General features: G+C 32.9%; 51 protein-coding genes, 1 pseudogene and 1 riboswitch (1 of these 53 running past the window's edge). Of the genes and pseudogenes, 24 read left to right on the top strand and 28 right to left on the bottom strand.

Features of this window, described 5'->3' with window-relative positions:
- Positions 1–211: 211 nt before the first annotated feature.
- The 5 genes from cas2 to BM120_RS05670 all read right to left on the bottom strand — a co-directional run bounded on the left by cas2 (position 212) and on the right by BM120_RS05670 (position 5450).
- Complete coding sequence (gene cas2, locus BM120_RS05650) at positions 212–493, bottom strand: CRISPR-associated endonuclease Cas2 (RefSeq protein WP_330389377.1); 282 nt, start codon at positions 491–493, stop codon at positions 212–214.
- Positions 494–513: 20 nt separating this feature from the next.
- Complete coding sequence (gene cas1b, locus BM120_RS05655; protein WP_091993989.1) at positions 514–1506, bottom strand: type I-B CRISPR-associated endonuclease Cas1b; 993 nt, start codon at positions 1504–1506, stop codon at positions 514–516.
- 33 nt (positions 1507–1539) lie between these two features.
- Complete coding sequence (locus BM120_RS05660) at positions 1540–2031, bottom strand: CRISPR-associated protein Cas4 (RefSeq protein WP_091993990.1); 492 nt, start codon at positions 2029–2031, stop codon at positions 1540–1542.
- Positions 2032–2056: 25 nt separating this feature from the next.
- Positions 2057–4357: a CRISPR-associated helicase/endonuclease Cas3 gene (locus tag BM120_RS05665; RefSeq protein WP_091993992.1), complete on the bottom strand. Its 2301-nt coding sequence runs from the start codon at positions 4355–4357 to the stop codon at positions 2057–2059.
- Between the two features lie 466 nt (positions 4358–4823).
- Entirely contained in the window at positions 4824–5450 is a 627-nt protein-coding gene (locus BM120_RS05670; protein ID WP_330389379.1) for a nitroreductase family protein, read from the bottom strand.
- A gap of 259 nt (positions 5451–5709) precedes the next feature.
- Here BM120_RS05670 and BM120_RS05675 point away from each other — a divergent pair, with 259 nt between their 5' ends.
- Entirely contained in the window at positions 5710–6513 is an 804-nt protein-coding gene (locus tag BM120_RS05675; RefSeq protein ID WP_091993993.1) for a thermonuclease family protein, read from the top strand.
- A gap of 74 nt (positions 6514–6587) precedes the next feature.
- On the opposite strand, the gene BM120_RS05680 is transcribed toward BM120_RS05675, so the two are convergent.
- From BM120_RS05680 to BM120_RS05710, 6 genes are all read right to left on the bottom strand, one after another.
- Positions 6588–7538 (bottom strand): Gfo/Idh/MocA family protein, encoded by a 951-nt coding sequence (locus BM120_RS05680; protein ID WP_091993995.1) that lies wholly within the window; start codon positions 7536–7538, stop codon positions 6588–6590.
- 71 nt (positions 7539–7609) lie between these two features.
- Positions 7610–9601 carry a transketolase gene (gene tkt, locus BM120_RS05685; RefSeq protein ID WP_091993996.1) on the bottom strand — a complete coding sequence of 664 codons (1992 nt, stop codon included), beginning with the start codon at positions 9599–9601 and terminating at the stop codon, positions 7610–7612.
- Between the two features lie 681 nt (positions 9602–10282).
- Positions 10283–10804 carry a gamma carbonic anhydrase family protein gene (locus BM120_RS05695; RefSeq protein ID WP_091994000.1) on the bottom strand — a complete coding sequence of 174 codons (522 nt, stop codon included), beginning with the start codon at positions 10802–10804 and terminating at the stop codon, positions 10283–10285.
- Positions 10805–10832: 28 nt separating this feature from the next.
- Positions 10833–11522 carry a DNA alkylation repair protein gene (locus BM120_RS05700; protein ID WP_091994001.1) on the bottom strand — a complete coding sequence of 230 codons (690 nt, stop codon included), beginning with the start codon at positions 11520–11522 and terminating at the stop codon, positions 10833–10835.
- A 76-nt stretch (positions 11523–11598) separates the two neighbouring features.
- On the bottom strand, positions 11599–12363 hold the full coding sequence (gene dapB / locus BM120_RS05705; RefSeq protein ID WP_091994003.1) for a 4-hydroxy-tetrahydrodipicolinate reductase: 765 nt from the start codon (positions 12361–12363) through the stop codon (positions 11599–11601).
- Between the two features lie 61 nt (positions 12364–12424).
- Positions 12425–12997 (bottom strand): ASKHA domain-containing protein, encoded by a 573-nt coding sequence (locus BM120_RS05710; protein ID WP_091994004.1) that lies wholly within the window; start codon positions 12995–12997, stop codon positions 12425–12427.
- 170 nt (positions 12998–13167) lie between these two features.
- Positions 13168–13343: riboswitch (Lysine riboswitch) on the top strand.
- Positions 13344–13543: 200 nt separating this feature from the next.
- Here BM120_RS05710 and BM120_RS05715 point away from each other — a divergent pair.
- The 7 genes from BM120_RS05715 to BM120_RS05745 all read left to right on the top strand — a co-directional run bounded on the left by BM120_RS05715 (position 13544) and on the right by BM120_RS05745 (position 20611).
- The gene (locus BM120_RS05715) at positions 13544–14749 is read left to right on the top strand and encodes an aspartate kinase (protein ID WP_091994006.1); all 1206 of its coding nucleotides are present in this window, start codon (positions 13544–13546) and stop codon (positions 14747–14749) included.
- A 30-nt stretch (positions 14750–14779) separates the two neighbouring features.
- The gene (locus BM120_RS05720) at positions 14780–15763 is read left to right on the top strand and encodes an aspartate-semialdehyde dehydrogenase (RefSeq protein WP_091994007.1); all 984 of its coding nucleotides are present in this window, start codon (positions 14780–14782) and stop codon (positions 15761–15763) included.
- A gap of 33 nt (positions 15764–15796) precedes the next feature.
- Positions 15797–16705 (top strand): 4-hydroxy-tetrahydrodipicolinate synthase, encoded by a 909-nt coding sequence (gene dapA, locus BM120_RS05725; RefSeq protein ID WP_091994009.1) that lies wholly within the window; start codon positions 15797–15799, stop codon positions 16703–16705.
- 14 nt (positions 16706–16719) lie between these two features.
- Entirely contained in the window at positions 16720–17487 is a 768-nt protein-coding gene (dapB, locus tag BM120_RS05730; protein WP_091994010.1) for a 4-hydroxy-tetrahydrodipicolinate reductase, read from the top strand.
- Between the two features lie 24 nt (positions 17488–17511).
- Positions 17512–18228, top strand: coding sequence for a 2,3,4,5-tetrahydropyridine-2,6-dicarboxylate N-acetyltransferase (gene dapD, locus BM120_RS05735; protein ID WP_091994012.1), 717 nt, complete (start codon positions 17512–17514; stop codon positions 18226–18228).
- Positions 18229–18295: 67 nt separating this feature from the next.
- Positions 18296–19450, top strand: coding sequence for a M20 metallopeptidase family protein (locus tag BM120_RS05740; RefSeq protein WP_091994013.1), 1155 nt, complete (start codon positions 18296–18298; stop codon positions 19448–19450).
- A 3-nt stretch (positions 19451–19453) separates the two neighbouring features.
- Positions 19454–20611, top strand: coding sequence for an alanine racemase (locus tag BM120_RS05745; protein ID WP_091994015.1), 1158 nt, complete (start codon positions 19454–19456; stop codon positions 20609–20611).
- 115 nt (positions 20612–20726) lie between these two features.
- Here the strand turns inward: BM120_RS05745 and BM120_RS05750 are convergent, their stop codons facing one another.
- Positions 20727–21254, bottom strand: a complete 528-nt coding sequence (locus tag BM120_RS05750) for a hypothetical protein (protein ID WP_091994017.1) — start codon at positions 21252–21254, stop codon at positions 20727–20729.
- Between the two features lie 109 nt (positions 21255–21363).
- Between BM120_RS05750 and lysA the strand changes: the two genes are divergently transcribed.
- From lysA to thrB, 4 genes are all read left to right on the top strand, one after another.
- Entirely contained in the window at positions 21364–22662 is a 1299-nt protein-coding gene (gene lysA, locus BM120_RS05755; RefSeq protein ID WP_091994019.1) for a diaminopimelate decarboxylase, read from the top strand.
- A gap of 196 nt (positions 22663–22858) precedes the next feature.
- Positions 22859–24163: a homoserine dehydrogenase gene (locus BM120_RS05760; RefSeq protein ID WP_091994021.1), complete on the top strand. Its 1305-nt coding sequence runs from the start codon at positions 22859–22861 to the stop codon at positions 24161–24163.
- 1 nt (position 24164) lies between these two features.
- Positions 24165–25214, top strand: a complete 1050-nt coding sequence (thrC, locus tag BM120_RS05765; RefSeq protein ID WP_091994023.1) for a threonine synthase — start codon at positions 24165–24167, stop codon at positions 25212–25214.
- Between the two features lie 9 nt (positions 25215–25223).
- Complete coding sequence (gene thrB / locus BM120_RS05770; protein ID WP_091994025.1) at positions 25224–26126, top strand: homoserine kinase; 903 nt, start codon at positions 25224–25226, stop codon at positions 26124–26126.
- 172 nt (positions 26127–26298) lie between these two features.
- Here the strand turns inward: thrB and BM120_RS05775 are convergent, their stop codons facing one another.
- From BM120_RS05775 to BM120_RS05795, 5 genes and pseudogenes are all read right to left on the bottom strand, one after another.
- On the bottom strand, positions 26299–28134 hold the full coding sequence (locus tag BM120_RS05775; protein ID WP_091994026.1) for a glycerophosphodiester phosphodiesterase family protein: 1836 nt from the start codon (positions 28132–28134) through the stop codon (positions 26299–26301).
- Positions 28135–28157: 23 nt separating this feature from the next.
- Positions 28158–28423 (bottom strand): annotated as a pseudogene (locus tag BM120_RS11110) (DUF554 family protein).
- 159 nt (positions 28424–28582) lie between these two features.
- Complete coding sequence (locus BM120_RS05785; protein ID WP_091994028.1) at positions 28583–30112, bottom strand: acyl CoA:acetate/3-ketoacid CoA transferase; 1530 nt, start codon at positions 30110–30112, stop codon at positions 28583–28585.
- A gap of 136 nt (positions 30113–30248) precedes the next feature.
- Positions 30249–31487 (bottom strand): serine hydroxymethyltransferase, encoded by a 1239-nt coding sequence (glyA, locus tag BM120_RS05790; protein WP_091994030.1) that lies wholly within the window; start codon positions 31485–31487, stop codon positions 30249–30251.
- Positions 31488–31599: 112 nt separating this feature from the next.
- Complete coding sequence (locus tag BM120_RS05795) at positions 31600–32391, bottom strand: DeoR/GlpR family DNA-binding transcription regulator (RefSeq protein ID WP_091994032.1); 792 nt, start codon at positions 32389–32391, stop codon at positions 31600–31602.
- A 303-nt stretch (positions 32392–32694) separates the two neighbouring features.
- Here BM120_RS05795 and deoC point away from each other — a divergent pair, with 303 nt between their 5' ends.
- The 4 genes from deoC (at position 32695) to BM120_RS05815 (ending at position 37221) form a co-directional block, all read left to right on the top strand.
- Positions 32695–33363 (top strand): deoxyribose-phosphate aldolase, encoded by a 669-nt coding sequence (deoC, locus tag BM120_RS05800; protein ID WP_091994034.1) that lies wholly within the window; start codon positions 32695–32697, stop codon positions 33361–33363.
- Between the two features lie 27 nt (positions 33364–33390).
- Entirely contained in the window at positions 33391–34581 is a 1191-nt protein-coding gene (locus BM120_RS05805; RefSeq protein WP_091994036.1) for a phosphopentomutase, read from the top strand.
- A gap of 8 nt (positions 34582–34589) precedes the next feature.
- The gene (locus tag BM120_RS05810; protein ID WP_091994038.1) at positions 34590–35792 is read left to right on the top strand and encodes a NupC/NupG family nucleoside CNT transporter; all 1203 of its coding nucleotides are present in this window, start codon (positions 34590–34592) and stop codon (positions 35790–35792) included.
- 127 nt (positions 35793–35919) lie between these two features.
- Entirely contained in the window at positions 35920–37221 is a 1302-nt protein-coding gene (locus tag BM120_RS05815; protein WP_091994039.1) for a pyrimidine-nucleoside phosphorylase, read from the top strand.
- Between the two features lie 215 nt (positions 37222–37436).
- On the opposite strand, the gene BM120_RS10875 is transcribed toward BM120_RS05815, so the two are convergent.
- Positions 37437–37574, bottom strand: coding sequence for a hypothetical protein (locus BM120_RS10875; RefSeq protein WP_177187385.1), 138 nt, complete (start codon positions 37572–37574; stop codon positions 37437–37439).
- 360 nt (positions 37575–37934) lie between these two features.
- Here BM120_RS10875 and BM120_RS05820 point away from each other — a divergent pair, with 360 nt between their 5' ends.
- The 3 genes from BM120_RS05820 to BM120_RS05830 are packed head-to-tail and all read left to right on the top strand — an operon-like array spanning position 37935 to position 39926.
- Positions 37935–38471, top strand: a complete 537-nt coding sequence (locus BM120_RS05820; protein WP_091994041.1) for a hypothetical protein — start codon at positions 37935–37937, stop codon at positions 38469–38471.
- A complete protein-coding gene (locus BM120_RS05825; protein ID WP_091994042.1) occupies positions 38458–39510 on the top strand; it encodes a tyrosine-type recombinase/integrase in 1053 nt (350 codons plus the stop codon). The genes BM120_RS05820 and BM120_RS05825 overlap by 14 nt, the downstream gene beginning before the upstream one ends.
- An 8-nt stretch (positions 39511–39518) precedes the next feature.
- Complete coding sequence (locus tag BM120_RS05830) at positions 39519–39926, top strand: hypothetical protein (protein WP_091994044.1); 408 nt, start codon at positions 39519–39521, stop codon at positions 39924–39926.
- Positions 39927–40142: 216 nt separating this feature from the next.
- On the opposite strand, the gene rpsI is transcribed toward BM120_RS05830, so the two are convergent.
- From rpsI to truA, 7 genes are all read right to left on the bottom strand, one after another.
- The gene (gene rpsI, locus BM120_RS05835) at positions 40143–40535 is read right to left on the bottom strand and encodes a 30S ribosomal protein S9 (protein WP_091994045.1); all 393 of its coding nucleotides are present in this window, start codon (positions 40533–40535) and stop codon (positions 40143–40145) included.
- Positions 40536–40559: 24 nt separating this feature from the next.
- The gene (rplM, locus tag BM120_RS05840) at positions 40560–40991 is read right to left on the bottom strand and encodes a 50S ribosomal protein L13 (RefSeq protein ID WP_091994047.1); all 432 of its coding nucleotides are present in this window, start codon (positions 40989–40991) and stop codon (positions 40560–40562) included.
- Between the two features lie 177 nt (positions 40992–41168).
- Entirely contained in the window at positions 41169–42851 is a 1683-nt protein-coding gene (ade, locus tag BM120_RS05845; protein WP_091994048.1) for an adenine deaminase, read from the bottom strand.
- Positions 42852–43490: 639 nt separating this feature from the next.
- On the bottom strand, positions 43491–44720 hold the full coding sequence (locus BM120_RS05850) for a DUF1015 domain-containing protein (RefSeq protein WP_091994050.1): 1230 nt from the start codon (positions 44718–44720) through the stop codon (positions 43491–43493).
- Positions 44720–45658: a D-2-hydroxyacid dehydrogenase gene (locus BM120_RS05855; protein WP_091994051.1), complete on the bottom strand. Its 939-nt coding sequence runs from the start codon at positions 45656–45658 to the stop codon at positions 44720–44722. The genes BM120_RS05850 and BM120_RS05855 overlap by 1 nt, the downstream gene beginning before the upstream one ends.
- Before the next feature lie 61 nt (positions 45659–45719).
- The gene (locus BM120_RS05860) at positions 45720–46790 is read right to left on the bottom strand and encodes a pyridoxal-phosphate-dependent aminotransferase family protein (RefSeq protein ID WP_091994053.1); all 1071 of its coding nucleotides are present in this window, start codon (positions 46788–46790) and stop codon (positions 45720–45722) included.
- 315 nt (positions 46791–47105) lie between these two features.
- Positions 47106–47846, bottom strand: a complete 741-nt coding sequence (gene truA, locus BM120_RS05865; RefSeq protein WP_091994054.1) for a tRNA pseudouridine(38-40) synthase TruA — start codon at positions 47844–47846, stop codon at positions 47106–47108.
- A 341-nt stretch (positions 47847–48187) separates the two neighbouring features.
- On the opposite strand from truA, the gene BM120_RS05870 reads away from it, so the two are divergent.
- The 5 genes from BM120_RS05870 (at position 48188) to BM120_RS05890 (ending at position 56046) form a co-directional block, all read left to right on the top strand.
- On the top strand, positions 48188–49654 hold the full coding sequence (locus tag BM120_RS05870; RefSeq protein WP_091994056.1) for a shikimate kinase: 1467 nt from the start codon (positions 48188–48190) through the stop codon (positions 49652–49654).
- 14 nt (positions 49655–49668) lie between these two features.
- The gene (locus tag BM120_RS05875) at positions 49669–50610 is read left to right on the top strand and encodes a DMT family transporter (RefSeq protein ID WP_091994058.1); all 942 of its coding nucleotides are present in this window, start codon (positions 49669–49671) and stop codon (positions 50608–50610) included.
- 281 nt (positions 50611–50891) lie between these two features.
- Complete coding sequence (glmS, locus tag BM120_RS05880) at positions 50892–52718, top strand: glutamine--fructose-6-phosphate transaminase (isomerizing) (RefSeq protein ID WP_091994059.1); 1827 nt, start codon at positions 50892–50894, stop codon at positions 52716–52718.
- 284 nt (positions 52719–53002) lie between these two features.
- Positions 53003–54877 (top strand): glycine betaine ABC transporter substrate-binding protein, encoded by a 1875-nt coding sequence (locus BM120_RS05885; RefSeq protein WP_091994061.1) that lies wholly within the window; start codon positions 53003–53005, stop codon positions 54875–54877.
- Positions 54877–56046, top strand: coding sequence for a quaternary amine ABC transporter ATP-binding protein (locus BM120_RS05890; RefSeq protein WP_091994062.1), 1170 nt, complete (start codon positions 54877–54879; stop codon positions 56044–56046). Before BM120_RS05885 ends, BM120_RS05890 begins: the two co-directional genes overlap by 1 nt.
- Positions 56047–56175: 129 nt before the next feature.
- Here the strand turns inward: BM120_RS05890 and manA are convergent, their stop codons facing one another.
- The 3 genes from manA to BM120_RS05900 form a co-directional block, all read right to left on the bottom strand.
- A complete protein-coding gene (gene manA, locus BM120_RS05895; protein ID WP_143076515.1) occupies positions 56176–57150 on the bottom strand; it encodes a mannose-6-phosphate isomerase, class I in 975 nt (324 codons plus the stop codon).
- A 15-nt stretch (positions 57151–57165) separates the two neighbouring features.
- Complete coding sequence (locus BM120_RS10710) at positions 57166–57534, bottom strand: DUF956 family protein (RefSeq protein ID WP_143076516.1); 369 nt, start codon at positions 57532–57534, stop codon at positions 57166–57168.
- Positions 57535–57602: 68 nt separating this feature from the next.
- Positions 57603–57671: the end of a PTS system mannose/fructose/sorbose family transporter subunit IID gene (locus tag BM120_RS05900; RefSeq protein ID WP_091994064.1), read on the bottom strand. 849 nt of this gene lie beyond the right edge of the window; only the last 69 of its 918 coding nucleotides appear in the window; its start codon lies beyond the right edge, outside the window; it ends in the stop codon at positions 57603–57605.

Genomic DNA, 57671 nt, shown 5'->3' on the forward strand with positions numbered 1-57671 from the left:
CAAAATTTACATTTCACTATGATTCAATTATAACAGGTAAAAATACAACAGTTGCACTACAATGAATTCATCTATACATATTGTCGACCCACAACTACATAATACATCAATTTTGCTATTATTTCAAGATACAATGTTATTCCTTGAAATAATAACGAAAACTAATTCAGTCGATCAACGCATTTTTATGCATTATCACACATCGACAATTTTAAATAAACCTACTGGTAGCATCATCTACCTTTCCTAAAAAATTTTTCTTTAACCACTTCTCATCTCTACTTTGAAAAATAATAACCGAATCCATATCTTTTCTGATACATTTTTTTAACTCCAATTCAAGTTCCATAAGCTTTAGTTTCGTTAAATTTCCTTCAAAAACGGATTTTTGAATGTGAGTAAGATATTTTTTGCAAATCGAAAATACTTTTCTATGTACGTTAGCACTGTTTTCATCAGTACAAATATCATAAATCAGTATAATATACATCATTTCACCTCTTAATTATAAAGCTACCACCAAATTTTAAATCCCTCATACTCTTTTTCACCAGTAATATGCTTAATCAACTTATAACACTCTACTCTGATCAAATACCTATAGGACACATTCCTTTTTAAATCCTTGTGTTTTACGGTTTTATTAATTCTATCATCAAATTCTTTAACAATCTTTTTTCTTCCCTTATCATTCAAATACACGAAATTAGACTCTTTTTCAAAATCCTTATTAGTAATCTGATTCTTATTCAATATTGAAAATATCATCCTATCAACAATCAAAGGTTTAAATATTTCTGTTATATCAAGAGAAAGTGAAAATCTTCTAGTTCCTGGTTCGTGCAAATAACTAATATATGGAGATAAATTAGTCTTATATATTTCTGAAAGAGCTACACTGTATATCATCGAATTTAGGAATGATATCAAAGAATTTATCATATTGTCTGGAGGATTTTTTACTCTTTTATCAAAATCTATATTTTGTTTAATTATTTTATTCCAAGTAGAGTAATATATTTTTCTAATGTTTCCTTCTACTCCCATCAATTCATGTACATCAGCCACATTATTTATTCCTCTTCTTAAAAATTCTATCTGGTTCATCTCGTCAGATAAATCGACATCTCTAGAATTATAATATCTTAAATTCCTATAAATATTGTGAGATGCCGCGTCAATAATTTTTTTCGCAATAATGAGCCTCCTATCGCCATGATTATAGTGTTCAACTTGATTTACCAATATAAACCCAGAACCAATTTTATCTCTTGGAAAAAAACTTCCACTATAGAATCCATAATAGTTAAACACGTGCATAGAAACATTATTTTGTGACATAAAATTTAATGCTTTTGTATTTAAATTTGCTTCACCAAATAAAAATATTTCGTCCAGTGTCTCAATCTTCAGATTCTTATTTATGCCTGAATCAGTACAATATTCCAAATTATTATCTCTTCTTTTGATATCCCCATTACTAAATAAATAGAAAGTCTCTCCCATACTTAAATCTCCTTATTTAATATAATTCTAAATCTAACAAAAACAATACTCGTAAAAAGCACATTTACTACAAACTTTATTATTAAGATTACTCGGCGCTATTTCAAGTTTTTTTATCCTTTTTATGTCCAGTATTATTTTATCCATTTCTATTTTATCATCATTAGATAATGTAACTTCTTTTCTTTCTTTTAGTAACGGATAATCAATTATCCCCTTTTCAATATTTAAACCCTTTTTACGAAGATAATATAAATAATACTTCATTTGCCATATACTAGCTTCCTCTATCGATTTTGATTTTTTTATATCGTGAAGTACTCTCCAGTTTTTCATAAAATCAATATTAATCGTATCGTCAATAGATATATGCTTATCTGCTCTTAAATAACAGGATTCATCAATAAGTTTACCAATCCCTACATTTTCACTTTCCGACTCTAAATTTATATTTTTTAAGTGGTACCATAATTTTTTATGGCAAACAAAATAATAATATACCATTAGTCCTGTTATTCTATCCATTAACTAACCTCCACACGCATTATACTTATACCATCCTATCAGAAATATCCTCAACTGTTTCTTTCTTTACCTTATTGATTCTGCTAATCCCCAAAATTTCATCATATTCTATATCTGCCACTATTATTTCAAAATATCTAGAAATTGATATTTTTTGTAAATTCAAATTAGCAAAAATATATACTGGAATACTAACCGTCAAACTTTGAATATACTCTTTTGACTTTAACTTCTCTGCTCTCAATATTTTTATTTCCTCACCATTTTCAACTTTTGATTTTAAATTATTTATGTGCTTCTCCAATTCTAAATAATTATCTTCATACACCGATTTTGGAATAACTTCAATGGTATTGATATTCCTAAATAACCTTAATACATCTTTTTTATTCATTTCATTTACATATAGAAAATTTATGTATTTGATAGATTGCGCGTATTCCTTATAATAATCTGTTTTCTTAATATTCTCTGCTGAGTACACTTTTTTTATTAATTTTTGCTTTTCATTTTCATTAATTATTCCATCGACTTCCTTAATACACTCACGGCTAAGTTCAAAAATATCCCTGTCTATAACACTTCCTATTCCACTTGGAATATTATTGCAGTCGCCAATAAAAATAAAACAATTATATCCATTTTCAGTAAATTCCCTTTTTCTATAACATCTTCCAAGCCTTTGGAATAATCCATTTAAATCGGATAATTCTGTTATAAGTACATCAAAATCAATATCTAAAGATGCTTCGACAACTTGAGTGCAAATCCAAATCCCTGCTTCACTATTACCTTTTTCAGTGAAAGAAAGAATTTCTTTTTCTATTTTTTCCCTATCCCTTTTTATAAAGCCCCCATGAAATAAGTGTATTTTTCCAAAAAGATTACCATCTCCATATAAATCATTGAATAACTGCTGTGCTTTTTTTACAGTATTGCAGATAACCAAAACCTTATTGTTGTCATATTTTTGCTTAATAAAATCGGAATTTATATTGCCATCAATAACTTTTATACTATGTCGTTTTAAGTCCGTTAAAAAGGGTTTTGGCGTTTCAAATTCGATGCCTTTTTTCTTCATTTCATCTATTATGAATGGAGGCATAGTAGCCGTTAATATTGCAAATTTTCCTCCCAAACTCACAATATACTCAAGCGCTATAATGATAATTGCAATAAGGCTCGGACTATACATCTGTATTTCATCAATAATCACTTTTGAATATGATAATGTAGCCATTTTGACCTCACAACCCAAATATTTAAATACAAAATCAAAAATTTGGTCAATCGTGCATATTGTTATTGGCACACGTAACTGTCTAGTTCTATATATGTAATCGTCTAAATCGAATTTTAATTCGTCTTCTTCTAACAACTTGATATATTGAGATGCAATATCTGAGTGCAATAAACCAACTTTTTCCGAAATATTTCCCGATAATTGAGAGATAACTCTACTGTATATAGAGTTAATTGCAGTTTTTAATGGTAAGGTAAAAAAACCCTTATTATTTCCTATCCATAGTAAACCAGCTTCGGTTTTTCCCATACCAGTTTGTGCAATTGCCACAATATTTTTATCTTTATTCTCAATCATATATTTTTGCAACTCATTCCAACAAGCATTTTTATTTGTCTTTTTAAACTCACTAAGAATATTCTCCATGTGTAATTCTAAAAAATCATTTTTATATTCTATTTTTTCATGAGAGCTAGCTGCATAATCTATCTTGTTCAACATACCTTTTATTTTGCAAAATTCGAGATATATGTTTCTATTATTATTGTTAATATCATCGCATACACCTGGAATTTCAAATCTAAAATACTTTTGACTAGGTATTTTTTTCACAGATATTCCCTCTAGTTCTTTGGATAAAAAATTAATCTTCTTGCTTCTAAGTTTCTCCAACTCATCCTGTAATAATTTTTTCACATCTTGATAATCACCTTCCATACTTTTTCTATTATGGTGAAAATATATTGATGCAGCAAGTATATTTCTTCTAACCAAATCATAGTTATCTATTTTTTTGATATTGTAATCATCATCAAAAACTGTTTTATAATCAATGAATCCAATACTTAAATAACCATGAGGTATTTCATCTTCTCCATTTTTATTTAATTCGCCTCTTATTTTCTTTTGAAATTTTTCATTAATTTTTCCCATATCATGATAAATTATGGCCTTTTTTAGTAGCATCCAATCAATGCTTATTTCCGGATATATCGATTTAAACTCATTGTAACTTTCTAAAAGAGCCAACGTATGTTCTTCCAGTGTTTCTCTCGGATTCGATTTTGCTAAATACTCTTCCATTTTTTCTCCTTACTATTTGTAAAGTATGAGGATTACATTTTATTAACTCAGCGTCTTTAATGATATATTTTTCCTTTAGTTGTCTAATTAACAAAATATATTTACAATCTTCAAGTGATAAACTAACAATACCACACAAATATAATTCCTCTATATCTTGTTTTATGTCTTCAAAAACAAGCCATTATTGCAAATAGCCAATAACGCTTAATATTTCTAACCTATTAAAATAATATAACAAAAAAAAGTTGATTTCAATATCAAATCTAATATATACAAAATATTAATAATTGAGTGTACATATCATTAATTCGATAGATATTGTTTACCAATTTCAAGCATTAAAATACCCCACTTCTATACTCACACAGTATCACTGCAAAAGAAAAAAATGGGGTATTAATCCGAATACTAGGACTAATATATATTAACTTTATATTCCTTGGTTATATACATCCTCAAATAGTTATTTAACGAATTTCACTCTCTTCGATATATCTTCCTTTTCTTTTTCATCAGGTTCAGAAATAATTCCACCGAACGGCATCTGAGCATCTAGCACATAGCTATCAGGCAAATCAAATAAATCCCTAACTGTCTGATCTATTGCTGGATTGTAGTGCTGTAAACTCGCTCCAATTCCCAGCTCTCTCAATCCACTCCACAATGAAATCTGTAGCATTGCAGATGATTGACTCGCCCATTTAGGAAAATTCTCAGCATATAGTGGAAATTGATCCTGAAGTCCCTTTACCACATTCTTATCATAGAAATAAAGAATTGTTCCGTAACCACTCTTAAAACTATCGATTTTTTCTCTTGCAACCTTTCCACCGAATGAGTCATATATTTTGTCCCAAAGCTCATCTTGTTTTGAGCCTGTTGCAACAACAATCCTTGTACTCTTCATATTAAATGCATCTGGTATCAATTCGGTAGCTTCATTAATCAACTCAACAACCTTGTCCTCTGAAACTGGCATATCCTTATTAATTCCGTAATATGTCCTTCTCTCCCTTAAACTTTCTAATATCTTCATTTTCCATTTTTGTATATGATCTACATTTAAATCATATACTCTCCTTTCCTTCATTATTTTATTATTAATTTTTATCTTCCATCTTTTGATAATATTAATATACCCCTAATTAGATGCAAATATTCATACAAACTTTATTTTTCTTTAGAAATAGTATATAATTTTATTTATAGATATTATGATTCACTAGAATTCAATATATTCACTAAAGTAATATTTCGTAATACAAAAAATAATACTTGAATATATCAAACAGATATACTAATGTATGCTTGTAAATATAAAATAAATTAATTTTGGAGAAAGGGTAAAAATGAGGTTAATTAACAACAAATTAGAAGAAATAAGAATTACAAGAAAGAAAAACATCAAAATATTGTGCACATTAATATTTTTATTTTTTAATATCCTATTCCTTACTGGCTGTAGTAATTTATCATCTAACAATAGCAATTTTTATGAAACAGCAAAAGTTACAAAGGTAGTAGACGGAGATACCATCAATATACAAGTAAATGAAAAAAATTACAAGGTTAGGATGATAGGTGTAGATACTCCTGAAACTGTCCATCCAAGCAAACCAATCCAATTCTATGGTCGAGAAGCTAGTGACTATACCAAAAAAAATTTAACTGACAAAACTGTGTACCTGCAAAAGGACGTTTCAGATACAGATAAATATGGACGGCTTTTAAGATATGTTTGGACAACGCCACCAAGTAGTGACAATCCTTCCGAGGAGGAGATTATAGAATATATGTACAACGCTAATTTGGTAAAAAATGGGTATGCACATGCGTATACCTATCAACCTAATAGTAGATACAGTGATTTGTTTTCCAAGCTACAATCATCTGCTCGTGAAAAAAACATCGGACTTTGGAATACAGATTTAGAGAAAAAATTCAATAACAGTAATTCTGGTGAAAAAAATATTTCAATAAACTCAAAAAAATCAAGTGATGCTACATCAAATAAGATTAAAGGTAATAAAAAAAGCAAAATATATCATTTGCCAGGTTCAAAGACTTATAGCCAAGTAAGCGAAAAAAATACAGTGTATTTTAACACTGAACAGGATGCTATAGACGCCGGTTACAAAAAATCTGGAAATTAAATATTTTATCAAATAAAATGGCTAAACTAAGCACACAATATAAAAATATTTTGTGCCAAAATTTAGCCATTTATCTATTTTCTTGCTTTATCCACAATTTCCATTACTAAAACACTATGATTCATTCTATCGTTGGCAGATTTAAGGTCTTTTTCATCAATAATTCTCTTGAATTCCTTAAATTCACTGTACATTCTATGCTCGTGCTCATTGATGTTAAATTCCTTTATATTACCTTGAATATTTTCTATTATTTTAGGAACAGAATTAGTCGCTCCGTTCACAACAAAGCTACCTTTTTCGCCCTGCACAGTTGTCCTAATCTCGGATGTTGAATCCTTAGCACCTATACAAATCACCTTTGTTGCTTCGTATTCCATAATCAGTATTCCTGATGTATCAATTTCATTATCAATATTTGCCACATATTCAACCCTCCTTGGTCTGCCAAGTAACCCAACAACAAAATGAATGTTGTAAATATTTATATCCATCAAGGCACCTCCACCCTTTTGTGGATCAAATGCTGGTAAAATTATACCTTTCTTGAATGCATCATATCTAGATGAATATTGCGAATAATTGCATTCTATTATTTTTACATCGCCAATACGTTTTAAATTACTTTTTATGTACTCATAATTGCTTAGATATTGATTGGTTATTGCCTCTATCAATATTATATTTTTTTCCTCAGCAAGCTCCTTTATTTCAATCAATTGGTCCATATTCAGAGTAAATGGTTTTTCACAGATTACATTTTTACCGAACAACAATGCTTTTTTTGAATACTCATAATGAAGATGATTAGGAATTCCAATGTATATGGTGTCTATTTCCTTACTTTCCAGCATCTTTTCATAATCAGTAAATATTTTTTCGATACTAAATATTTCTTTCAACTCAATTAACTTTTGTCTACTTCTTTCAGTTCCTGATATTCCGACTATTTCAATATCTAACTCTTTTAATATTGGCAACACATCGTTTACTATCATTCCGGATCCAACAATTCCTAGCTTCATAATAATCTCCTTTTATTTAACCCAAAAAGAGGAGGTGTATTCAGCACTCCCCCTCAATTTATTTCAATTTATTAAAACATCAATTTTTTTGCTTTTTCTACCACGTTTTCAGTTGTAAATCCAAAATGCTTAAACAACACACTAGCTGGTGCAGATGCTCCAAAAGATGTCATACCAACAACATCTCCATCTATTCCAACATATTTAAACCATGGCATTGTTCCACCAGCTTCAACTGCAAGTCTAGCTCTAACATTTGAAGGAAGAATTTCTTCTTTGTATTCCTTTGATTGCTTATCAAATATATCCATACATGGTACAGATACCACTCTAACAGATTTTCCTTCCTCTTCTAAAATAGTCTTTGCATTTATAGCCAATTCTACCTCTGACCCAGAAGCAAGTAAAATTAGGTCAATACTATCCATATTAGATGCTTCGGAAATTACATACGCCCCCTTAAATGCATCCTTTGATGAGCCTTTTATCTGTGGTAAATTTTGTCTTGTCAACACTATAGCAGTAGGAGTAGATTTTGATCCCATGGCACTTGCCCATGCAACTGCAGTTTCAGTATAATCTGCCGGTCTGAATACATTCAAATTTGGAATTGTTCTAAGCATCGCCAGCTGCTCAACTGGTTCATGCGTTGGTCCGTCTTCTCCAACACCAATACTGTCATGTGTTAGCACATAGGCAACCGGCAATCCCATCAATGCTGCCAATCTGATCATCGGCTTCATAAAATCACTAAATACAAAGAATGTTGCACAGAATGGCTTCAAGCCACCATGTAAGTATATACCGTTTGTAATAGCTGTCATAGCCATCTCTCTTACTCCAAAATGAATATTTCTTCCCAATCTATTTTCTGGAGAGAAGAATCCTTCATTTTTCATCTCTGATTTATTTGATGGAGCCAAGTCAGCTGATCCACCAATCATATTCGGATAGATTTCTTTTAATTTATTTATTAAATCTCCAGAAACTGCTCTAGTAGCCATTGCCTTTGATTCATGCTTCCAGTATTCCTCTGAATTAATTATATTTTCAACATCTATATCTGAATGATACAGATCCCACTGTTCTTTTAATTCTGGATATTCTGTACAATATTTTTCAAACATTGAATTCCATTTATCTTCCTGTGTTGCATTCTCTTTGGCGATTGAATCATAGTGAGAGTAAATTTCTTCTGGTACATCAAATGCTTCATTGCTTTCCCAGCCCAAGAATTTTCTCAATTCTACTATATTTTCCTCTCCAAGTGGTTCTCCATGAGCAGATGCCTTACCAGCCTTAGCTGGACAACCATATCCAATCTGTGTTCTACAAATAATTATAGAAGGTCTTTCGAGATCTGCCTTTGCAGCAGATATTGCCTCGCCTATAGCTTTTAGATCATTTCCGTCTTCCACTATTTGAACTTGGAAACCAAAAGCCTCAAACCTTTTTGCTACATCTTCCTTGAATGCTGTCTCAGTATTACCCTCTATAGTTATATCATTTGAATCATATAATACTATCAGTTTTCCTAGTTTTAATGTACCTGCTAATGAAAGTGCTTCATAAGAAATACCTTCCATCAAACATCCATCACCAGTCATAGCAAACGTATAATGATCTACTACTGGATAACCAGCTCTATTGAACTTAGCTGCCAAATGTGATTCTGCAATAGCCATACCGACTGCTGTAGATACACCAGCTCCCAATGGACCTGTCGTAGCCTCTACACCAACAGTATGTCCATATTCCGGATGTCCTGGTGTAAGATGATCAAGCTGTCTAAAATTCTTTAGCTCATCAATAGTTAGACCTTCATATCCAAACATATGCAATAATGAGTACAAAAGAGCCGAACCATGACCAGCAGATAATATAAATCTATCTCTGTTTGACCAATTTGGATTTTGTGGATTGTGATTCATATGATTTGCCCATAATTCATATGCGGCTGGTGCTGCTCCCAAAGGCAATCCTGGATGTCCCGAATTAGCTTTTTGAATCTGATCAGCAGACAGTATTCTCAATGCGTCCACTGCTTTTTGATTGATATTCATTAATTTTCCTCCTATAATTTAAGCTTTCATCATTTGAAAGCATTACTATCAAAAATATACTTATCTCATTCAATTTTATCATATATAAATAAAATGTTCAAATTAATAATTACAGCAGATAGTGTCATTTTTTTATTGATATGTTGAAAACAACAATTGGCATTTATGCTGGTTTTGTGGTGTATTTTTCAAGCTATTGTCCATTACTCATTTGAATACAACCCGTTTTTTTAGAATATTGTTAATATTTTTCAAAGACAGTTGATAGTATTTATCTAAAATGCTATAATTAAATGTATACTAATTATACTGAGAGGAGGATTGACAAATGCTATCATATTTGCGTATCATTTATAAATATTTGTGTTATCAAGCATTTGAATTTGTTTCTTTTTCGTATTCTGTATTAATTAATTTTTTGAATTTTACGCTATCTTTTGGAGCTTTTTTATATATTCAAAATTTAAATATGAGTAATATATCAAAGTCCGTTTTATTTGCATATGTAATTCTGACTATTTTTTCCATGCATATAGTAAGAAATCATTTTACTTATTCACAAAAAAATAGTATTTTTTTGTTAGGCTATATATTTACAATACTTATTATACCAGTATCTTTTTTTATATTTATTTACATTGTTTGGAGAGATAATTATATCTAAAAAATTCAGAATTATATTTATTTATAAGCTTTTTTCATACTATTAATTTTATAGTTGTCAAGAAATACCATGTATTCTTCAGCATTTTCGATAATTCCCCTGATCTCATCTTCTGTCAGCTTTCTAACAGCTTTTGCTGGTGAACCAACTATCAATAATCCATCTCCAAAAACCTTGTTGCTTGTCACCAAAGATCCAGCACCGACTATACAATTTTTTCCTATTTTGGCACCATCCAAAACTATTGCACCCATACCAATAATCACATTATCATCAATATTTGCTCCATGTATTATGCATCCATGACCTAGTGATACATAGTCACCGAAAACGACTTCATCATATCCATGCACTACAACACTATCCTGAATATTACAGTTGTCGCCAAAAGTGATATTACAGCTATCTCCTCTTAGTGATGCATTCGGCCATACACTACACCTTTCTCCGAACTTAACTCCACCCACAATCGTTGCTAGTTCATGTATAAAACAAGATTCAGGTACCATCGGTTCCTTATCTAAATATTTTTCTATCATATCCATCACCCTTTTCTAAAATAATACACTATTTTTTCAATGTCTTTAAATATTCCTTCGTATCGTCGTCGATCCTTCTACTTTCTATGGCTTTTTGAATAGATTTATTGTGTACAAACTTATCCATAGTTTTGCCCTCTATCAGACTAATAGTATTGTCATACTGTTTAATCAAGGCGAAACTAAAGTACCAAGCAATTGCCATATTGATATAATATTCATCTGACTTTATTGAAGAAACCAGCTCCAACATTTCTGGTAAAAACTCATCATCAAGATAATTATTCATCAATCTAACTATCCCATATCTCTTGGTATATGTTTCATCACTTTTAAGCCACTCTTTTATTTTTTTATAAACTTCTCTTGGATATTTTTTAAATATAGGTGGCGAAAAACTATCACAAGTCGCCCAATTATCAATATATGGAAGAATTTCTTCAGTCATTTTTATTAGATAGTCAAAATCCTTCACTGTACTGAGAATAAAGCAATGTAAATTATTTTCCTCATAGTATTGATGTGGTAAGTCCTGTAAAAATTCATCTATGTCTTCTCTCTTCGAAAATTCTTTTGCGAGCTTCTTTAACTCCGGACTACGCACCCCGATTATTTTCTCTTTATCAATATTCGGTATAAGCTTTGCATTAAAATCTCTATAGCCTAAATCCTGTAACTCAAACAGCCTCGTTTGTATTTCTCTTGAAATTAAATTCATTTGTCCTCCCACCTACATTTTTCTATATTTTTTAATAAATATACTTTATAATCTCCTTGAGTATTCTTCGATTATTCTAATTGGTGTCTAGCAATACATCTTTCATATCAAAAAGTCCGTTTTCTTTATCCTTTAGATAGAATATTGCTCTAACAGCACCATTTGCAAAGGATCTATCTGATTCTGCATGATGGCTAATAGTAATCACTTCGTCGTTGCCTGCAAAAATAACATCATGATCACTGATTATTGTTCCACCTCTGACAGAATGAAAGCCGACCTCATTTTGTTGTCTCTTTGAGTTTGGACCGCTTCTTCCAAATGTTGTAAATAAATCTGGATTAGCAGATTTCATACTATTAAAAATCATCTTTGAAGTTCCGCTTGGAGCGTCCTCCTTCCTGTTGTGATGCTTTTCAACTATCTCTATATCAAAGCCCTTCAACAATTCACAAGCATTTTTCACTATATCCAAAAGCACATTTACTCCGAATCCAGTATTATGAGATAGCAATATAGGTATCTTTTTCGAAGCATCGTTAATATATCTCTCATCTGATTCAGTAAGCCCAGTAGTTCCTACAACCAATGGAATACTTCTATCCGAACAAAATTTAACGACATCACGTATATTTTCCCTATTTGAAAAATCAATTACTCCATCACATTCTTCTGACACGCTCAATATATTTTTGTATACTTTAAACCCTTGGTGCTCATCTCCATCTGCAGATGCTGATCTAGAAACACCAAAAGCCAAGCTAGTATCTGGATTTGACATTATTGAATCATAATTAGCCTTTCCCAATTTTCCATAAAAACCAACTACTCCAAGTTTCATAATAGTTCCTCCTTCGAAATATAATATTTAACATATAATATCTTATACTATCTAACGTATATTATATAATATTTGTCCTGCTTAATAAATGAAAAACCTTTCTTTTATATAAAAACAATGCTTTGAATACATAAACAGGAACAATTAATACATTCATTATTGTAAATGGACCCGCAACCTCAAGTACAACATCTTCGCCTTGTTCCCCAAGTATTTTACAAGCCTCAAGTACCTCAAAAATTCTACCGGAATTAAAGTCTATTTCCTTTAATTCCAAAATTTCCTCTGGCTTCGTACAAATATACTCCTTGGCTCTAGGACCTGACTTTTCATCGCCATAATTTACAATTCCACCCATTGCCTCTGCTTCTACAGTATGACAAAATGGCAATTCGCAAAATGTCGCATCATCATATTCTTTTATTGCTCCGTCAACAGCTCTCATTCCAGAGCTTATATTCATTCCGTCTAGTGCTGTACCAGCAGCACAAAAACAACACAGCAGTTGTCCAGATTTTGATAGTACGATTTCTCCGTTTGTTCCAATATCTATAAATAAAATATTACCTTTCCTATTTTCCAAATTGCACGCATATGCACCTGAAACTATAGCTGCACCAATATAGGCAGACACTGAGGGTAGACAATGAGTATTTTTTTCATATAAATACCTCTCAGGTCAGCCTCTATTTTAGAAAAATTATTTTTTTATTTACATTTTATATTTACAAAACTCAAAATATACTTTATAATGAATAACTAACCGATAGGTAGATAATATCTACCTATTAATATAACTAAATACGATTGGATAGAGGTGCAAATGACATCAGTAGTTTCAAACAATGGGAGCAATCAGTTTGATTCGAAAGGGGATTTTGCCGAAATGATATTAGTATTGCTCGACTGATATCGTTGGAATACTTGTTAACAACAAGTGTTTTGTCATTATCATAGGATAATGGAGTGCTAACCACATTTTGACTATAATTGTATCAGCTCTATAGATTTATTTGACGAATGTTTGGTTAACCACATTTGTCTTTTTTAACATAATGGAGTGCTAGCCAGATACATTGTCATAATTGTCGATAAAAAATACACATGCTAAATCAAAGGACAAATGTAGTGAGCTACTACACTTGTCCTTTTTCAGTATAAATTTTGTTTGGAGGTAATCATGAATAAAACAACGGTACTAAAATTCGGTGGATCATCAGTGAGCACTATCGAAAAAATCAAGTCAATTTCGACCAATCTGAAAAATAGGGTTGAAAAAGGAGAAAAGCTTGTAGTTGTTGTTTCAGCAATGGGAAAAACCACTGATTCACTACTAAATCAAGTAAATCAAATAACCTCAAATCCGGATGTCAGAGAGCTTGATACTCTTCTGGCTATAGGTGAACAAACCACCATCTCACTAATGGCAATCACCTTAAACGACATTGGTGTTAAATCCAGATCTTTAACAGGTTTACAGGCCGGAATAAAGACCTTTGGTCAGCATACGAAAAGTAAAATTGCCGATATAGATTCAATATTTTTGAAAAATGAATTAAACGAATTTGATGTTCTTGTAGTAGCGGGATTTCAGGGGTACAATGAAAATTTAGAAATAACAACTCTTGGTCGTGGTGGCTCTGATACGAGTGCTGTAGCATTGGCAGCATCATTAAACGCACCATGTGAGATATACACCGATGTTATCGGAGTGTTCAGCACAGATCCTAGAATTTTTCCAAATGCAAAAAAACTTGAGCAGGTAAGCTATGAAGAAATGTTAGAGCTATCTGCTCTAGGTGCAGGAGTCTTAGAAACTAGATGCGTTGAAATTGCTAAAAATTACAACGTACCACTATATTTGGGAAAAACACTATCAGAAGAAAAGGGGACATGGATAATGGAAGGTTCAAATTTATTAGAAAAGAAAATAGTTACAGGAGCAGCCTTGGATAAGGATATTTTACACGTTACCCTGTCCTGTAAAGATTGTTCAACAATGTTTGTAAAGGATCTCTTCGACAAGCTTGATGAGTTTGGAGTAAATATAGATATGATTAGTCAAGTGATTTCAAACAATATTATCAACATTTCGTTTACTTGCAAAAATACAGATAGAAATTTCTTAAATAGATCGTTGGAAAATTTATCTACTAGCTATCCAAATATAGACTGTTCTATCGACTCAAGCTGTTGCAAGGTATCTATAGTTGGATCAGGTATGAGAGATGTAAGTGGTGTAGCTGCAAGAGCATTTAGAACTCTTTGTAAAAACGGTATCGAATTTTTACAGGTAACAACCTCAGAAATATCAATATCATTTGCACTAAAAAAAGACGATGGAAAAGAAGCAATCAGACTTTTGTGTTTGGAATTTAATATATAAAAATCAATCAGCTTTGAAAGGAGAAAAAATATGGCAATATTTGCAATAGTAGGGGCTACAGGAGTAGTTGGAACAAAAATGATAGAAAGATTAGCAGAAAGCGAGCTAAGGGTTGACAAACTATACCTAATGGCTTCTGCTAGATCAGCCGGAAAGAAAATAAAATTTAGAGATATTGAAATAGAAGTAGAAGAATTAAATGAAAATTCTTTTGATAAAGATATTGACTATGCACTATTTTCGGCAGGAGGAAGCACATCCCTAGAGTTTGCTCCCATAGCAGAGAGAAACGGTGTAATCGTAATAGACAACTCTAGTGCGTGGAGGATGAATCCGGAAATTGATTTGATAGTACCGGAGTGTAATAAACCGACTCTTCAGAGAAGGATTATTGCAAACCCTAACTGCTCAACAATTCAATCAGTTGTTCCTCTTAGAGCACTTCACGATGCTTTTGGTCTATCACATATTAAATACACAACTTATCAGGCAGTTTCTGGCTCTGGTAAAGGTGGTATAGATGATCTTTTAAATGGACAAGAAGGAATTGAGCCAAAGAAATATCCACATCCAATTTACAACAATGTGTTGCCACATATTGATGTATTTCTTGATAATGGATATACAAAAGAAGAGATGAAAATGGTAAATGAAACTAAGAAAATTCTCTCTCTGGACGATTCTGTCGGAATTTCGGCTACTTGCGTTAGAGTTCCTGTATTAAATTCGCATTCAGTTGAAATTGATGTGGAATTCAAAAAGGAAACCACTGTTGAAGAAATAAGAGAAATATTAAAAAATGCTCCTGGTGTAATTTTGGTGGATAACGTTCAAGAAAATGAGTATCCAATGCCTATAAACGCAACAGGAATTGACGAGGTCTTAGTAGGAAGAATAAGAAAGGATATCTCCAGACCTAATGGATTCCACATCTGGTGTGTGGCAGACAATATTAGAAAGGGAGCCGCTAGCAATGCAGTTCAAATTGCAGAAATGATAGAAGCAAGCAAATAACAAGAAAATGTACTTGTAAAAAAGGAGAATGTTATGACAAAGCTATTTTCGGGAGTTGCAACCGCACTTGTAACGCCAATGTTGGCAAATGGAGATATAGATTTTAAAGCATATGAAAATCTGGTAAAATTTCAGCTTGAAAGTGGAATAAATGGATTGGTTGTTTCAGGAACAACGGGAGAAGGATCTACCCTTACAATAGATGAAAAATTAGAGCTTCTTAGGATGACTCTATCTTTAAGAGGATCTAAGTATGATTGTCCGATTATTTTGGGAACTGGTGCGAATAACACTAAATCTGCAATTCAACAGACTATTTCGGCAAAAGAAAATGGTGCAGATTTTGCATTGGTTGTTACTCCATACTATAATAAGACAAGTCAACAAGGCTTAATCGCTCACTACTATGCAATTGCGGATGTAGCTGATATTCCTATTATCCTATACAACGTCCCTGGTCGTACTGGAATGACAATACAACCAGAAACTGTTGTAAAACTAGCAAAACATAAAAATATAGTCGCATTAAAGGATGCAACTGGCGATATGAAGTACCTTGCGAAATTAAAAACCTTGTTAGGTGAAGATTCTGATTTTGTTCTTTATAGTGGTGATGATGGTACTTTTTTCGATTTTCTTACTCATGGTGGAAATGGAGTAATAAGTGTTGTTTCAAATTGTACACCAAAAGCATTTATAAATATCTTCAAGCAATATGATAATGGAAATATCGTAAGTAGCAGAAATCTACAAAATGCATTAAATCCTCTCATCTCTGCCCTATTCTCAGATGTAAGTCCTACTCCATTGAAGGCTGTCTTGAAATATATGGGCTATGGCGATGAAAACTTTAGATTACCGCTTATTCCAACTAATGAAAAGGTTAGAAATAATGTAATTGCCGAATATAATTCATGCTTGAAGCATGAAAATAACCTTTAATCGGAGGGAAAATAATGAAAATAATTTTGAGCGGATATGGTACAATGTCAAAAATTGTTGAAGCTCTTGCAATAGAGAAAGGGCACGAAATAACTGGCATATTTTCACTTCAAGAAATAGAAAACCCACCATATCCTGTTTATAACAAGGTTGAAAATATTCATTCTACAGATGTAATAATAGATTTTTCTCACCCAGACAATGTTACTCCACTTCTTGAAGGAGCTTCTATTCACAAGGTTCCTATTGTTGTAGCAACGACTGGTGCCAGAGAAAGGCTACAGGATTTGATGGACGAAGCATCAAAGAGTTGCCCAGTGTTTTTCAGTGCCAATATGAGCTATGGAGTTCACGTATTGACAAAAGCACTTGAGTTTTTAACTCCTCTATTGTCTGATGGATTCGATATAGAGATAATAGAAAAGCATCACAACAAGAAGATTGATGCTCCAAGTGGTACAGCCGTTAAGCTACTTGAAGCAATACAAAATTCATATACAGCAAGTAAAAAAGATAGTTCAGATATCACAGGAAAAACATACTTACCTATCTATGACAGATCTAAGGATGAACATAAGAGAGATAAAATGGAAATAGGAATGAGTGCTGTTAGAGGTGGAACAATTGTCGGTGAACATGAAGTTCTTTTTGCTGGAACTGACGAGGTTATTGAAATAACACACAAAGCACAGTCAAAAAAGCTGTTTGCTGATGGCGCAATTAAAGCGGCAGAAAATATATCCAGTAAAAAACCTGGATTCTATACTTTCGACACAATATAATAATCAATAAATAAGGAGAATAATATGTCAAGAAGCTTTACTTCAGAAGAAATAATTAATTATATAGCAACATCAACAAAAACTACACCCGTAAAAGTATATATTAAGGGTAATTTGGAAAATATATCTTTGCCAGTAGGTGTAAAGGATTTTGGAGACGAGAACTCAAAAGCCCTTTTTACAGATTTAAAAACATGGGAAGAAATACTTGAAAATAATAGAGAAAGCATTGTAGATTTCGTAGTTGAAAATGATAGACGTAATAGTGCTATTCCACTAATGGATTTAACTGCTGTCAATGCAAGAATCGAACCAGGCGCATTTATCAGAGAGCACGCTGTTATCAAAGACAATGCTGTGGTAATGATGGGTGCAATAATAAACATTGGTGCGGTAGTTGGAGAAGGAACAATGATCGACATGGGTGCTGTCCTTGGTGGACGTGCAACAACTGGAAAAAATGTTCATGTTGGAGCTGGAGCTGTATTGGCCGGCGTAATAGAGCCAGCAAACGCAAACCCTGTTATTATAGAAGATAACGTACTTATCGGAGCAAATGCAGTTGTTCTTGAAGGTGTTAGAGTTGGAAAAAATTCAGTAGTCGCATCTGGTGCGATTGTAACAGAGGACGTTCCAGAGAACTGCGTAGTTGCTGGAGTTCCGGCAAAAATAATAAAAAGAACTGACGAGGTTAATAGTGAAAAAATAAGTATTGTCGAAGCGTTAAGAAGCTTGGACTAAATAAATAAAAATAAAGTTATAAATACTTAGAATAAAGGTTATATATTTAAGAAGAAAAGTGATATAAATGAAATTTACAAAATTAGAACAGATAAAAAATTGGAGAAGATTTCTGCACGAAAATCCTGAGCTGTCTCTTAAAGAGTACAAGACTACAGAATTTATACGCAACGAGCTGGATAAAATGGGGTTAGAATACGAAGCTCCGATGGATACGGCAACAGTGGTAAAGTTGAGTGGAAAAGGCAAAAAATACATTATTTTAAGAGCAGATATAGATGCTCTACCTATCAAAGAAATGAATGCTATAGAATTTCGCTCAAAAAATGATGGGGTCATGCACGCTTGTGGTCATGACGCTCATGCAACTATATTATTGGGTGCAATAAACGAATTATCCGAAATATCTAAATCAAAAAAATTAAATATTAATATTCTAGCAATTTTCCAACCATCTGAGGAATCCTTTGGTGGCGCTAACCTTTTGATAAAAAACTATGATTTTGACAAATATGAGATACTAGGTTCCTTTGCTCTTCATATTAATCCATATTATGATGAGGGTACAATAATCTCTAGGATAGGACCTATAATGGCTAGCTGTAATGAATTTACAGTAAATATAAAGGGAAAGGCTGCTCATGTAGGAAAAAGAGAAGAAGGCATAAATGCGCTGAATGCTGCGATTCAAATTTATAGCCAAATACAAGCAATCCCTACTTACGATTTGGATAGCAACCATACGAATATTATACATACTGGAATTATGAAAGCTGGAGAGGTCATGAACTCAGTTCCTGAAAATGCATTTTTAGAGGGTACAATAAGAACATACGATAAAGACGATTTTGCAATTATCGAAAAAAGGATTCGTGAGATATGTCAAGGTGTGTCACTATCCACAAAATGTGAAGTAGTACCTGAAATACGAGCTGGGTATCCTGCAGTAATCAACTCAGAAATTTTGTATGATAAATCTGTCAATGCAGCGAAAATAGCAAACGCAAGCCACATCACGAGAAAAGACCCTTATCTTCTAGGTGAAGACTTTTCGTTCTTTGGTAAAATTTCTCCAATTAATTACTCTTTTATCGGTGTTAAAAATGACGAGCTGGGATATACAAGTGGATTACATACACCAACACTTCAGCTACGTGAAGAAGCTCTAATATTTGGTATCGATTACTTTGTAGAAATAGCTAAAAGCTTTGGAAAGGAATAAAATATGAAGGGAGCAAAATTGACCATAAATCTATCAGCTCTTCAGAGTAATGCAAAATATATTTTAGAAGATGTCAAGCGTACTTCTACAAAAAAAGATAGTGGCGTTATAGCAATGGTAAAAAACAACGCATATAATCTTGGACTAGCTAAGGTAGCTGATAGCTTTTATAAAGGTGGAATTAGATTTTTCGCTACAACCTCAATCAGAGAATGTGAGGCTATTAGGGATAGATATTCAGATGTCCATATACTATGCGTGAATCCAAATACTGAATTCGATTTTATGAGAGAGTATGGTATTACAGCTACACTCCCTTCATTCGAATACATTCAAGAAAACTACGAGAAAATGAGAGATATATCTTGGCATATTGAATGGGCTGGGTATATGAGAAGATCCGGCTGTAGAAGCGAAGCAGAGCTTAGAAATATTCTTGAGTTTGCAAAATCCAAAGGCATAAAAATAGAAGGTTTATGGACTCATTTTTCATGGGCAGATACATTTGACAAGGAAAAAAATTATGAAAAAGAAAGAGATGAATGGATTGCTCTTCTTAAAAATATCACAAAGGATTACAGCTTCAATTATATTCATTCCCAGAACAGTGCAGCTTTTTCAAGAGATGGCATCCTACCTAATCACACGCATATCAGACCCGGTATTTTATTGTACGGATACTATCCACATGACAGATATGAAAATGACAAAATCACACCTTCCATTGAGCTTTCAGGAGAAGTTATTTCAATAATTAAGCTATCTGCGGGAGAAAGCATTGGATACTGTTCATCATTTGTTCCAGCAGAGAATACTTTCGTTGCAGTTGTGAATATCGGCTATGGAGATGGACTACTTAGAAAGCGCGGTATAGGTCATGATGTAATAATTAATGATAAAAAATACAAATTAGTCTCTTTTATGATGAGCCATACTGTAGTGAAAATTGACGAATACGTGTATATGGAAGATAGTTTTGATGCATCAGAGAAAATAATAAGGGTAAATATTGAAAATTCTGACGTAAAGGTCGGCGACACTGTATATTACTACAACAAAGAGCTTCCATTACACGAATTTACAAAAAAAGGAGTAGGATCATGCTCTGAGCAAATGAGTCCACTCAACTACTCTACTCTTGAAGTTGAGTATATTAGGTGATGCTAAATTAAGTTAGTATGTTTGACATTAAACACAAAATAAAAGTCATGGCATATATCTAAATTGATTATATACCATGACTTGGGATTTTTCCTTAAAAAAACACATTCATTTTTTATTCAGAAATATACAGCTCTTTCTTATAATGATAATATAAAATGAATGATATCACTAGACACATAAAAAATAAAAGTACAGAACGTAGTTTCATATTATGAAATCGATTTACCAAAATGTTTGGGATAATATATAGCATAAATACTATTTTTACTTTATCTTTGTATACACTTATTTTGTCTTTACCTATTTGTTTTTCCATCATATACTTTTTAATATAAAGCCATGTATTAATAATAAATAAGTGACCTACACTTATTAGTACCAAAAAAACTGATGGATAAATTATATTAATGGATAATGCTATTAGAATGGACAATACGGAATAATGCTTTACGAGATATGTATTATTGCTATCGATTCTATTGTTAAATAAGATTGCTGCAATGGCAATCGATAATAAAATAAATACATGTAGAGTGAAGCTATCGTAAACATGAACATTGAATCTATATAATATTGACACGATTACTGCTATTAATCCAATAATATAAATTCCTAGTATTGTTTTTTTATCCTTATTCATAAAATATCCCTCCTAAAAACATGAAAATATTCTACATACTACAACAATATCACATTAACAAAAATATTGTCAATCAACATATAAAATAAATTAATTGAAAGGATGTAAAATGAAATTAAACGGAACTGCAAAAATTGAAAAAAATGGCATTTTGTCAATTGGCGGATGCGATTCTATAGATTTGGTAAAAACTCACGGAACACCATTATTTGTCTATGATGAAGAATTAATCAGAACTCAGTGTAGACGATTCCACAATGCTCTATCAAGCACAGGCTTAAAATACCATATTTCATATGCAAGCAAGGCATTTTTGTGCAAGGAAATGGCAAGGCTGGCAAAAGATGAAAAGCTTGGACTAGATGTCGTTTCAATCGGAGAAATATATAATGCATTATCTGCAGATTTTCCTGCTGAGAATATGCATTTTCATGGAAACAATAAAACTGATCAGGAAATAATGTACGCTATTGAAAAAAATATAGGATTGTTTGTAATTGATAGCTTTTCCGAAATAGATAGGATTGAAGCAATTGCAAAAAAAAACAACAATAAAAAAATAAAAGCTCTACTAAGAATTACACCAGGTGTCGAGGCTCACACTCATGAATTTATTACGACTGGAAATACTGATTCAAAATTTGGTCTAAACATCGACAATGGTCAAGCTAAAATCGCAATCGAAAAAATATTACAAACAGAAAATATTTCTCTACAGGGTGTCCATTTCCATATCGGTTCCCAAATATTTGGAACAGAAGGAACAAGATACGCAATTGACAAGGTATTCTCCTGGCTTAATACTCTAAAATCGGAGCTAGGCTTTTCGGCGAAAGTTCTAAACATTGGAGGTGGATTTGGAATTAGGTATACAGTCGAAGATGTGTCATATCCAATTGAAGATGCTATAAATGAAATCGCTGAATCACTAAAATCATCATCAGAAAAATTCGCACTTGATATCCCTGAAATTTGGATTGAACCTGGTAGATCAATTGTCGGTGAAGCTGGATACACATTATACAAGATTGGAACTATCAAAGAAATTCCAAATGTTAGAAACTATGTTTCCATCGATGGAGGTATGAGCGATCATATAAGAACTGCCTTGTATGATGCAAAATACGAGGTCGCCATAGCAAATAAAATGTATTCCTCAGCCAACTATTTGGCAACAATAGTCGGTAAGTGCTGTGAATCTGGTGATATTATTGCAAAGGACGTATATATTCAAAAGCCTGAAATAAATGATATTGCCGTTGTAAGCTGCACAGGAGCTTACCACTACTCAATGGCATCAAACTACAACCAAATGACTAGACCAGCAGTTATATTTGTAAGAGATGGCAAAGATAAGGTTGTCATAAAAAGAGAAAGCTTGGAAGATTTGCTAAAAAATCAAATATAACAAATAATATTTAGATAATTTTGAAAATTATTATATACATTATACTTATCTGTAATTAAAATTGTAGAAAAAATAAATAATCAAATTATAGCATTTATTTATTGTAATAAGCTTTAAAAAGTGGTAAAATATCAAATAACTCAAGCTTTCCGAATTTCAGAAGGCTTGAGAATATACCAAATAAGGAGGTAGCAATTTGAAAGCATTAAAATTAGGAATATTTGGACTAGGGACAGTCGGATCCGGTACCATGGATATTTTGACAACCAACGGCGATACCATTGAGCGAGAAATTGGTTGCAAAATCCAGACAAATAAAATATGTGTGAAAGATTTAGGTAAAAAAAGAACGATTGACGTTGATACCTCCATGTTGACCACGAACCCTGACGACATTCTTAAAGATCCAGATATAGATATTGTAGTTGAAGTTATGGGTGGTATAGATGAAGCAAAAAAAATTGTTGAATCTGCACTCAATAACAAAAAACATGTAGTTTCAGCCAATAAAGATTTGGTTGCCCTCTACGGAAAAGAATTAACAGAATTAGCTAAGAAAAATAATTGTCATTTCTTTTATGAAGCCGCTGTTGCTGGTGGAATTCCAATATTAAAATCATTACAATTTGCTCTAACTGGAAATAATATCAAAAAAATAAGTGGGATAGTAAATGGTTCCACAAATTATATTCTTACAAGAATGGAAGTCGAAAAATTATCACTAGAAGAAATAATTGAAGATGCAAAGCGATTAGGATTTCTAGAAGCTGATCCAAGTGCCGATTTAGATGGTCTTGACGCAGCGAGAAAATGTGCGATTCTAGCAAGCATCGGTTTCCATAGCTTGGTCACAACAAATCAAGTTTATGTATCAGGAATTACAAATATTACATTGAAAGACATCGAATACGCATTAAAATTGGGCTATAGAATTAAGCTTCTTGCCGTTGCAGAAAATAAAGAAGATGGAATAGTAGCAAAGGTTCATCCTACAATGCTGCCACTTGACCATCCACTATCATCAGTTAAATATGAATTAAATTCAGTATACGTTAAAGGTGATATGGTTGGAGAAACGATGTTTTATGGTAGAGGTGCTGGTGCACTACCAACGGGCTCAGCTGTTGTGAACGACATAATAACAATTATAAAGAGGATATTAAATGGTACAAAGCCTGAATATGCATACAACTTATTTGAACACAAGAGCGTACTACCAATAGAATCACTAGATTTTTCTTATTATTTAAGACTGCAATTTAAGGCTGGTAAAATTGAAGGTACAAAATTATTGAAATTATTTGAAGACAATAATATTGAGATTGAGGAAATAAATAAATACAGCTTCATTGAAAACAACATAAATGAGCAAATAGATGAGTTTGTTTTAGTTACAGAGCCTTGTGTAGAGGAAAAATTCAATGAAACAATCGAAAAATTATCAAAATTGGAAAGCGAGCTAATATTGATAAGAGCTATTAGAATAGAAAGTGGGTTATAATATGGCATGGAAAGGACTTTTAAATCAATATAAAGAATATTTACCAGTAAATGAAAGCACTCCATTGGTAACTTTGTACGAGGGTAACACACCTCTTATTAAAAGTGAAAACATAGGTAGGGATTTGGGCATCGACCTATACTTTAAATATGAGGGTCTCAATCCTACAGGCTCATTCAAGGACCGTGGTATGGTAATGGCAATAGCAAAGGCACTAGAAAGTGGCTCAAATACAATTATGTGTGCAAGCACAGGCAATACCTCTGCCTCTGCAGCCGCATATGGAGCAAGATATGGATTAAATTCAATCGTACTTATTCCAGATGGATACGTTGCACTAGGAAAGCTTGCACAGGCACTTCAATACGGAACAAACGTAGTAGCAATTCAAGGAAATTTTGACGATGCTTTGAATCTGGTAAAAGAGATTACTACAACGCATCCAATAACACTTGTCAATTCTTTAAACCCATTTAGATTAGAGGGTCAGAAAACAGGAGCATTTGAGATTGTCGATGCTCTTGGAGATGCACCCGACTACTTGGCAATTCCGGTCGGAAATGCTGGAAATATAACTGCATATTGGAAAGGCTTCAAAGAGTACAAGCAAAATAGCAAATCTACAAAGCTACCAATTATGAAAGGTTATCAAGCTGAGGGAGCCTCTCCTATCGTTCAAAATAGGATATTTGCCGATCCTCAAACTGTCGCTACTGCAATTAGAATTGGAAACCCAGCATCTTGGGAAAAAGCCTTAAAGGCAAGAGATGAATCAGGAGGAACTATAAAGGCTGTTTCAGACGAAGAAATTCTTCAAGCATACAAGCTTCTATCCTCACAAGAAGGAATATTTACAGAGCCAGCCTCATCTGCTTCACTTGCAGGAATAATAAAATCAGTAGAAAACGGAGATATAAAGAAAGGATCGAAAGTGGTAGCCATCTTGACCGGAAATGGATTAAAGGACCCAGATACTTGTTTGAGTCTTGCAAGCAAGCCTAAATCCATTACTGGAGCCTTGGAAGAAGTTCTTAAATTAATAGAAAGATAGGTGACACTTATGTATAAAATCACAGTACCAGCAACAACAGCAAATTTAGGTCCAGGATATGATGTGCTTGGAATGGCATTATCCCTATACTCAGTTTTTGAGTGTGAATTATCCGACGAAATTGTAATAGAATTGGATGGCTTAGAAAAAGAGAAATTAACCATTGAAAATAACCTCGTAATAAACTGTATGAACAAGCTTTTTGAAAAAATTGGAAAATACCCAAGCGGATACCATATTAAAATCACAAATGGAGTTCCCTTAGCAAGAGGAATGGGATCCAGTGCAACAGCCATTATAGGCGGGTTGCTTTCTGCAAATGCCTTGATGGATTTTCCACTTTCCAAGGACTCTATTCTAGAATTAGCTACTGAAATAGAGGGACATCCTGACAATGTTGCTCCAGCACTTTTGGGTAATCTAATCGTTTCGACAAAAATAGATAGTGGCGAAATTGTATACAAAAGCATAGCTCCTTTTGATGACTTGATGTGTGTATTGTTTATACCAGATTATGAAATTTCAACAAGCAGTTCAAGAAGTGTTGTTCCAAAATCTTTTGAAATAAAGGATGTCGTTCATAATATGTCTAATTTGACACTGATGATTATGGGATTTATGACTGGTGATACAAATATCATATCTAAGACTATGAATGATGTAATTCATGAACCATATAGAAAATCATTGATACTCGGATTTGATGAGCTAAAAAAATCCGCATTAGATTCAGGAGCATTTGGATTTGCTTTAAGCGGAGCTGGATCAACAGTAATCGCATTTTGTGACAAAGCAGATGCCGAAAGAGTCAGCGAATCACTACAAGAAACAAGAAATATGCTAGGCATTGCAGGAAAAGTAAAAAAAATAGAGCCTTGTAGAAATGGATCTACCTGCGAAAAAATAGATTAACCACCTGATAGAAAAATAAAGTCATGAAAAGATATAAGGAAAGATATAAGAAATTTTAAATAATTTTATTATTTCTCGTATTTCTACATAACTTATAGATATATTAAAAGCAAATAACTATTGATATAAAAACATCTATAGCTATTTGCTTTTATGTTTTGTCACTCCAAATTTACTTAAAATTTAGTAAATCTAAAAATCTGGATACTATTAATTCATTTTCTGTTAACTCTGCATTTTCCTTTAGCTTATTTTTTACATCAAGTGGATTGTCAGTGATAACTCCATCAATCTCCAGCTTTGTCATATTTTCAATGGACTCCTCTGAGTTTACAGTCCAAGCAATTACCTTTTTCCCAATTTCATGTATTGAATCAACATTCTTGTCAGTAATCTCATTTTCCTCCAACATAAAATAGTCTACATTGATATTTGTATAGTCACCTATTTTTAAATAATTAATCAAGCCTGTATTAAAAGTTATGTCCTTATTTTCAATATATTCGACATTTGATTTTGTCAAAGATGTAAAAATCACCTGAGCTTTCATGCCTTTCTTATCGACAATATTCATTAGGTCATCCATCATCCTTTGATCGACATTACCTTTTAGCTCCAAGTTTATTCCTATTTTATCCTTGCATAGCTCCAATACCTCTTCAATGGTTGGAACCTTTTCATTCTTGTATTTATCTCCAAATCCTTTGCCAATTCTTATTTCCTTGATTTGGTCATATGTCAAATCCAAAACCTCTTCATTTATGAAAGTATTATTAGAGCTGGCAACTCTTGCAAAATTTTTATCGTGATTTAGTACATACGACCTATCCTTGGTTCTTTGAACATCTATTTCAATATAGTCTATTTTTTCTGATATAGATTTTTTTATCGAACTAATACTGTTTTCTGGTACTCCATCGCCAAAACCTCTATGCCCCATTATCATGATTTGACTGTTGTACCCAAGAAATTCCCTTGTAAATACCGCAAGAAAAACTGATATAGGAACAAAAACTACTAGACAAATAGCTATAAAGGTTTTTTTTCGCATAAATAATTTGTCCAAAATAGATTTCTTCTTTTTTTCTTTTATCTGTACAAATATTCGATCTTCATTCGGAACTAATTGGTAGAATATCTTCGTAAAATGTAGACATTCAAACGGAACCACTAGCATAGATATCAATAATATCACTATACTATGAAGCTGAAGCAAAAGCATCGCCAATGATTTCCCAAAAAATCCACTTGATGATTTAAAAAATAACATCAGTGCAAAAATCCAAATGAACAATACCAAGGCTATTACTACTGTATTTATAATGGTTATTCCAACAATATCAACAAAAAACTTCTTTTTATTTTTTACAACTAATTCAAAGCTCGACTTGATAGCCTTCGTTGAATTCTGTCCACAAATAATCATAAAATGGAATGTGAATACCATAAATACGCTTGATAAAAACACGATACCTATAATTATGTAGTATATTACTTTAAAAGTGATATTTGTCTGTATCACACTCATCACGAAATTTGGGATATAAAAGCCCTTCAAGAAAGAAAGCTTTAATCCAAACCCACTTAGTGGTGCAAGTATTAACAAGTATATTATTATCATGACACCACCAAAAGACATCATCCTTGGAAGCAGATTCCAGTTATACTTCAATAAATCAAAATATCCCGACTCACTTTGCTTATCTTCAATTTTCGAACTTATCGCAATATACCCACTGATTTCTAATATTATTTCAACCATAACAGTAAAAAACATCATGATAAGAAAAATAAATCCCCTGGCTGAAAACAGAAAATTTAATATGTCTCCATTACTAAGTAAATTATAACCCTTGCTTTTTATCAAAAATCCGCTTATCAACCCATATGAAGGAATTATTATCATAGATAATATAGATTTTGTCACGAGCTGATATTTTATAAATTGAGCCAAATTGGAAAAAAAGCTTCTAATAAACTCAAGATATACTCTAAATAAATGCCTCAATTAAACCCCTCCTAAATATCTTATTAAATTATTCCAAAAATAGACAATATCATAGGTACAAATACAGCTGGTGCAATATTTGCAACCCTTATATTTTTGTCCAATACCAAATTTACTGCTATATCCAAAATCGCAATACCTCCTATACTACTAACAGTGCAATGGCTGGATTACCTGAGTATCTACTGATAATTGTCACTAACAGCACAAATAGTCCTTGATAAATAAACGCGCTTATTGATGAAAAAGCAACACAAATACCTATTGTTGCTACGAATACTATGCTAATACATTTATCAAATTTACTCCCATATTCGAAATTATTTTCTCAATAATACCTTTTCCTTAATATTCAATTTTATAATGTTTTTTTAATTATACAAAGCACTTGTTTTATACCTAATTTTATACTTTAGCCAATATTCTATTATCTAATTTATTTTCTTATTTATTTATCAAAAATCCTTTTATCCATCAACTTCAGATTTTCTGATACTCTTGTTCTGAAATCCATTACACCGAATATCTCACTTTCTATATCAATTCCTGGAGCGACCTCAATTAAGATTAATCCTTCTTCATCATATTTGAACACACATCTCTCAGTAACCAAAATAATATTTTGTCCATTGATCCTACTCTGATGTGCACTAAATGTTATTTCATCAATACTATTTTTAAATTTTTTAGTCTTGCCTTCACTCAATATTACAAGCTTTCCATTTTCAAATTTCGTCTTCAATCCATTGGAGGTCATCGTTCCACAAAATACAATATTCTTTGTCGATTGTGTTATATCAATAAATCCTCCACAGCCACCAATTCTATCTCCAAACCTACTCACATTAATATTTCCATTGAAATCAATTTGTGCGAATCCCAAAAAAGATTTATCCAAGCCACCACTATTATAAAAATCAAACTGAGATGCCATAGGTAAAGCTGCCCATGCATTTACAGCGGAACCAAAATTTGATCCTCCCAAAGGTATTCCTCCGATAAGCCCGCTTTCAACTGTCAAAACTATATCGGAAATTCCTGCTTCTACTGCTGCAGAAGATACAGCCTCCGGTATTCCAATTCCCAAATTGACAACAGATCCACTTTTCAATTCCTCTATAGCTCTCCTCGCAATTATTTTTCTCTCATCAAAAATCATACCTGATATTGAAAATTCATTGGAGTTATATTTTCCTGCAATAACTGGACTATAAAAAGTTCCTGGTGTCTGTCTATGATATATCTCTGGCTCCTCAGATATGACGACAGCATCCACAAACACACCTGGAATTACAACATCTTTTCTATTGATCGATTCAGAGGACACAATGTTTTTTACCTGAACAATAACCTTTCCTCCACTAGCCTTAACCGCCATTGCAATATCCAATGAATCTATTATTGAAGACTCGTCTTCCATGGTAATATTTCCATGCTCATCTGCGGTCGTACCTCTTATTATGCCTATATCATACTTAGGAACCTTATACTTTAGATATTCAACATCGTCAATATATATCAGCTCCACCAAATCTTCCTTTGCAGCTTCGTTTACCTTTCCACCCTTAAGTCTCGGATCGCAATATGTATTCAAGCCTATCCTTGTTATTTCAAAAGGCTTTTTCCCCGCCGCTTGTCTATACAGATGGGATATTACGCCCTGAGGAAAATTATATGCCTCAACCTCATTGTTCAGTGCCATTTTTATCATTGGCTGATTATTTGCAAAGTGTGCTGTAACATATCTCCTTATCAAACCCGGATAGCTCATTTCACATACCCCTTGATCTCTGTTATTTCCTATTCCAGCACCTTGATAAATAGTTAAACCTCTGGGACTTCCAGTATTTTTAAACCTTTTACCAATGCCCACCATTATTTCTCTAGCTGCAGTCGCCAACATAAAACCAGACAGTGCAACTGTATCACCGTCTTTTATAAGATTAATAGCCTCGTCCAACTTCATGCTCTTATTCATACTTCCCCCAAAAATAATAGAGTGAGAAATTAAATTCTCCCACTCTATTTTATCATACTTTTAACTAAAAAAAATTAATATTTATTATTCTAATATCAACTATTTTAAATTTGAAAAACAAATAATATAATTGCTTCTATTTTTCAAATTTTGGCAATGGATATTTCTCAGTTAATTCCACAACAATTTTCTGCGCAGCTTCTATATCTCTATGAGTTATTACTAAATCGATAGCCTCAGCAATTTTTATCATATCATTTCCATTCATACCTCTTGATGTGACAGCAGGTGTACCAATTCTAATTCCACTAGTTTCTACAAAGCTTGCTTTATCAAATGGTATAGAGTTTTTATTCACAGTTATATACGCCTCGTCCAAAAGAGTTTCAGCCTCTTTTCCAGTCATTTTCTTTGAAACTAGATTCAGCAGTATCAAATGATTATCTGTTCCTCCTGAAACCAAGTCAAAGCCTCTCTTTTTCAACTCATCAGCTAGGATGGAAGCATTTTCAACGATATTTTTCTGATATTCTATGAAATCATTCTGTAGAGCTTCCTTGAAACACACTGCCTTTGCCGCAATGATGTGTTCCAGAGGACCACCTTGAATTCCAGGAAAAATTGCCTTATCAATTTTTTTTGCATATTTTTCCTTACAAAGGATTATTCCACCTCTTGGTCCTCTCAAGGTTTTATGAGTAGTACTAGTCACAAAATCGGCAAATTCGACTGGATTATTATGTAATCCAGCAGCAACCAAGCCTGCAATATGAGCCATATCCACCATAAAATATGCATTCACTTCCCTTGCAATATCAGAAATTTTCTTGAAATCAATCTCCCTTGGATAAGCACTAGCTCCAGCTACTATCAGCCTTGGTTTTTCTATAAGAGCTATTTCTCTCAATCTGTCATAGTCTATCATTTCAGTGTCTGGATTTACTCCATAAGCTATAAAATTGTAGTTGACACCAGACATATTTACTGGAGAACCATGTGTCAAATGACCACCCTGAGACAAATCCATGCCCAAAACCTTATCTCCATAATCCAATACAGCAAAATACACTGCTTGATTTGCTTGTGATCCAGAATGAGGTTGAACATTGGCATGCTCAGCACCAAAAATTCTTTTCAATCTTTCTATTGCAAGATTTTCTAACTCATCGACATATTGACAACCACCATAATATCTTTTAGAAGGATACCCTTCTGCATACTTATTTGTGAAATAGCTTCCCATAGTTTCCATAACAGCATTGGATACAATATTTTCAGAAGCTATCAATTCAATATTTCTCTGTTGCCTATCATATTCTTTGACTAAAGTTTCATAAACTTCTTGATCTGTTTTCCTTAGATACTCAAATTTCATAATACATGACCTCCTTCATAAACTACTATTTCACGATATGAATCTACCATGCAGTCTTTTTTATAATCTTTTTATTATTATACCAAAAAAATCGCTATTATAACATATTCTATTACTCTGCTATAATTAAATTTATCCCCATTTTATTTATAATTTCCATCCACTCATCACTGATTCCTCTGTCGGTGATAATATTATCTATGTAATCAAGCTCACATATAAAAGCAGATGCCACATTCCCAAGCTTGGAGGAATCCACCAGCAAAAAAACTTCTAGTGAATTACTAATCACCTCTTTTTTCAGCAATATTTCATAGGAGTATGCACATGTTATGCCTAGCTTTTCGTGAACTCCCGCAGCCGACAAAAACAATTTATTAGTCCTCGTATTCTTTACAAGCTCCATGTCTATTGATGGCTCAAACATTCCTGTATCTCTATGGAATTTCCCTCCAGATACAATTATTTCTGCATTTGGCTTTCCAAGAAGGTGAATAAGGTTATTTGCACTAAACACCAACGCCGTAAAGCTCAACTCGTTATCTATGTTTTGGGTTAATTTTTCAGTTGTAGTTCCCGTATCAATCACAATAACATCATTTTCACACACAAATTCAGCTGCTTTTTTTCCAATACAGTTCTTTTGATATTCCATTTTATGAGAGTTTATACTTATACTATATGAAAGCTCGTCAGATTTATTTACTGGATTGTCTTCTCTGGGATTAAAAACAGCTGCACCATAAAAATTATCTATTATATTTTTCTCTTCAAGAGTTTTTAAATCTCTTCTAATTGTCATTTCAGATACATTTAGTTCATTAGCCAAATCTTTTACTGATGAACCATTTGAACTTTTCAAAATAGATATTATATTATTAATTCTATCTTCTTTTTTAGACAAAATGCCACCCCCGCTCCTGTGTATAAAATCAATTTTAGATAATTATATCATAATATCAAAAAAAAATCTAAATATAAAGGTATTTTTTGTTACTTTTTAAAAAAATCTATAAAAACATTCTATTTTATGATTTAATTATAACATTTTTAATGTTTTTTGAGAAAATACAATCTATTTTTGATTGATAATTAACAAAATTATTGACAAAAAATATTTTCAAGTGTATTATTATAGTCATAGAGCTAAAATGTTCGAGAAAGAACATAAAAAAACAAAAATCTAACTTATTTGAAAGGAGTAATAATGGAAAAAGAATTTATACTAAGTCATATTGACCACACGCTTCTAAAGGCATATTCAACATGGGAAGACATCGTAAAATTGTGTGATGAAGCTGTCAAATTCAAAACTGCATCGGTTTGTATTCCACAAACATACATCAAAAGAGTGCATGAACGCTATAATACAAAGATAAACATTTGTACGGTAGTTGGTTTTCCTTTGGGATATAACTCTACCGAATCAAAGCTGTTAGAAGTAAAAAATGCATTAGAGGATGGTGCAAATGAAATAGATATGGTGCTCAACATCTCAGATGTAAAAAATGGAGATTACAAAAAAGTAGAATCTGAAATATGCGAATTGAAAAAAGCTTGTGGAAACAAAATTTTGAAAGTAATTGTAGAAACCTGTTATCTTACTGAAAAAGAAAAAATAGAAATGTGTAAGGCTGTGACAAATGCAAAAGCTGACTATATTAAAACTTCTACAGGATTCGGTACTGGTGGTGCAACAATGGAAGACATTTTATTGTTCAAAAAACACATCGGATCAGAGGTGAAAATCAAGGCTGCAGGTGGTGTAAAAAGTATCGACGACCTAGAAGCATTTATTGATGCCGGATGCTCAAGAATAGGCACTAGCTCGGCAGTCAGCATGCTAAAAGGAGAAAAAAACGATTTAGGATATTAAAAACTTACAATTATTAAAGGATGAATTATGAAAAGAAATAAAGTAAAAAGAGTTTTTCTGATTGTATTAGATAGCTTTGGAATTGGAGAAATGCCTGATGCAGAAAAATATGGAGATAAAGGTAGTAATACACTTTCAGCAATATCTAAATCTGAAAAATATAACACTCCTTGGTTGCAGAAAATGGGACTTTTTAATATCGAAGGTGTACAAGAGCTCAATATGGCAACAAAGGATCCAATAGGTAGCTTTGCAAGATTAGCAGAAGCTTCTAATGGAAAAGATACAACAATCGGTCATTGGGAAATATCCGGGATAATTTCGAAAAAGTCACTACCAACCTTTCCAGATGGCTTTCCAAATTATTTTTTAGAGGAATTTTCTAAAAGAGTTGGAAGAGGTTGTCTTTGCAACAAACCATATTCTGGAACTGATGTTATCAGAGATTTTGGTGAGCAACACATTAACTCTGGTGACTTGATAGTCTACACTTCAGCAGATTCAGTTTTTCAGATTGCGGCTCATGAGGAAATTATTCCTCTAAATGAATTGTATAGCTACTGTGAAACTGCTAGAGAAATGCTAAAAGGCGATAAACTTGGTGTTGGAAGAGTAATTGCCAGACCTTTTGTTGGCTATGCTGGTAATTTTACTAGAACATCAAACAGACATGACTACTCTCTACTACCTCCATCAAAGACAATCATGGACGAACTAATAGAAAATGGATATCAGACAATTGGAGTTGGAAAGATTTTTGATATTTTTGCCGGTAAGGGAATACAAAAAACATACAAAATGAAAGATAATTCTGATGGCATGAATATAACTTTGAGCTTGATGGACGAAGATTTTGAAGGTCTATGCTTTGTCAATCTTGTTGATTTCGATATGAAATATGGTCACAGAAACGATGTGGATGGATACGCAAATGCTGCAACTGAGTTCGATATTCAGCTTGAAAAAATGATAAAAAAAATGAATAAGGATGATGTTCTGATTGTTACAGCTGATCATGGCTGTGATCCATCAACACCTAGTACAGATCATTCAAGAGAGTACGTACCAATGATGATTTATGGAGACATCATCAAACCAGGAGTAAATCTTGGAACTAGAGATAGTTTTTCCGACATCGCAAAAACAATCTCAGAAATTTTGTCTACAAAAGGTGATTTTTGTGGAAATAGTTTTCTAAATAAAATAGTCAAAAACTAGGAGGACATATGAAAATTTTATTAAACATTTTAGGAATTATTGTTATCTTGGCATTAATGTTTGCCATATCGTACAATAGAAAAGCCATCGACAAAAAGCAAATAATAAAGGCTTTGATTGTACAATTTATTATCGCAGCACTTATCGTAAAGCTTCCAGCCGGTAGAGGTGTCATTTCGAGCGTAAGTGACGCAGTTGCAAAGGTATTAGGTTACGGTAGCGAGGGAATACAGTTTGTTTTCGGATCTCTTGGTCTGTCTAGCGCACCAACAGGATTTATTTTCGCATTCCAGACCTTGGGTAATATAGTGTTTATCTCTGCGTTAGTAGGAATGTTGTATTATTTAGGAATTTTAGGATTTATAGTTTCAAAAATAGGCTGGGTTCTTGGAAAAGCATTTAAAACTTCTGAGGTAGAAAGCTTCGTTGCAGTTGCAAATATGTTCTTAGGTCAAACTGACTCTCCGATATTAGTAAGCAAATATCTTAATTTAATGACTGATAGTGAAATAATGTTAGTTTTAGTTTCTGGTATGGGAAGTATGTCAGTTAGTATCATAGCTGGATACGTTGCATTAGGTATACCAATGGAATCATTACTTATTGCATCTACTCTAGTACCCGTAGGCTCAATAATCATTTCAAAGATTGTATGTCCTCAGTCAGATAAAGTCAACGAAATTGATGAAGTCAAAATGGACAGAAAAGGTAATAATGAAAATGTAATCGATGCACTTTCTGCAGGCGCAATGGATGGTATGCAGATGGCAATGGCAATTGGTGCTGCACTTATCGCCATAATTTCAATAGTTGCACTTATCAACGGTATTTTGGGTAACTTTGGTCTATCACTTGAAGGAATTTTATCATATATATTCGCACCAATCGGTTATATGATGGGACTTGATGGTGGAAATATATTAAAAGCAGGTGAACTATTAGGCTCAAAGCTTGTTTTAAATGAATTCGTAGCATATGGAAAGCTTGCTCCAATCTTAGCTGGAATGGATCAGAGAACAGCTCTTATGCTTTGTATCTCATTAGCTGGATTCGCTAATGTAGGAAGTATAGGTATGTGTGTTTCTGGTATTTCTATACTTTGTCCAGAAAAAAAATCTACTCTTGCCAAACTTGGAGTCAGAGGAATGATAGGCGGATTCTCAGTTAGTTTATTATCAGCACTAATAGTTGGATTATTAATGCTGATATAACCATTTCAGAATCCTAACTATTCTACATAGATTCGATTATATCGAAAATAAATAAAAAAACATAGCTACTATCTATATATGTTAAAACATTAATATGTAAATTTAAATTTTTAGAAAGAGGCAAATTATGAGATTTTTAGAGATTATTGAGAAGAAAAAAAATAAACTGGCTTTGACTGATGAAGAAATTCAATTTTGGATTGATGGTGTAACAAACGACACAATACCTGACTATCAGACTAGCTCACTATTAATGGCAATAGTATTGAATGGAATGGATGAAAAAGAAACAGCAAAGCTTGCTGAAGCAATGATGAATAGCGGAGATGTCCTTGATTTATCAGATATCCCAGGTATTAAATCTGACAAGCATTCCACTGGTGGCGTTGGCGATAAAACCTCCTTGGCACTTGGAGCTATGGTTGCAGCTTGCGGCTTAAAGGTTGCAAAAATGTCAGGAAGAGGACTTGGACATACTGGTGGTACATTGGATAAGCTAGAATCTATAGAAGGCTTCAATATATTCCTTACTGAGGATCAATTCAAGAAACAGGTTAGCGAAATCGGACTTTCAATAATTGGTCAAACTGGTGAATTAGTGCCTGCTGACAAAAAGTTATATGCACTTAGAGACGTAACAGCAACAGTAAACTCTATTCCACTGATAGCATCCTCCATCATGTCCAAAAAGCTTGCATCTGGCTCAAACACTATTTTGCTAGATGTGAAATATGGTGAAGGTGCTTTCATGCAGACAATCGAAGATGCAAAAACTCTTGCTAATGCCATGATTTCCATAGGAAATAGACTAGGAAGAAACACAATGGCGATGATTACAGATATGAATCAGCCATTAGGAAATACAATCGGAAATGCACTAGAAGTTGAAGAAGCAATCGAAACAGTAAAGGGAAATGGTCCAAAAGACTTTACAGAGCTTTGTATGTGCGCTGGCGAAATAATGCTTATGCAGGGAAAAATAGCAAATTCTAAAGAAGAAGCAAGAAAAATGCTTCAAGAGGCAATCTCTTCTGGAAAAGCATTTGAAAAACTGCTTCAGATGGTTGAATACCAAGGCGGAAATATAGAGCAGATCAAAAACACAAAGCTTCTTCCACAGGCAAAATTTGTAACTGAAATGAAATCTAGAAAAGCTGGATATGTTGAGCATATTCACTCTCAGCAACTGGGAATACTTGCAATGTATCTTGGTGCTGGTAGAGCAACAAAGGAAGACTCAATAAACTACGCAGTCGGCTTGAGAATGAATTCTAAAAAGGGTGACAAAATAAAAACTGGAGACCTACTTTGCACTGTTTACCATGACGAAGAATTAAAGCAGGAATGGATAGAAAGCTTCTATAAAACATTCTCATTTACAGATAATAAGGTGGATCCTATACCAATAGTTGAAGAAATCTTGGGATAATATATAAAATTAAAAGGCTCATATACTCTATTAATAATAAGAGTATACGGGTTTTTGTATATGAAAAAACCTCAGCATACATTGATATACTGGAGTTAGGATAGTTATAATGCTATTCATTTCAGTTGCTAAGAATAGCATTTCGAGGATATTCTTTTTTCACAAAAAATTAGAGGGGCTATTGCCCCTCAATTTTAATAATTTTATTTTAGACTTTATTTTTTTATTTTATTCTTTATTTCATCCACAGCGTAAGTTCCTGATGCCACTAACATAATAGCATATAGTCCCCTTCTCAGAATATCGCCTTTTATTCCTGGATCACTTAATGCTAAAGAAAAAACGCAAAACATAACATAAAATAATGTATAGTTTGCAACAGTTGGTTATTAATTGAATCTGTTTTTAAAAAAATGATATCGATTAAAACACACCTGAAAATTTGCTGCTCTACAATTTAGGTAGTTCAAAGACATTTGTAAATACTACTTGGATATGGAATACAGTACCCTTTCTTATTTATATGTAGCTGTATTTTTGCACTTTACATCACATATTCATATGTAAACAAAACATCATTTACACCCAAAACACTATTAAAGGCAAATAGCCTTGAGAATATTTTTCAAATAAAATCTAAAGGCAGGATTTAATAGTATTCTGCCTATTTTTACACCTATTCAAAAATAATTCATTTCAAGTGGGAGGAATTAATGATAGATAAAATTAGTAAATATATAGAGGAAAACAATATTATCATTGATGAATGTGAATTTTTAAAAAAATATGACAAGGCAGCATTATACTGTTGCATTGAAAATAAAAATATAATACTTCTACACCCTGATTTTGAAAAGAGAAGTAAAAATGAACAAATTGAAATACTAGCCGAAGAGTGCGGACATTATGCCACATCATCTGGAGATACATTTATTGTTCCTGACACATCATTAAAAAAACTTAACATAGATAAAAGTGAGCATAAAGCATTTCTGTGGGGATGTAAGTATTTCATTAATGAAGAAGATTTGATAAAGTATCTTCGCATTTCTACAAGTGTTGAAGAGTTGACAGATTATCTTGGTGCAACGGATAAAATGCTGTATGAATATTTATACTCGCTAAAAAACAAAATGCAATTCTTGGATTTACAAGATGACACTGTTCTTGATTTATACAAATTGCCAAATATTGTGATTATTGATAAAGAAGAGTTATATGGAGGTGTTGACATATATGAAGAACCCTAATGGATATGGTAGCATATACAAGTTGTCAGGCAATCGCAGAAAACCATGGGCAGTACGTAAAACTGTAGGTTGGGATTTTGATAGAGATACAAGTAAGACCAAGCCTATCTATGAATTTGTGGGATATTATGCTACTAGAAGTGAAGCCATGCAAGCCCTAGCCAACTACAACGAGAGTCCATACGATATTGGCATAAGATTGCTTACATTCGAGGGAGTTTATAACAAATGGTCTGATATACACTTTGAAAATATATCCCAGTCGAATATTAATGGCTACAAAGCAGCCTTTAAATTATGTGAATCTATCAAGAATATGCCCTTTGCCGAAATACGTCTTGATCACTTGCAAAAAGTAGTCGACACTTCGGGAAAAAATACTCCCACGCTCAAAAAATTAAAAATTATGTTTGGCATGATGTATGACTATGCCGTAATTCATGACATAGTTCCTACTGAAAAAAGAGAAAAAGTCAGGTACTTGGACATATCCAAGCCAGGTAATCCAAATGCCTATAAAAGATCTAGATTCAATGATACCGAAATCAAAAAGGTCTGGAAATCCAAAGACAATGACATCTACTATACAGTAGTTCTTATGCTGCTTTATACAGGAGCGAGAGTAAGTGAGTTACTAGAAGCTAAAAAGACAAATGTAAACCTAAAAGAAAAATGGTACTATATTCCTAAATCTAAAACCAAAGCAGGTATTAGGTATGTACCAATTCCAGACAAGGCACTTCCATTTTTTCAGTATTGGATGACTAGGGACTCCGAATATTTAATATGCACACATGATGGTAAAAAAATGACTTACGATAAATTTTATCACACTCATTGGAAAAGAATAATGTCAGCCTTGGGAATTAAGCACACTCCACATTGCACTAGATATACAACTATATCCAAGCTTACTGAGGCTGGTGTAGATGACAGAATTATCAAACAGATTGTAGGACATCAAGGAAAGGATGTCACTGAAATTGTATATACAGATATAGATATGAATGTAAAATTAGAAGCAATCAATAGAATCTAGGAGGAGATATGAATAGGAGTAAATATGTAGATAAACACAGAAAAAATAACTATGACAGACTTGAAATACTTCTTCCAAAAGGGCAAAAAGAAATTTTAACATTTGTATGTCGCAATCTTGACATCTCAGTCAACGAATACATCAGAACACTTATAACAAATGATCTAGATGATAATAAATCAATTCTATTCTCTAAATCAGATATGAATAATGAATTAGATACTGCTCTCCTAGATAAGTGGCAAATTCCTAAAAAATATCGTCATATGATTGAGTATGCAGTTTACTCAAAGGAAGATGGATATTTTCTTAGATTGAAAGACGGATATATTAACGACATATCAAATACAAAAATAATACATGTGTATAGACTAGATAAACTTAGAATGGCCATTAATAAAAGTCATAAGATATAAATTTATGTAGTTAGCATAAAAAAATAGTCAACCGGATGATACTTTTTCAGACATAAAATTTTGTTACTAACGTGTTACTAGTGTGTTACTAACGGAAATAAAAGCAGGCGATTTTATACGAACGTATTCAAAGATTGCAAATACCTACAACCATTGAAAAACCCCGAATACATTGCTGTATCGGGGTTTGATAATTGTCTTAAAATTGGGTATTCCCTATCTCTTAGAGAACTGTGGAGCTCTTCTGGCAGCCTTAAGACCATATTTCTTTCTTTCCTTCATTCTTGAATCTCTTGTCAAGAATCCTTCTGCCTTTAAAGTTCCTCTTAATTCTTCATCTGCTTTTAACAAAGCTCTTGAAATTCCGTGTCTAATTGCACCAGCCTGTCCAGTGAATCCGCCACCTTCAACCTTTACGATCGCATCATACTTGTTTTCATTTCCAGTCAAAACAAGTGGTTGCTTTACGTCTCTTATCAAAGTTTCATAGTTGAAGTATTCTTCAAGATCTCTACCATTTACTTTTATGTTACCTTCTCCAGCTACAAGTCTAACTCTAGCTACAGAATGCTTTCTTCTTCCTGTTCCGTAATATTGTACATTAGCCATTAATTAATTCCTCCTCTCAATATCCTACTTAACGTTTAAAACCTGTGGGTTCTGTGCTGCATGTGGATGTTCAGCGCCTCTGTAAACTCTTAGTCTAGTCATCATTCTAGCTCTTAGCTTGTTTTTTGGAAGCATTCCGCTAACTGCATGAGCAACAACCTCTTCTGGCTTCTTTTCCATCATTTCTTTGTAAGAAATTTCCTTTAATCCACCTACATAACCAGTGTGATATCTGTAGAACTTTTGAGTAAGCTTCTTTCCAGTAAGAACAACTTTATCAGCATTCAATACTATTACAAAATCTCCACCATCAACGTGTGGTGTAAATGTTGGTTTATTTTTTCCTCTTAATACTAGTGCTATTTCACTTGCCAAACGACCTAATGTCTTTCCTTCAGCATCAACTACATACCAGTCTCTCTTAACTTCAGCTGGCTTAGCTATAAAACTCTTCATAAAGACCCTCCTTAACTTTTCCATTGTCTAATCTTATAATGTCTATGTAAAGTCCGGGGCAAAAGTGGACTTATTAACGCATTCTTGTATATTTTACTATTCAAACGTGTATTTGTCAATACTTATGGCTATTATTTTAAGAATATTTTTCCATCGAATTTATATCCAAAACATCTGCTATTCCAGGTAACAATCTTCCACCACATCATAAAGTCCGTTTGTTGTTATTCTGACTTCCGGTATAACTGGTAATGCTATAAATGATAATGAAATAAACGGCTCAATTCCATCCTCTACTCCCATTTTGTGTGCTTTTTTTATCATTCTATGCAGTCTCTCATTGACCTTATCACTGCTCAAATTGCTAATCAATCCCATTATTGGTAGAGGTAGCCTTTCATATACCTCTCCATTTTCAACCAATACATATCCGCCATTCATCTCTTTAATACATTCCAGTGCAATCATCATATCTTCATCATTATCTCCAACAACAATAATGTTGTGCGAGTCATGTGAAACACTTGAAGCAACTGCTCCATTTTCTATTCCGTATCCAAATACCATTGAAGAATGATATTTTTTCGTATCATGATGCCTTTCAATTACTACAACTTTATTGCTCTTACTTTGAGTACATTCAGAAACCTTTACCTTTTTTGTCAATAATTCGTTCTTCACTAGCTGAATTCCATATGTGCTATTTTTAACCTTGAGCATAGATTTTTCAAACCAATCCACGTGAACAGTTTCAACTATTGATTTTGGAAGATTTTCAATATCCTGAATATATCCATAATCATAATCTCCTCTGATAAAGCTTCCATTATATAAAACTGAATTTATCTTTACATTCTCAAGATCATCCAAAATCACTAAATTTGCTTTTTTGCCTGGAGAAATCATGCCGATATCTTTTAAAGAATAACATTGAGCAGGGTTATACGTTGCAATTTTATATGCAGCTATTGGAGGCATTCCCAAAGAAATTGCTTTTCTAATATTAAAGGATATATGACCGTCCTTTTTGATATCTTCAATATGCTTATCATCCGTACAAAATGTAAATCTCGTCGTATCTGTATTATTTTCTATTATTCCTCTCACAATTTTTTCAAGATTTTTCGCTGCCGATCCCTCTCTAATATGAGCAAACAAACCATTTCTAACAATTGCTATAGCTTTTTCATATGTTGAACACTCATGGTCGGATGAAATATTTGCCATTGCATAAGCAGATAAATTTTTTAGCTTTAGTCCCAAAGCATGCCCATCTATTGGCATATTTTGGAAAAGCTCCAATTTATTCAACATAGATGGCTTTAGATTAATAACTGAGCTACAATCCATTACCTCACCTAATCCAAGAATCCTAGGATGATACATCAATTGCTTCATATCTTGAGCATTCATTACAAATCCGGAGTCCTCACTATCCTTTGCAGGAACACAAGAAGGCATCATTATGTATACGTCAGCACAAGAATTTTCTGTAGAATCTAGGATATATTTTATACCTATTGAGCCACTGACATTTGCAGCTTCGTGAGGGTCAGCTATAAATGTTGTCGTTCCACTCAAAGATGCATGATATACTAGTTCATTTGGATTTGTCATTGTTGATTCAAAATGAAGATGTGAATCCACAAACCCAGGAGAAACAAATTTACCAGAGCCATCAAACTCTATCTCTCCACTATATTCTCCTATTCCAACTATATATCCATCTTGAATTGCTAAATCTGATTTAATTATTTCTCCTGATTGAACCATTAAAATGTTTATATCTTTTAAAACCAACTCAGATTTTTTATTGCCCAAAGTATAATCCACCAGCTTTTTGTAATCCGTAATCTTCATAGTATACCTCCCTTGTTGTTTTTTCTAATTCTAGTTAAAAAGATTATAATAAATAATAGGTATTTTTTCAATCCTTAAGATTAACAAACTATATCAATGCATAGTTAACATCAGCAATTCTTCTATTAACAGCGGTTAAAAATGACCACAAATTGTCAATTCTCAATAGATTAACATATCGTGGTCGCTTTATTTTGTTATAATAATTGTTTTGAAGAATCCACTACTATACTACCAAATAGGAATCTCACGTATTTGCAATATTTGCGTCCTCATAACTATATTAAATGCTCTACTAAACGAATAAATCTTATCTATATAGTACGCTAAGAATAATTACCTTGAAGCAAATGTATATCCATTGAATATTTTTTCAAAATGGAGCTTAGTTTATAAACGGTTAATATATAGGCTCTAAAAGTTGGAAAATTTCATGCCTGTTGCTGTTGCAATATTAACCTTTATTTTACAAAATCTATATATTTTATAGTTAAATCTAATAACGAAATATATTGGAAATAAAAAGACATATTCATTGTAAATGAATAGCTTTTAAAAATATTTTGAATTATTATAAGAGGGGCAATTGCCCCTCATTTTAATTTATTATTCATAAATGCACAACTAAAAAGCATTGACTTACAGCATATGTAAAAATAATCCACATCTTACTTTTGGCTCAAACCATGTTGATTTAGCAGGCATTACATCATCCATATCCGCAATTTTCATCAGCTCTTCAATTGATGTTGGATACAGCGAGAAGCCTACTCTCATGCCACCATCTACTCTTTTTTGTATTTCCTCTACACCTCTAATTCCACCGATAAAGTCTATTCTATTGTCTTTTTGAGGCTGATTTATTCCCAATATTGGCTCAATCAAAAAATCATGTAATACACTAACATCCAATCTCGCTTTTGGATTGTCTAGCTTGTCAGTACTTTTGAATCTCAGCCTATACCAATCTCCATCTAAATACATCCCATAATTGTACTTGTTTGAAGGCTTATACGGTGCTTTTTCCTTAAATATTTCAAAGTTTTCTTCTATATAATTGATAAAGGCTTTGGCATCTAATCCATTAAGATCCTTGACAACTCTATTGTAATCCATTACGTATAGATTTTCCTTTGGAGCGATCATAGCCAAATAGAAGTTAAATTCCTCCGTTCCATCAAAATTTGGATTTTCCTTTCTTTTTTCTAGTGCATACTCCTGTGCTGCTTTTGATCTATGATGACCGTCAGCAATATACAGGTTTTTTACTGTTTTAAATGCGTTCTCAACCATGGCAGTTTCTTTCTCATTTAACATCCATACTGTATGTCTAATTTTATCATCAGAAATGAACTCATATTCTGGAGCTTCCTCTAGCTTCAATTCAACTATTCTATCTATCGTATCATTTTTGTCGTAGGTCAATAGAATTGTTCCAGTATTCGCCCCACAATATCTAATATGATTGATTCTATCCTGAACCTTATCAGGCTTTGTATGCTCGTGTTTTTTTATGATGCCATTTAAGCTATCATCTACAGAAACACAGCCAACTATTCCTATCTGCTCTCTTGAGCCCATAGTTTCTCTATATATATACAGATGTGGCTCCTCATCTTGAGTAAACACACCCTTTTGTATAAATTTTTCCAAGTTTTCTCTAGCTTTTTCATATACCTTTGCAGAATGTATATCCGTATCAGGGGGTAATTCAATCTCTGCTCTATCTATTCTCAAATATGAAAATTCATTATTTTCAGCTATCTTGAGAGCCTCTTCAGTATTCATCGTATCATACGGCAATTCTGCCACCTTATGAACTATTTTCCTATTTGGTCTTAAAGCTCTAAAAGGTTTTACTGCTACCATTACATCACTCCTCCGACAACATTATTTATTTGAAAGTAATCCTCTATTATTGTGACTATTTCCTTAGCTATTCTTGCTTGTGCTTCCTCTGTTGATGCCCCAATGTGTGGAGTGACAGTCACTTTTGGATTTGTAATCAGCTCTCTCAAAGGTAGTGGCTCATTTTCAAAGCAATCAAGGGCTGCTCCTGCAATATTTCCAGCGTTAATTGCCCTTAGCAAATCATTTTCCTCTACTATTCCACCTCTCGCACAATTAATAAAAAAAGCAGTATCTTTCATCATATTAAAGCAATTTTCATTAAACATATATTTCGTATCCGCTGTCAATGGAGTATGAACGGTTACATAGTCAGCATTTTTTAATAGTTCTTCAAACGTGACGAACTTAAATATATCTTCATTTTCTTCACATCTTACAATATCTGTGTATATAATGTCCATGCCAAGTTTATGTGCTTTATCTGCAAGAGCTCTGGCAATATTTCCAAATCCGACAAGTCCCAAGGTTTTTCCATTAATTTCACTACCTTTTAGATTTTTCTTATCCCAAATACCCTCTCCCAATTTCAAATTCGCTATTTTTACATTCCTTGCCAAGACCAGCATTTCGCATAACACAAGCTCTGCAACTGCATTTGCACTTGCAAAAGGAGTGTTTCTTACTACGATGCCTCTATTTCTAGCATATTCTACATCGATATTATCTAAGCCAACGCCACCTCTTATTATCAGCTTCAATTTACCAGTCTTAGTAGCCTCGTCAATAATATTTTTTCTTATTTTTGTTGCAGATCTCACTACAATAACATCTATATCTTTTATTTTTTCTTTTAATTCATCTTCATCATAAAAGCGTTGTTCAACATCATAACCCATTTCTATCAAATTATTTACTGCATTTATGTCCATTCCATCTGTTATCAATATCTTTTTCATTATAAAATCCTCCGTCTAATGTAAATTATTTAAAATACTAGAATTTCATCATATAAATTAGTTAAAACCCTAATATCTCATCAATTGTATTTAATAAATATTGAATATCCTCAATTTGATAATCTCCCATATGTGATATTCTAAATGTTTTTTCTTTTAAATCGCCATATCCATTGGCAATTTGCATTCCTTTTTCCATTAATTTTGAATTTAGCTGTGATACGTTTATATTTTGATTGTTCTCTATGACTGTTAAAGTGTTAGACAAATGATTTTGATCAGTGAAGATTTTAAAATGTTTGATAGCCCAAGCTCTTACTGTTTCTGCCATCGCTTGATGCCTTTCGAATCTGTTATCCAGACCTTCATTTAAGATATTGTCAAGTTGATAATCTAATGCGTACATGTGAGATATTGAAGGAGTTGACGGGTATTGATAATTTTTCTTTTTCAAATATTTATAGATATCCAGCAAGTCTAAATAAGTACCTCTAAATTCTACTGTCTCAGCTCTTCTAATAGCCTTTTCAGAAAAAGTACATATTGACATACCGGGTGGTAGACCTAATGCTTTTTGAGTTGATGTAATCAAGATATCTATTCCAAGCTTATCAGCCTCGATTTTTACACCACCTGCAGAGCTTACTGCATCGACACAAAATACAATGTTGTCATATTTTCTTACAACTTCGGCGATTTCCTCAACTGGATTTGTAATCCCTGTAGAAGTCTCGTTATGCTGAATTGTTATCAAATCGTATTCGCCAGTTGCTAGAATCTTGTCCACCATTTCTGGATCTATCGCTTTTCCCATATCCACTTTATACAAATCAGCCTTGACATTATTAGTCACTGCCATTTTATACCATCTGTCACCAAATGCGCCACAGGAGAACACAGCTGCTTTCTTGGATGTGCAGGATCTTATTGCACCTTCCATCAAGCCAGATCCTGAGGATGTGGATAGAAGTATTTCGCTTTCCGTATAGAATAATTTCTGTAACTTTTTGCTAATTGATTCTTGAAGAATACTAGCATCTTTGCTTCTGTGACCTATCATCGGTGTCGCCATCTTTTGAAGTACATCATCTCTAACATCGATAGGTCCAGGAATAAACAACTTCCTAGTCATTGTTTCGCCTCCTTTTTTCGATAAATTATTTACATGATACATCAATAAAAAAATAATGTCAATAGTTTTTTATATGTTTTTTTATAAAAAAATCGACATCATTTTGCAAAAATATTTTCAAATAAAACTAAACTCATTCAAAAATAAAATATTTTATATTCAATTTTCGTTAGTATTATTAGCACTACACATAAATGTTATTAATACTTATTAGCACTACACAATAAAGGTTAATACTCAATATAAATATTATTAGTACTCGATATAAAAAATATTAATACTATATAAAAAATATTATTAATCTATAAAATATTGTTAATACTCCACATATTTTAAAAATAGCCCCTGTGGTGGTGCCGTATGACCAGCCCTTCCCCTATCTTTGGACGCTATTATTTGCTTCATACTCTCAGATATTTTGCCTCTACCTATATCAACCATTGTTCCTGCAATAATTCTAACCATATTATATAAAAAACCACTTCCACTTACTTCAATAATCAGCAGCTCATCTTGCTCAAAAACTCTAGCATCAAATATTTCTCTAACGGTATTTTTTATTGACGAACCTGAACTCATAAACCCACAAAAATCATGCTTTCCGATTAGAAATTTAACTTCTCTTTTCATCTTTTCAATATCGAGGTCATATTTTACCTGATACGATACATCCTTCAAAAAAGGATTTCTAATTTTTGATCTATATATTTGATATCTATATGTTTTTCTTTTTGCAGTATGTCTGGAATGGAAATCTGTATCCACCTCTTCAGCACTTAGCACTGATATATCCTTGGGCAGTCTATTATTCAATATATCAGTAAATTTTTCAGTCGGAATTGTCGTATCAAGCTTAAAGTTTGCCACCTGACCCAATGCGTGAACTCCTGCATCAGTTCTGCCAGATCCAATTACTTCGATATCCTTCAAATTGAATGCAGCTTTACAAGCAAATTCCAATTCACCTTGAATCCCCAAACTATACTTTTGCTTCTGCCAACCATTAAAATTTTTACCATTATATGCCACTGTTATTTTGATATTTTTTTCACTCATATATTCTATCCATTTCCTAATTTCATTCTATTATCTTTTTATTTTATTCTAATCGTATAAGCTTTTATTTGCTTCTTTTTTTATTCTCGTTGTATAAGTAATTATATATCATTTAAGATTATTTTTTTAGTATATTTTAAAAAATACTGTATATTTAACATAAATTTTTGTATCTGAATATACTCTAACAATGATATAATAATATTTATAAATAAACTAAAAATATATTGAATACAATCGTAGTAATATGAAACATATATAAATACAATTGTAACAATGCGAAATGTATATAAAATACAATCATAGAAACACAAAATAATATTTTCACGAGAGGCAAAGATATGAAAAAAAATATGTTGTTTGGGAGTACCCTTTCTCATTCACTGTCACCAGAAATTCATGAATATATCTACAATATTATCGGTTACGATTCGACTTATGAATTAGCTGAGTTTAAAGAAAATGAGCTTCAAAAATATATTGAAAAATTGTCAAAATTTGATATCAACGCAAACGTTACAATCCCTTACAAGGAAAAGGTCTTGCCCTATCTAGATTTTTTGGATGAAACAGCCCAAATAATTGGATCAGTAAATACCATCAAGTCTGAAAATGGAAGGCTATTTGGATATAACACGGACTACTATGGACTTTCTGAAACACTGAAACATTACAATATTTCTGGCAAAGCCTTTTTGATTTTGGGATATGGTGGAGCTGCCAAAGCTGTCATACAATATCTCATAGACAATAATGCCGAGAAAGTATTTGTAGCAACAAGAAAAAAAGAATTGCATAGGAAATTGATTGATAATGAACAAACAAAATTATGTGAAAATATACAAGCAAAATCATACGAGAGTACACAAATAAAATCATACATTGACAAACAAATAAAGTCATATGAAAATGCGCAAATAAAATCGTGTGGTATCAGTGAAAAAATAGAATTCATTTCCTATTCTGACATAGCTAATATAAGCGGTTTTGGTATTATAAACACAACTCCAATAGGAATGCACCCAAATATCCGTAGCTGTCCCGTATCACCATGTGTTTTCAAAAATTTTAAATTTGCTCTCGACTTGATATATATGCCTATGCGAACATCTTTTTTAATATCCGCAGAGAATGCTGGATTGACTGGAATTAATGGTTTGAAGATGTTAGTTTATCAAGCCATCAAAGCTATAGAAATTTGGACTGGAATTGAAATGAGCATCTCACAAAAAAGTGATATTTTTACTCATTTTGATTCGAAATTTTCCGTAATTTCAAAAATAAAAGGAGATTTAGATTTAACCAAGAATCCTATATTCATTATAGGGCTTCCAGGCTCTGGAAAAACTACATTAGGCAAATCGCTATCAAAAAAACTAGACTTTGATTTTATTGATTTGGACGACTATATCGAATCGAAAACAAATATGAGGATATCTGAAATATTTTTGCTCGGTGAGTCTAAATTTAGGAAAATTGAAAAAGTGTCACTACGAGAGGTTTCAACTGCAGAAAGCACTGTCATTTCCACTGGTGGCGGCGTAGTTGTCACACCTGAAAATAGAGAGCTTTTATCAAAGAAGCCAAACGTAATATATATCGATAGGTCTTGTGAGGACATATTGTCGGATGTAAATTTGCAGAACAGACCTTTATTAAAAGACAACCCAAATAGAATTTATAAAATTTATAAAGAAAGGAAGGGCTACTATTCTTCGCTTTGCGACTATAAAATAATAAATGATGGTTCTATAAACGATTTGGTAGAAAATACCTTGAAAGCGTTGGTTAGTAAAGAGGAAAATTAGTAGGCTAAAAATATATGAATAATATCAATAAGAAAAAAGGAATTTTAATGATGATTTTTGCCACTTTATTTTGGGGCATTATGGGAATTTCAAGTAGATTTTTAAACCAAATATCCTATACGTCAATGGAAATAGCATTTATCAGAACATTTACCTCTGCCATACTTACAGCTTTTTTCGTCATGGCAACAGATAAGAGCAGCTTCAAGATAAATTTTAAAGGTTTATTGTTTTGCTCTTTCTATGGACTGCTGACATTCTCATTTGGAATTTCTCTATACAGTATATCGGTATCTAGAATTCCAATTTCCGTAGCTACAATACTAATGTTTTCAAATCCAATTTGGGTAACATTTTTTAATTATGTATTTTTTAAAGAAAGGATTTCAGCCAAAGCTACGGTGATAATTGGATTTTGTATTTTTGGCTGTATGTGCATTATAGATATTTTTTCAACAGGTGGAAATAATCTAGATATGATCGGAATAATCACTGGAGTTGGAAACGGAATGACCTTTGCACTTCAGATTGTATTACCAAAGCTTGTTGAAAACAAGATATCTAAATCATCAATCTTGCTTTATGGTTTCTGGAGTGCATCGATTTGTCTGTTATTTTTTATAGATCCAGCAAAGATGATATCGAAGGTTACAATGTCACCTAATATGCTTTTTTACTTGGCAAATATATTATCTATTGGAGCTCTCTCTACATTTGTAGCGAATACCCTTTATGTAAAATCTACACAATATATAGGTACTGCACTTCCAAGCATGATGGTTGCATTAGAGCCCGTTTTTGCAAGTATAATAGCATTTTTTGTATTTGGTGAAAATATGAAGCCAATACAATTTATTGGAGCCTTCATTGTTATATTGTCCGTATTTGCTATGGAATTGGACATCAAACAATTGGCGTCACACCTTACTAGAACTACCTCGTATACCAAAAAGTAAGTATAAATTAAGTTTTATTTGTAAAATATTAAGTGGACAAGTCTATTTATAATTATTTTCTAAAAAAAGAAAATAATCTAAAGGTAATATTATATTACCTAGCGCCATACTGGTCGATACCAGTTAACGAGGACGAAGTTTTCGAATTTTAGGCGGGTGCTTCGCGGTGTTCTACCATCGTCAGGATTTCAACAAAACCCAGAGTGATCTAGGCACAAAGTGAAATTCACGTAGCAGACTTGTTCCAAAGGAATATATTAAAAATTTTGGAGGAACAAAATATGTGTGGAATCGTTGGTTATTTAGGAAAAAGAAATTCATCTGACGTTATCGTGGATGGATTGGCTAAATTGGAGTACAGAGGCTATGACTCTGCTGGTATTGCAATCAATACTGGAAATAATCTAGAAATAAGAAAGTTCAAGGGAAGACTTGCTGTTTTGGCTGACAATCTTGAAAAAGACAATATAATCGGTAATGTAGGTATAGGTCATACTAGATGGGCAACTCATGGTGAACCATCAGATGCGAATGCACATCCTCATTTCAACAAGGATATGACACTAGCAGTCGTTCATAACGGTATTATCGAAAACTACCTACAGCTAAGAGAGCAATTAGAAGCTGAAGGTGTTGTTTTCAAATCAAAAACTGACACAGAGGTGGTAGTTCATCTTTTAGACAAATATTACGAAGGAAACCTATTGGATGCTGTTTTTAAAGCTATTTCCGATTTAAGAGGAGCTTATGCACTTTGTATAGTTTCGGCAGACCACGACAATGAATTGGTAGCTGTAAGAAAGGATAGTCCTCTTATAGCTGGATTAGGAGAAGATGAAGCATTTATTGCATCAGATATTCCTGCCCTATTAAAATATACAAGAGACGTATACTATCTTGATAATGGAGAAATCGTCCATGTAAAGGATAACAAGGTCAAAATCTACGACTCTGAAAGAAATGAAGTGGATAAACCACTAATTCATGTTACATGGGACATAGAATCAGCTGAAAAGGGCGGTTATGATTGCTTTATGGAAAAGGAAATATTTGAACAGCCTGATGGAATTAAATACACACTGGAAAGAAGACTTGACGAGTCTGGAAAAATAGTTTTAGATGATATTCATATAAACAAATCATACCTTGACTACATTGATAGGATTTATATAATAGCTTGTGGTACTGCATACAATGCAGGAATTTTGGGAAAAACTGCGATGCAAAAATGGATGGGAATACCTGTAATCACTGATATAGCATCAGAATTTAGATATAACCAAAACTTTGTAGACGAAAAAACCTTGGTTATTTTGGTAAGTCAGTCTGGTGAGACTGCTGACACACTTGCAGTTTTAAGAGATTCCAAAAAGAAAGGTGCGAGAGTTCTTGCTGTTACAAATGTGGTAGGATCATCTATTGCCAGAGAAGCAGATGATGTATTCTACACTTGGGCTGGTCCAGAAATCGCTGTAGCATCAACAAAGGCATATACTACTCAAATAGTTGCACTATATATGATAGCCTTAAACTTTGCTCTTGAAATGGAAAAGATTTCTGAAGCAGAATACTTCTATATTATTGGTAAAATGAAAGAGATACCATCAAAAATCCAAGAGGTGTTAGATAACAGAGCTTATATCGACGCAATAGCAGATGAAATAGTAGGAGCTGAACATGCCTTCTTCTTGGGAAGAGGAGTTGACTATGCTCTTGCAATGGAAGGCTCTTTAAAGCTGAAGGAAATATCTTATATTCATGCAGAAGCATTTGCTGCCGGTGAATTAAAGCATGGTACGATTGCCCTAGTTGAAGATGGAACGCCGATTATTTCGATAGCAACTCAGCAGAATCTTTTTGAAAAAATGGTTTCTAATATGGAAGAGGTTAGGGCAAGAGGCGCATATGTAGTTGCGATTTCTCAGAGACATAACAAAGAGGTTGAAAAAGTATCCAACAGAGTTATCTACATACCAGATAGTGAAGATATACTTTCTCCTATCATTGCTGTTATACCTATGCAGCTCTTGGCGTTGGCAGCCTCGTCAAAAAGAGGACTGGATGTGGATAAGCCTAGAAACCTTGCAAAATCAGTAACTGTTGAATAAATTTACAGCACAAAACAAAAGTTAAACTAAAAATCGATATTAGCTTTCGAAACAAAAAATATTAAAAATCAAAAAAGTAAAAAAATTTATTATAGATATTTTAATTAACTTTTTTAGGTAGTATAGGGGTTTTATTGCTCTAAAGTTATTTATTATTAGTTAGCTATCTAATAATTATAAACTCTGTGCAATTTGACCCTCTTTTTTTTATATTGTATAATATTATAAATTGTTTTCAATTATTTTTATCGATACAATTTAATATTTTTGGAGGAGGTTCCATTATGAGAAAAGCAATAAGAATTTTTTTTACACTGATAGTCGTCAGCAGCTTTCTTTTACTACCGAATATTTTTTCAAGAACATTTGCCGAGGAAAAGGAAATTATTTTTGCAGATTCAGGTTGGGATAGTATAAAGCTGCATAATGCTATTGCAGGATATATATTATCTGAGCTATATGGCTATTCGTGGAAAGAAATACCGGGTTCATCTACAATAATGCACGAATCTCTGAAATCTGGTGAGATTGATGTAATAATGGAGGCATGGACTGACAATATTTCCAATTACAAATCTGATAAAAAAAATGGTAAATTCAAAGAACTTGGAACAAATTATGCAGACAATCATCAAGGACTATATGTTCCAAGATATGTTATTGAAGGAGATAAAGATAAGGGTATTAAACCACTGGCTCCAGAACTAGAATATGTATGGGATCTGGAAAAGTATTCAAATATTTTCAAGGATCCTGAGGATTCATCAAAGGGTCGGATTTATGGTGCCATTCCTGGCTGGGATGTAGACACCATTCTATACAACAAATACAAATACTATAAGCTTGATAAGATGTATAATTATTTTAGACCAGGTTCGGACTCAGCTCTATCGGCGGCATTGACATCTGCCTATGACAAAGGTGAGCCGATTGTGGCATATTACTGGGAGCCCACTTGGTTAATGGGTAAATATGATTTTGTATTGCTAAAGGACAAAGACTATTCAGAATCTGGATATAGAAATGGCGAAACAGCTCTCCCTTCAGTAAACGTAACGGTCGCAGTTAGCAACAAATTCTATAATAATAACAAGGATGCTGTCAGTTTTTTAAGCAAGTATCAAACATCGAGCGAGCTTACAAGTGAAGCATTGGCTCATATGCAAGATACAAAGGAAAATTACGAAAATACTGCAAAATGGTTTCTAAAAAAGCATCCTGAATTGTTGACAAAATGGCTTAGCAAAGATAATGCAGAAAAGATAAAAGCATCACTTGGTGAATCTAATAACAATAATTTGACATCACTATTGTATGATTTTCCAATTAAAATAAATTTTGATATTAACAGCATTGACAACTCAGTCAGAAGCTTCAGTGTCAAACATAAAGGATTTTTGGATAGTATTCGAATATTTTTACTAGGCTTTGTTACCCTTATTCAAAAAATATTAGATATAATACCATGGCCAGTATTTTTGGCTTCGGTATATTATGCGTCTTTCAAGGCTTCAAGAAAGCATAGAAAAGCCCTAATATATGTGCTATTTCTATCTCTGATAGGCATTTTTGGATTATGGTCTCATATGAATGAAACCTTATCTATTGTCATAGCCTCAGTAGTAATCTCTCTATTGCTTGGTTTTCCTATAGGTATATTGGTCTCTATCAGTGAAAAGCTAAACAAAGTAATGAGGCCAATTTTAGACACTATGCAAACAATGCCTGTATTTGTTTATTTAATACCAGCTCTACTATTCTTCGGTTTAGGTAAGGCTCCTGCAGTTATTTCAACAACTATTTATGCCATAGTACCTATAATAAGAATGACTTCTCTTGGAATCAGACAAATAAATAAGGAGGTTATCGAGGCTTCTCAATCATTTGGTTCCACAAAGCTCCAATCTCTAGTAAAGGTTGAAATTCCACAAGCATTACCTACGATTATGACTGGTATCAATCAGACAATCATGATGGCCATGTCAATGGTTGTTACGACATCTATGATAGGTGCCACTGGTCTTGGAATGGATGTTTTAATTAGTGTAAATAGAGTTGAAATAGGTAAGGGAATTATCTCAGGTTCAGCAGTTGTAATAATTGCTATTATCCTAGATAGATTAACACAGGGTCTAGTTGGAGATGAGGTGAAGAAATAATGGGAAAAATATTAGAGGTAAGAGACTTATATAAGCTTTATGGTGGAGAAAAAAAGCAAGCTGTAAAGCTTGGAAAAGAAGGTAAAGACAAAACCGAAATATTTAAAGAAACAGGAGTTACAACAGCTTTATGGAACATAAATCTTGATATTAATGAAGGCGAAATCTTTGTAATTATCGGACTCTCCGGTTGTGGTAAATCTACACTAATCAGATGCTTCAACCTATTAAATAGACCTACCTATGGTTCGATAACATTCAAAGGCAAAAACATAAATAAAATGAGCAAAAAAGAAGAGTACGAATATAAGAGAAACCATATTGCTATGGTATTTCAAAATTTCGGATTACTCAGCCATAGAAATGTAATTGGCAATGTTGAGTATGGATTGGAAATAAAAGGTGAGAATAAAGAAGAAAGAAGAAAAAAGGCACTTGAAATGATCCATCTCGTAGGACTAGATGGCTTGGAAAATACTCCGATAAATAACCTATCTGGTGGTATGAAACAAAGAGTTGGTATTGCCAGAGCACTAGCAAACAGTCCTGATATATTGTTGATGGATGAACCATTCTCAGCTCTAGATCCATTAGTGAGGAAAGATTTGCAGTTCCAATTGCTTAGAATAAAGAAAAAAGTCAATAATACAATAATATTCATTACCCATGATATAAACGAGGCTTTTAAAATTGGAGATCGAGTTGCTATAATGAAAGACGGAAAAATCATTCAAATTGCAACTCCAGAAGAAATGACCACTTCTCCAGCAAACGAATATGTACAAAACTTTATTGAAAATGCTGATAGAAAAAAAGTCATCAGTGTAAAAAACATCATGATATCTCCGAGCTCGTTGATAAAGATAAAGGATAGTCCTTCATTTGCAATTTCTGTCATGAGAATCAATAGTATATCTTCGGCTTATGTTGTTTCGGAAGATATGGAATATATTGGCGTGATTACTATTGAAGAAGCCATAAAAGCAAAGAATCAAAATTTAAAGATTGCTGACATCGTGAATGGAAACGTGGATAAAATATCCCCAGATACAAGAATTAGTGATATTATTGAGCTATCAGCAAATGCCAAATATCCAATCGGTGTAGTTGACGATGACAATACACTTGTGGGTATCGTGACAAAAGCAGACGTGTTATCAGCGGTATAATGCTTTTGTAAATAAATAACAATATACAAGAGGCTCGTATTAATAATGCTTAAGCATTATTAATACGAGCCTTTATAATAACATTATCTTATTGAACGAGTATATGTATAATTTATGAAATAAGTATTTTTATTTATGAGTAGAAATAATGCACATATTTCCAACTATTTCGAAGTTTTTTTCACCTGCTGGCACGATAAATGAGTCAGCTAAGTTGACTTTATACTCATGACCATTCAATATTATCTTTCCATCGCCCTTAATAACATTCATCAGATAATAGCCATCTTCAAGAGATACTTTCAATCTATCCCTACAATCGTATTTTGAAACTGAAAAAAATTCTGTCTCTAAGAAATCAGTAATAGTATTTTCGCCGATTTCTTTTACAGCATATTCTAGCTGTGGAGCATCCCCTGGTATATTAGAAACCTCTATAGATTTCTCTATATGTAGCTCTCTCCTATTTCCATAGTCATCAATTCTATCATAATCGTACACTCTGTACGTAGTATCTGAGCTTTGCTGGGTTTCAAGTATCACAATTCCCTTACCAATTGCGTGCACAGTTCCATGAGGCACGTAAAAAAAATCACCCTCTTTTACCTTGACACGCTTCAGTAAATCATCCCATTTTCCACTTTCAATCATCTGAGTAAGCTCTAATCTTGTTTTGGCATTATGACCATATACTATCTCCGCTCCTTCATCTGCAGAAACGATATACCAACATTCTGTCTTACCCAATTCGTCTCGCCCCTCATGTTTAGACGCAAAATCATCATCGGGGTGAACCTGGACCGATAGATTATCGGAGGCATCGATTAATTTTATCAACAGAGGAAACTTTTTGTCTACAGATAAACTGTCATTCACACCAATTTTTGAGTTGAATATTTCTGGATTATTTACGAAAATTTCATCCAAGCCTTTCCCCTTCAACCATTCTGGGTAAATTACCTCAGTTATTCCATTTTCGTGAGCACTTATCAACCATGCCTCTCCAGCATGATCGCTTTCAGTTTTCATCGACAATTCCTCACGCAGCTTTCTGCCACCCCAAATCTTATCCTTCAAGACAGGCTTTAAAAAAATTAATTCCATTACTCTACCTTTCTCTTATTTTCCAAAAAGGCTCTTTATTCCTCTTTCCATTATTTGAATAACAGATTTAGATCTCAATATATTATCCGCACTTACATACTTACTTACAGTCCTTAGCAGCAGCTTGTTATCCTTCGCCGAAAATGAATATTTTCCATTGTGTTTTGTAAAAATAACAAACCTGTTAATATGCTTTCCAAAAATAACTGATGCTGATATATATTCTATTTCATTCCAAGGAATTTGAATATTATCCTCTACATTTCTGTCATTATAGTATTCAAAGGATTTATCGCCTATCATTATTTTCCCATAATTTGTCAACCCCATATAGGAAGCTGCTTTCATAGTTAGATCAACTCTAGTATTCAACGACTGTGCCATAATTTTTCCCTCTAGCTTATATTTCCTATAGATAAAAGCTCGGAAAAAAACCGAGCCTATCTTCTTTATTACATTATTCCCAATACACGTGAAACTATTCCAACACCAAATAAAGCTAGTATTATTACAATAGGAGA

The sequence above is a fragment of the Peptostreptococcus sp. D1 genome, from assembly GCF_900112955.1.
Taxonomy (GTDB): domain Bacteria; phylum Bacillota; class Clostridia; order Peptostreptococcales; family Peptostreptococcaceae; genus Peptostreptococcus.

Coding starts and splice junctions, on each gene's coding strand:
- cas2 (WP_330389377.1), bottom strand. CDS start 493: ATGATGTATATTATACTGATTTATGATATTTGTACTGATGAAAACAGT.
- cas1b (WP_091993989.1), bottom strand. CDS start 1,506: ATGGGAGAGACTTTCTATTTATTTAGTAATGGGGATATCAAAAGAAGA.
- BM120_RS05660 (WP_091993990.1), bottom strand. CDS start 2,031: ATGGATAGAATAACAGGACTAATGGTATATTATTATTTTGTTTGCCAT.
- BM120_RS05665 (WP_091993992.1), bottom strand. CDS start 4,357: ATGGAAGAGTATTTAGCAAAATCGAATCCGAGAGAAACACTGGAAGAA.
- BM120_RS05670 (WP_330389379.1), bottom strand. CDS start 5,450: ATGAAGGAAAGGAGAGTATATGATTTAAATGTAGATCATATACAAAAA.
- BM120_RS05675 (WP_091993993.1), top strand. CDS start 5,710: ATGAGGTTAATTAACAACAAATTAGAAGAAATAAGAATTACAAGAAAG.
- BM120_RS05680 (WP_091993995.1), bottom strand. CDS start 7,538: ATGAAGCTAGGAATTGTTGGATCCGGAATGATAGTAAACGATGTGTTG.
- tkt (WP_091993996.1), bottom strand. CDS start 9,601: ATGAATATCAATCAAAAAGCAGTGGACGCATTGAGAATACTGTCTGCT.
- BM120_RS05695 (WP_091994000.1), bottom strand. CDS start 10,804: ATGATAGAAAAATATTTAGATAAGGAACCGATGGTACCTGAATCTTGT.
- BM120_RS05700 (WP_091994001.1), bottom strand. CDS start 11,522: ATGAATTTAATTTCAAGAGAAATACAAACGAGGCTGTTTGAGTTACAG.
- dapB (WP_091994003.1), bottom strand. CDS start 12,363: ATGAAACTTGGAGTAGTTGGTTTTTATGGAAAATTGGGAAAGGCTAAT.
- BM120_RS05715 (WP_091994006.1), top strand. CDS start 13,544: ATGAATAAAACAACGGTACTAAAATTCGGTGGATCATCAGTGAGCACT.
- BM120_RS05720 (WP_091994007.1), top strand. CDS start 14,780: ATGGCAATATTTGCAATAGTAGGGGCTACAGGAGTAGTTGGAACAAAA.
- dapA (WP_091994009.1), top strand. CDS start 15,797: ATGACAAAGCTATTTTCGGGAGTTGCAACCGCACTTGTAACGCCAATG.
- dapB (WP_091994010.1), top strand. CDS start 16,720: ATGAAAATAATTTTGAGCGGATATGGTACAATGTCAAAAATTGTTGAA.
- dapD (WP_091994012.1), top strand. CDS start 17,512: ATGTCAAGAAGCTTTACTTCAGAAGAAATAATTAATTATATAGCAACA.
- BM120_RS05740 (WP_091994013.1), top strand. CDS start 18,296: ATGAAATTTACAAAATTAGAACAGATAAAAAATTGGAGAAGATTTCTG.
- BM120_RS05745 (WP_091994015.1), top strand. CDS start 19,454: ATGAAGGGAGCAAAATTGACCATAAATCTATCAGCTCTTCAGAGTAAT.
- BM120_RS05750 (WP_091994017.1), bottom strand. CDS start 21,254: ATGAATAAGGATAAAAAAACAATACTAGGAATTTATATTATTGGATTA.
- lysA (WP_091994019.1), top strand. CDS start 21,364: ATGAAATTAAACGGAACTGCAAAAATTGAAAAAAATGGCATTTTGTCA.
- thrC (WP_091994023.1), top strand. CDS start 24,165: ATGGCATGGAAAGGACTTTTAAATCAATATAAAGAATATTTACCAGTA.
- thrB (WP_091994025.1), top strand. CDS start 25,224: ATGTATAAAATCACAGTACCAGCAACAACAGCAAATTTAGGTCCAGGA.
- BM120_RS05785 (WP_091994028.1), bottom strand. CDS start 30,112: ATGAATAAGAGCATGAAGTTGGACGAGGCTATTAATCTTATAAAAGAC.
- glyA (WP_091994030.1), bottom strand. CDS start 31,487: ATGAAATTTGAGTATCTAAGGAAAACAGATCAAGAAGTTTATGAAACT.
- deoC (WP_091994034.1), top strand. CDS start 32,695: ATGGAAAAAGAATTTATACTAAGTCATATTGACCACACGCTTCTAAAG.
- BM120_RS05805 (WP_091994036.1), top strand. CDS start 33,391: ATGAAAAGAAATAAAGTAAAAAGAGTTTTTCTGATTGTATTAGATAGC.
- BM120_RS05810 (WP_091994038.1), top strand. CDS start 34,590: ATGAAAATTTTATTAAACATTTTAGGAATTATTGTTATCTTGGCATTA.
- BM120_RS05815 (WP_091994039.1), top strand. CDS start 35,920: ATGAGATTTTTAGAGATTATTGAGAAGAAAAAAAATAAACTGGCTTTG.
- BM120_RS10875 (WP_177187385.1), bottom strand. CDS start 37,574: ATGTTTTGCGTTTTTTCTTTAGCATTAAGTGATCCAGGAATAAAAGGC.
- BM120_RS05820 (WP_091994041.1), top strand. CDS start 37,935: ATGATAGATAAAATTAGTAAATATATAGAGGAAAACAATATTATCATT.
- BM120_RS05825 (WP_091994042.1), top strand. CDS start 38,458: ATGAAGAACCCTAATGGATATGGTAGCATATACAAGTTGTCAGGCAAT.
- BM120_RS05830 (WP_091994044.1), top strand. CDS start 39,519: ATGAATAGGAGTAAATATGTAGATAAACACAGAAAAAATAACTATGAC.
- rpsI (WP_091994045.1), bottom strand. CDS start 40,535: ATGGCTAATGTACAATATTACGGAACAGGAAGAAGAAAGCATTCTGTA.
- rplM (WP_091994047.1), bottom strand. CDS start 40,991: ATGAAGAGTTTTATAGCTAAGCCAGCTGAAGTTAAGAGAGACTGGTAT.
- ade (WP_091994048.1), bottom strand. CDS start 42,851: ATGAAGATTACGGATTACAAAAAGCTGGTGGATTATACTTTGGGCAAT.
- BM120_RS05850 (WP_091994050.1), bottom strand. CDS start 44,720: ATGGTAGCAGTAAAACCTTTTAGAGCTTTAAGACCAAATAGGAAAATA.
- BM120_RS05855 (WP_091994051.1), bottom strand. CDS start 45,658: ATGAAAAAGATATTGATAACAGATGGAATGGACATAAATGCAGTAAAT.
- BM120_RS05860 (WP_091994053.1), bottom strand. CDS start 46,790: ATGACTAGGAAGTTGTTTATTCCTGGACCTATCGATGTTAGAGATGAT.
- truA (WP_091994054.1), bottom strand. CDS start 47,846: ATGAGTGAAAAAAATATCAAAATAACAGTGGCATATAATGGTAAAAAT.
- BM120_RS05870 (WP_091994056.1), top strand. CDS start 48,188: ATGAAAAAAAATATGTTGTTTGGGAGTACCCTTTCTCATTCACTGTCA.
- BM120_RS05875 (WP_091994058.1), top strand. CDS start 49,669: ATGAATAATATCAATAAGAAAAAAGGAATTTTAATGATGATTTTTGCC.
- glmS (WP_091994059.1), top strand. CDS start 50,892: ATGTGTGGAATCGTTGGTTATTTAGGAAAAAGAAATTCATCTGACGTT.
- BM120_RS05885 (WP_091994061.1), top strand. CDS start 53,003: ATGAGAAAAGCAATAAGAATTTTTTTTACACTGATAGTCGTCAGCAGC.
- BM120_RS05890 (WP_091994062.1), top strand. CDS start 54,877: ATGGGAAAAATATTAGAGGTAAGAGACTTATATAAGCTTTATGGTGGA.
- manA (WP_143076515.1), bottom strand. CDS start 57,150: ATGGAATTAATTTTTTTAAAGCCTGTCTTGAAGGATAAGATTTGGGGT.
- BM120_RS10710 (WP_143076516.1), bottom strand. CDS start 57,534: ATGGCACAGTCGTTGAATACTAGAGTTGATCTAACTATGAAAGCAGCT.